The 56313-nt window shown below is 65.8% G+C and carries 51 protein-coding genes (2 of these 51 running past the window's edge); 28 read left to right on the forward strand and 23 right to left on the reverse strand.

The genetic code is table 11. The features are described 5' to 3' along the window. Window positions 1–312, reverse strand: partial view of a shikimate kinase gene (locus tag AB7849_RS14340; protein WP_369501204.1) — the 5' portion only. The gene continues 228 nt to the left of window position 1, outside the view; 312 of the gene's 540 nt are visible here — the first part of the coding sequence; it begins with the start codon at window positions 310–312; its stop codon lies off the left edge, out of view. A gap of 27 nt (window positions 313–339) precedes the next feature. On the opposite strand from AB7849_RS14340, the gene AB7849_RS14345 reads away from it, so the two are divergent. Then, entirely contained in the window at window positions 340–1185 is an 846-nt protein-coding gene (locus tag AB7849_RS14345) for an NAD-dependent epimerase/dehydratase family protein (RefSeq protein ID WP_008210832.1), read from the forward strand. 182 nt (window positions 1186–1367) lie between these two features. Here the strand turns inward: AB7849_RS14345 and AB7849_RS14350 are convergent, their stop codons facing one another. Next, entirely contained in the window at window positions 1368–2195 is an 828-nt protein-coding gene (locus tag AB7849_RS14350; RefSeq protein WP_037099534.1) for a kinase, read from the reverse strand. A 40-nt stretch (window positions 2196–2235) separates the two neighbouring features. Between AB7849_RS14350 and pdxH the strand changes: the two genes are divergently transcribed. After that, window positions 2236–2823 (forward strand): pyridoxamine 5'-phosphate oxidase, encoded by a 588-nt coding sequence (pdxH, locus tag AB7849_RS14355; RefSeq protein WP_008210836.1) that lies wholly within the window; start codon window positions 2236–2238, stop codon window positions 2821–2823. Beyond that, complete coding sequence (locus AB7849_RS14360) at window positions 2823–3623, forward strand: cobalamin-binding protein (RefSeq protein WP_008210838.1); 801 nt, start codon at window positions 2823–2825, stop codon at window positions 3621–3623. The genes pdxH and AB7849_RS14360 overlap by 1 nt, the downstream gene beginning before the upstream one ends. A gap of 730 nt (window positions 3624–4353) precedes the next feature. On the opposite strand, the gene AB7849_RS14365 is transcribed toward AB7849_RS14360, so the two are convergent. Both AB7849_RS14365 and proC read right to left on the reverse strand, forming a co-directional pair. Further along, window positions 4354–4929, reverse strand: coding sequence for a YggT family protein (locus AB7849_RS14365; RefSeq protein WP_369501205.1), 576 nt, complete (start codon window positions 4927–4929; stop codon window positions 4354–4356). Next, a complete protein-coding gene (gene proC, locus AB7849_RS14370) occupies window positions 4926–5753 on the reverse strand; it encodes a pyrroline-5-carboxylate reductase (RefSeq protein WP_369501206.1) in 828 nt (275 codons plus the stop codon). The genes AB7849_RS14365 and proC overlap by 4 nt, the downstream gene beginning before the upstream one ends. Window positions 5754–6329: 576 nt before the next feature. On the opposite strand from proC, the gene AB7849_RS14375 reads away from it, so the two are divergent. Both AB7849_RS14375 and AB7849_RS14380 read left to right on the forward strand, forming a co-directional pair. Beyond that, the gene (locus AB7849_RS14375) at window positions 6330–7367 is read left to right on the forward strand and encodes a type IV pilus twitching motility protein PilT (RefSeq protein ID WP_008212660.1); all 1038 of its coding nucleotides are present in this window, start codon (window positions 6330–6332) and stop codon (window positions 7365–7367) included. Window positions 7368–7525: 158 nt separating this feature from the next. After that, the gene (locus tag AB7849_RS14380) at window positions 7526–8692 is read left to right on the forward strand and encodes a PilT/PilU family type 4a pilus ATPase (RefSeq protein WP_008212662.1); all 1167 of its coding nucleotides are present in this window, start codon (window positions 7526–7528) and stop codon (window positions 8690–8692) included. Between the two features lie 125 nt (window positions 8693–8817). On the opposite strand, the gene AB7849_RS14385 is transcribed toward AB7849_RS14380, so the two are convergent. The 5 genes from AB7849_RS14385 to AB7849_RS14405 form a co-directional block, all read right to left on the reverse strand. Beyond that, window positions 8818–9195 carry a BON domain-containing protein gene (locus tag AB7849_RS14385; protein WP_008212664.1) on the reverse strand — a complete coding sequence of 126 codons (378 nt, stop codon included), beginning with the start codon at window positions 9193–9195 and terminating at the stop codon, window positions 8818–8820. A 234-nt stretch (window positions 9196–9429) separates the two neighbouring features. Continuing rightward, complete coding sequence (locus tag AB7849_RS14390; protein ID WP_008212668.1) at window positions 9430–11193, reverse strand: hypothetical protein; 1764 nt, start codon at window positions 11191–11193, stop codon at window positions 9430–9432. Window positions 11194–11282: 89 nt separating this feature from the next. Next, a complete protein-coding gene (locus AB7849_RS14395) occupies window positions 11283–12209 on the reverse strand; it encodes an aspartate carbamoyltransferase catalytic subunit (RefSeq protein ID WP_008212670.1) in 927 nt (308 codons plus the stop codon). Continuing rightward, a complete protein-coding gene (gene ruvX / locus AB7849_RS14400) occupies window positions 12206–12664 on the reverse strand; it encodes a Holliday junction resolvase RuvX (protein ID WP_008212672.1) in 459 nt (152 codons plus the stop codon). The genes AB7849_RS14395 and ruvX overlap by 4 nt, the downstream gene beginning before the upstream one ends. After that, entirely contained in the window at window positions 12661–13230 is a 570-nt protein-coding gene (locus tag AB7849_RS14405) for a YqgE/AlgH family protein (protein ID WP_008212674.1), read from the reverse strand. Before AB7849_RS14405 ends, ruvX begins: the two co-directional genes overlap by 4 nt. Before the next feature lie 308 nt (window positions 13231–13538). Here AB7849_RS14405 and AB7849_RS14410 point away from each other — a divergent pair, with 308 nt between their 5' ends. Genes AB7849_RS14410 through AB7849_RS14420 form a run of 3 tightly spaced genes read left to right on the forward strand, consistent with a single transcriptional unit; the run spans window position 13539 to window position 15126 of the window. Continuing rightward, window positions 13539–14096 (forward strand): TetR/AcrR family transcriptional regulator, encoded by a 558-nt coding sequence (locus AB7849_RS14410; RefSeq protein WP_369501207.1) that lies wholly within the window; start codon window positions 13539–13541, stop codon window positions 14094–14096. A gap of 58 nt (window positions 14097–14154) precedes the next feature. Next, on the forward strand, window positions 14155–14670 hold the full coding sequence (locus AB7849_RS14415) for an alpha/beta fold hydrolase (protein ID WP_202799647.1): 516 nt from the start codon (window positions 14155–14157) through the stop codon (window positions 14668–14670). Window positions 14671–14694: 24 nt separating this feature from the next. Beyond that, complete coding sequence (locus tag AB7849_RS14420) at window positions 14695–15126, forward strand: alpha/beta fold hydrolase (protein ID WP_202799648.1); 432 nt, start codon at window positions 14695–14697, stop codon at window positions 15124–15126. A 56-nt stretch (window positions 15127–15182) separates the two neighbouring features. On the opposite strand, the gene AB7849_RS14425 is transcribed toward AB7849_RS14420, so the two are convergent. Further along, window positions 15183–16046 carry an energy transducer TonB gene (locus tag AB7849_RS14425; protein WP_008212679.1) on the reverse strand — a complete coding sequence of 288 codons (864 nt, stop codon included), beginning with the start codon at window positions 16044–16046 and terminating at the stop codon, window positions 15183–15185. Then, on the reverse strand, window positions 16043–17005 hold the full coding sequence (gene gshB / locus AB7849_RS14430; RefSeq protein ID WP_092705031.1) for a glutathione synthase: 963 nt from the start codon (window positions 17003–17005) through the stop codon (window positions 16043–16045). Before gshB ends, AB7849_RS14425 begins: the two co-directional genes overlap by 4 nt. 347 nt (window positions 17006–17352) lie before the next feature. On the opposite strand from gshB, the gene pilG reads away from it, so the two are divergent. The 7 genes from pilG to AB7849_RS14465 all read left to right on the forward strand — a co-directional run bounded on the left by pilG (window position 17353) and on the right by AB7849_RS14465 (window position 29364). Continuing rightward, window positions 17353–17709, forward strand: coding sequence for a twitching motility response regulator PilG (pilG, locus tag AB7849_RS14435; RefSeq protein WP_008212680.1), 357 nt, complete (start codon window positions 17353–17355; stop codon window positions 17707–17709). A gap of 32 nt (window positions 17710–17741) precedes the next feature. Continuing rightward, a complete protein-coding gene (locus tag AB7849_RS14440) occupies window positions 17742–18113 on the forward strand; it encodes a response regulator (protein ID WP_008212682.1) in 372 nt (123 codons plus the stop codon). Between the two features lie 7 nt (window positions 18114–18120). Then, entirely contained in the window at window positions 18121–18663 is a 543-nt protein-coding gene (locus tag AB7849_RS14445; RefSeq protein ID WP_008212684.1) for a chemotaxis protein CheW, read from the forward strand. 122 nt (window positions 18664–18785) lie between these two features. Continuing rightward, window positions 18786–20825: a methyl-accepting chemotaxis protein gene (locus tag AB7849_RS14450; protein ID WP_092705030.1), complete on the forward strand. Its 2040-nt coding sequence runs from the start codon at window positions 18786–18788 to the stop codon at window positions 20823–20825. Window positions 20826–20897: 72 nt separating this feature from the next. Next, window positions 20898–27065: an Hpt domain-containing protein gene (locus tag AB7849_RS14455; protein ID WP_369501208.1), complete on the forward strand. Its 6168-nt coding sequence runs from the start codon at window positions 20898–20900 to the stop codon at window positions 27063–27065. Further along, window positions 27062–28876 (forward strand): chemotaxis protein CheB, encoded by a 1815-nt coding sequence (locus tag AB7849_RS14460; RefSeq protein WP_369501209.1) that lies wholly within the window; start codon window positions 27062–27064, stop codon window positions 28874–28876. Before AB7849_RS14455 ends, AB7849_RS14460 begins: the two co-directional genes overlap by 4 nt. Next, entirely contained in the window at window positions 28873–29364 is a 492-nt protein-coding gene (locus AB7849_RS14465) for a chemotaxis protein CheW (protein WP_008211322.1), read from the forward strand. The genes AB7849_RS14460 and AB7849_RS14465 overlap by 4 nt, the downstream gene beginning before the upstream one ends. A 102-nt stretch (window positions 29365–29466) precedes the next feature. On the opposite strand, the gene AB7849_RS14470 is transcribed toward AB7849_RS14465, so the two are convergent. Then, window positions 29467–30201 carry a 16S rRNA (uracil(1498)-N(3))-methyltransferase gene (locus AB7849_RS14470; protein WP_008211324.1) on the reverse strand — a complete coding sequence of 245 codons (735 nt, stop codon included), beginning with the start codon at window positions 30199–30201 and terminating at the stop codon, window positions 29467–29469. 265 nt (window positions 30202–30466) lie between these two features. Between AB7849_RS14470 and gspN the strand changes: the two genes are divergently transcribed. From gspN to AB7849_RS14500, 6 genes are all read left to right on the forward strand, one after another. Next, window positions 30467–31249 carry a type II secretion system protein N gene (gene gspN, locus AB7849_RS14475; RefSeq protein ID WP_369501211.1) on the forward strand — a complete coding sequence of 261 codons (783 nt, stop codon included), beginning with the start codon at window positions 30467–30469 and terminating at the stop codon, window positions 31247–31249. Next, entirely contained in the window at window positions 31249–32037 is a 789-nt protein-coding gene (locus tag AB7849_RS14480) for an inositol monophosphatase family protein (RefSeq protein WP_008211330.1), read from the forward strand. Before gspN ends, AB7849_RS14480 begins: the two co-directional genes overlap by 1 nt. Window positions 32038–32062: 25 nt before the next feature. After that, complete coding sequence (gene nudE, locus AB7849_RS14485; protein WP_008211331.1) at window positions 32063–32620, forward strand: ADP compounds hydrolase NudE; 558 nt, start codon at window positions 32063–32065, stop codon at window positions 32618–32620. Then, window positions 32617–33438 (forward strand): 3'(2'),5'-bisphosphate nucleotidase CysQ, encoded by an 822-nt coding sequence (gene cysQ / locus AB7849_RS14490; protein ID WP_008211333.1) that lies wholly within the window; start codon window positions 32617–32619, stop codon window positions 33436–33438. Before nudE ends, cysQ begins: the two co-directional genes overlap by 4 nt. Window positions 33439–33541: 103 nt before the next feature. Next, window positions 33542–34351: a nucleoside triphosphate pyrophosphohydrolase gene (gene mazG / locus AB7849_RS14495; RefSeq protein WP_008211336.1), complete on the forward strand. Its 810-nt coding sequence runs from the start codon at window positions 33542–33544 to the stop codon at window positions 34349–34351. Between the two features lie 254 nt (window positions 34352–34605). Further along, a complete protein-coding gene (locus AB7849_RS14500) occupies window positions 34606–35379 on the forward strand; it encodes a DUF4097 family beta strand repeat-containing protein (RefSeq protein ID WP_008211915.1) in 774 nt (257 codons plus the stop codon). A gap of 32 nt (window positions 35380–35411) precedes the next feature. Here the strand turns inward: AB7849_RS14500 and AB7849_RS14505 are convergent, their stop codons facing one another. From AB7849_RS14505 to AB7849_RS14520, 4 genes are read right to left on the reverse strand one after another with little or no spacing between them, the layout of a single operon-like run. Then, a complete protein-coding gene (locus AB7849_RS14505; RefSeq protein ID WP_008211917.1) occupies window positions 35412–36545 on the reverse strand; it encodes an SLC13 family permease in 1134 nt (377 codons plus the stop codon). A 12-nt stretch (window positions 36546–36557) separates the two neighbouring features. Next, window positions 36558–36764, reverse strand: a complete 207-nt coding sequence (locus tag AB7849_RS14510) for a hypothetical protein (RefSeq protein WP_081491770.1) — start codon at window positions 36762–36764, stop codon at window positions 36558–36560. Window positions 36765–36810: 46 nt separating this feature from the next. Beyond that, window positions 36811–39294, reverse strand: coding sequence for an ABC transporter permease (locus tag AB7849_RS14515; protein ID WP_369501213.1), 2484 nt, complete (start codon window positions 39292–39294; stop codon window positions 36811–36813). Then, a complete protein-coding gene (locus AB7849_RS14520; protein WP_008212241.1) occupies window positions 39291–39992 on the reverse strand; it encodes an ABC transporter ATP-binding protein in 702 nt (233 codons plus the stop codon). The genes AB7849_RS14515 and AB7849_RS14520 overlap by 4 nt, the downstream gene beginning before the upstream one ends. Between AB7849_RS14520 and AB7849_RS14525 the strand changes: the two genes are divergently transcribed. The 3 genes from AB7849_RS14525 (at window position 39991) to AB7849_RS14535 (ending at window position 42439) form a co-directional block, all read left to right on the forward strand. Then, entirely contained in the window at window positions 39991–40605 is a 615-nt protein-coding gene (locus AB7849_RS14525) for an arylesterase (protein ID WP_008212239.1), read from the forward strand. The two genes, AB7849_RS14520 and AB7849_RS14525, sit on opposite strands and share 2 nt — an antisense overlap. A 94-nt stretch (window positions 40606–40699) precedes the next feature. Further along, a complete protein-coding gene (locus AB7849_RS14530) occupies window positions 40700–41431 on the forward strand; it encodes a response regulator transcription factor (RefSeq protein ID WP_008212236.1) in 732 nt (243 codons plus the stop codon). A 36-nt stretch (window positions 41432–41467) separates the two neighbouring features. Then, window positions 41468–42439, forward strand: coding sequence for a sensor histidine kinase (locus AB7849_RS14535; protein WP_008212235.1), 972 nt, complete (start codon window positions 41468–41470; stop codon window positions 42437–42439). A gap of 74 nt (window positions 42440–42513) precedes the next feature. Here AB7849_RS14535 and AB7849_RS14540 read toward each other — a convergent pair whose 3' ends face one another. Beyond that, window positions 42514–43869, reverse strand: coding sequence for a 3-oxoacid CoA-transferase subunit B (locus AB7849_RS14540; RefSeq protein ID WP_008212233.1), 1356 nt, complete (start codon window positions 43867–43869; stop codon window positions 42514–42516). Window positions 43870–44071: 202 nt separating this feature from the next. Here AB7849_RS14540 and AB7849_RS14545 point away from each other — a divergent pair, with 202 nt between their 5' ends. The 3 genes from AB7849_RS14545 (at window position 44072) to AB7849_RS14555 (ending at window position 48154) form a co-directional block, all read left to right on the forward strand. Next, window positions 44072–44437, forward strand: a complete 366-nt coding sequence (locus AB7849_RS14545; protein ID WP_008212231.1) for a BlaI/MecI/CopY family transcriptional regulator — start codon at window positions 44072–44074, stop codon at window positions 44435–44437. After that, the gene (locus AB7849_RS14550; RefSeq protein ID WP_008212228.1) at window positions 44430–45953 is read left to right on the forward strand and encodes a M56 family metallopeptidase; all 1524 of its coding nucleotides are present in this window, start codon (window positions 44430–44432) and stop codon (window positions 45951–45953) included. Before AB7849_RS14545 ends, AB7849_RS14550 begins: the two co-directional genes overlap by 8 nt. A gap of 125 nt (window positions 45954–46078) precedes the next feature. Then, window positions 46079–48154 carry a DUF6311 domain-containing protein gene (locus tag AB7849_RS14555; RefSeq protein ID WP_369501215.1) on the forward strand — a complete coding sequence of 692 codons (2076 nt, stop codon included), beginning with the start codon at window positions 46079–46081 and terminating at the stop codon, window positions 48152–48154. 18 nt (window positions 48155–48172) lie between these two features. Here AB7849_RS14555 and AB7849_RS14560 read toward each other — a convergent pair whose 3' ends face one another. From AB7849_RS14560 to AB7849_RS14585, 6 genes are all read right to left on the reverse strand, one after another. After that, on the reverse strand, window positions 48173–48643 hold the full coding sequence (locus AB7849_RS14560; protein ID WP_037100132.1) for a hypothetical protein: 471 nt from the start codon (window positions 48641–48643) through the stop codon (window positions 48173–48175). A gap of 2 nt (window positions 48644–48645) precedes the next feature. After that, a complete protein-coding gene (locus tag AB7849_RS14565; RefSeq protein ID WP_008212219.1) occupies window positions 48646–49818 on the reverse strand; it encodes a sialidase family protein in 1173 nt (390 codons plus the stop codon). Between the two features lie 152 nt (window positions 49819–49970). Beyond that, on the reverse strand, window positions 49971–52226 hold the full coding sequence (locus AB7849_RS14570; RefSeq protein ID WP_008212217.1) for a TonB-dependent receptor: 2256 nt from the start codon (window positions 52224–52226) through the stop codon (window positions 49971–49973). Window positions 52227–52332: 106 nt separating this feature from the next. Continuing rightward, the gene (locus AB7849_RS14575; protein WP_037100129.1) at window positions 52333–52923 is read right to left on the reverse strand and encodes a response regulator transcription factor; all 591 of its coding nucleotides are present in this window, start codon (window positions 52921–52923) and stop codon (window positions 52333–52335) included. 83 nt (window positions 52924–53006) lie between these two features. After that, window positions 53007–54275, reverse strand: a complete 1269-nt coding sequence (locus AB7849_RS14580) for an ATP-binding protein (protein WP_008212213.1) — start codon at window positions 54273–54275, stop codon at window positions 53007–53009. Window positions 54276–54334: 59 nt separating this feature from the next. Next, window positions 54335–55876 (reverse strand): peptide MFS transporter, encoded by a 1542-nt coding sequence (locus AB7849_RS14585; RefSeq protein ID WP_008212212.1) that lies wholly within the window; start codon window positions 55874–55876, stop codon window positions 54335–54337. A gap of 229 nt (window positions 55877–56105) precedes the next feature. Here AB7849_RS14585 and AB7849_RS14590 point away from each other — a divergent pair, with 229 nt between their 5' ends. Beyond that, a protein-coding gene (locus tag AB7849_RS14590) for a diacylglycerol kinase (protein WP_008212210.1) crosses the window boundary here: on the forward strand, window positions 56106–56313 show its 5' portion. 167 nt of this gene lie beyond the right edge of the window; only the first 208 of its 375 coding nucleotides appear in the window; its start codon is at window positions 56106–56108; the stop codon falls past the right edge of the window.

Here is a 56313-nt window from a genome sequence, read left to right on the forward strand (position 1 = left end):
CTGCAGCCATGCCACGTAGCCGCGCTCGACCAGGTTGCGACGGTTGGCCGGATCGAGCACGGCACCGGCGCCGGTGGCCAGCAACACGCCACGGCGGCGGCTACACTCGTCTAGCAACGTACTCTCGCGTCGACGGAAGCCGGCCTCGCCCTCGACCTCGAACACCGTGCTGACCGGCACGCCGCAGTGGCGCTCGATTTCCTGGTCCAGGTCGAGGAACGCCAAGCCGTAATGCGCGGCGAGGCGTCGGCCGACCGAGGTCTTGCCGGCCCCGGTGGCGCCGATCAGGAACAGGTTGCAGGATGGGTTCATGGTTCAACTTTAACAGCAGGCGAATGGATGTCCGAACGGATTTTGCTGGCGGGTTGTGGCGACCTGGGTCGACGCGTGGCGGAGCGCCTGCTGGCACGCGGCGACGAGGTGTTCGCGCTGCGTCGGCAACCGCCGGATGACGGCAACGAAGGCATTCGCTGGGTGCGTGGTGATCTGGGGCGGCCGGGCGGCCTCGCCGGCTTGCCACAGGGCGTGACACGGCTGGTCTATCTGCCGACGCCGGATGCGCGGGACGAGACGGCGTATCGCAGGATTTTCGTCGACGGCTTGCGGCACCTTCTCGATGTGCTTGATGGCTCCGCGTTGCGGCGCGTGCTGTTCGTTTCTTCAAGCGCGGTCTATGGCGAACATGACGGCGACTGGGTGGACGAAGACACGCCGGTCGCCCCGCCGGGCTTCAATGGTCGCGTGTTGTTCGAAGCCGAACAGTGGCTGTTGCAACAGGCGGCAGCGATGCAGGTGTCGCCGGTGGTGCTGCGTCTGGCTGGCCTGTACGGACCGGGGCGCCTGCAGTTGATCGAGCGCCTGCGCGCCGGGCTGGCGAAGGTGCCGCGCGAGGTGCCACATTGGGCCAACCGCATCCACGTGGACGATGCCGCGGCGGCGATTGCGCATCTGCTCGACCTGCCCGATGTGCAGCCGCTGTACCTGGGTGTGGATGACACGCCGCTGCCGCTCGACGTGCTGTATGACCACTTGGCGGGCCTGCTGGGTGTGTCGATGCCGCTGACAGGCCCGGCACCGGCCGGTGTCGGCAGCAAGCGCCTGAGCAACGCCCGTTTGCGTGCCAGCGGTTTCGCGCCGCAATGGCCGGACGCGCGCGTGGGCTATGCCGCGCTGCTGGGTGCGTAGCGGTCTGGATCCCGCGCAGGAGCGCCGTGGAAACGATGCCGGAGCGGTTTGCAGGAGCCCGCTTGCGGGCGATGGCTTTGGCTTTGGCTTTCCGGACATTGAAGCAAAAGCATTGCGGCTGAAGCCACTCCTGCACGTCAGGCGGATGCGGCGCCGGTTGCTGTGGCGCCGCCGTTGCGGCCTCAGTCGTGGCCGAGCCCGGTGACGTGGCGTTCGCTGTCGTACTCCACCACGCTGTCGGCGATGGCCGGCAAGGTGGCCAGCGCGTGTCGGCTCAGGCGCTCGAAGTGGGCCAGGAAGCGCGACATGGCTTCGGCATCCATTGCCAACGGAGCGCGGCGGGCGAGCAGGTCTTGCTCCGTTTCGCTGCGCCAGCGGCGCACCACGTCCCAGCCGGGCGCTTGCAGCACGATCAGGGCATCGAGCTTGCGCCACAGCGGCTGGTAGCCGCGCAATTGCTTGTTCACCCACTTGCGCCAGCGGCCGTCGTCATCCTCGTCGCGCTCCAGCGCGTTGACCGGGGTGCCAAGCGCCGCCAGCGGCTGCGGCTTCAGGCCGAGCGCCCAGCCCTCCACGATCACCAGTTTCGGCGGTCGCGTGGCCTTGGGCCAGCGCGAGGGCGGCATGCGGGTATCGCGGCCCTTGTCGAAGCGCGGCCAGGCCACCGGCAGCTTTTCCGAGGCATGCGGCAGGGCAGCCAGTACCGACAGCAGCAGTTCGATCTCGTGGGTGCCGGGCACGCCGCGGGTGCGCAGCAACGGGTGGATGTCGTGCGCCATCGCCTCGCGTTCGCTGCGCGAGTAGTAGAAATCGTCGAGCGAGAGCACCACGGTGGGCCAGCCACGCGACTCCGCCTGGGCCTTCATGACCCGGGCAAGCGAGCTTTTGCCGCTGCCTTGCAGGCCGGACAGGCCCAGGATGTACGGCCGCTGCGCCCGCGCGATGCGGCCGGCGTAGTGGTCGAGCAAGTGGCCCGCCAGGGCCAGATTCTGCGTGCTAGCATCTTTCATGCACGCCATGATGACGTGCGTTCGCCACGATTCAAGACCCATGCTCACATCCGAGATACTGAATACCTTCCGGGAACTGCTGAACGAAGCCGTCGCCAGTGGCGATTCCGAGCCCACGGCAATGAACCTTTCCACCGCTGATACGGCTGGTCGGGTGAGCTCGCGTATCGTGCTGCTCAAGGGCGTCGACGAGCGCGGTTTCCGCTTTTTCACCAATTACGACAGCGACAAGGGCGCGCAATTGCAGGCGCACCCGCAGGTGGCGCTGTGCTTCCACTGGAAGGCCGTGCGCGAAGGCGTGCAGGTGCGGGTGGAGGGCGCGGCCCGGCGCTTGCTGCCGGAAGAATCCGACGCCTACTTCGCCAGCCGTGCCCGCGGCAGCCAGATCGGTGCCTGGGCCTCGCTGCAGTCGCAGACGCTGGCCGATCGCGCCACCTTCGAGCAGCGCATGGCGCATTACGAGCACGAATTCGAGGGCCGTGACGTGCCGCGTCCGCCCCATTGGGGTGGTTTCGTGGTGGAAGCCGACCTGATCGAATTCTGGTACGGCGCGAAATTCCGCCTGCACGAACGCGTGCGCTGGAGCCGCCACGGCCAGACCTGGACCCACCGCCTGCTGTATCCGTGATGGCGCGCGACGGTTACCCGCAACGCATCGTCTGCCTGACTGAAGAGCCCACCGAGGTGCTGTATGCGCTGGGCGAGCAGGATAGCATCGTCGGCATCTCCGGCTTCACCGTGCGCCCGCCGCGGGCGCGCAGGGAGAAGCCGAAGGTCTCGGCGTTCACCAGCGCCAAGATCGACGAGATCCTCAAGCTCGAGCCGGACCTGGCGATCGGCTTTTCCGACATCCAGGCCGACATTGCGCGCGAACTGATCAAGGCCGGGGTGGAGGTGTGGATCAGCAACCACCGCAGCGTGGATGGCATCCTCGCCTACATCCGTCGGCTCGGTGCGATGGTGGGTGCGCATGAAAAAGCCGAGGCCTATGCGCAACGGGCCGAGGCGCATATCGCCGAGATACGCGCCGCCGCGGCGAAGTTGCCGCGACGGCCCAAGGTCTACTTCGAGGAATGGGACGAACCGATCATCACCGGCATCCGCTGGGTGGCCGAGCTGATCCAGATCGCCGGCGGCGATGACGCCTTTCCCGAGCTGGCCCGCGAATCGCTGGCGAAACAGCGCATCCTGCCCAACGGCGACGAAGTGGTGCGTCGCGCGCCGGACATCATCCTGGGTTCGTGGTGCGGCAAGCGCTTTCGCCCGGAGAAGGTCGCCGCGCGGCCGGGCTGGGACACGATTCCCGCGGTACGCGACGGCGAACTGCACGAGATCAAGTCACCGATCATTTTGCAGCCTGGACCGGCCGCGTTGTTCGACGGGCTGGATGCGATCCATGCGGTGATCGCGGCGTGGGCGCAGCGCTGAGCGTGCTGGCCTTTGCCTCGACATGCCGTTCGTCTGCTCGTCGTTCCTGCGAAGGCAGGAAGCGCTTTTCAACAGGTGAATGTCTGGTCACCCAGTGCCTTTGCTAGCTATCTGCACTGACTTGGCGTCGAGCCCCCAGCTTCCGATCCGCCGCTCGCCCTGAGCGTAGGCGGGTGACGTCGAAGTCGAAGGGCATCGCCCTCATGGCGCTTCGGCTTTCCCGCGCCTCAAAGCCGTGTGCGCTCGCTGACGCGAGCTACGCTCAGCACGAACGTTTGGTGGACCGCCGTGCAAGATCGTGTAGCGTGCCGGTCCGCAGAGCACCCGGAACTTTTGCACCGTGACAAGCGCGCCATCATGAACCATGCCGTAACCGTATTGGTATGTTGCCGCGCGGACAATCTGACCGTTATTCAAGCGCACCGTGGCCACTACGCCGCCGGTGGCGCAGCCCCCACTCATGCCGCCGGCCATCGGCGTAAAGTAATCGGACACAACAACTGCCGGCTGCGGTCGTGACGGCGGCGATGTGGGCTGCTTGGCTGCATCGACCATGAGTGCGGCGGCCACCAGCGCAACAACGCTCCACGCTACTATTGATTTCCATGACAATCGTCCCGGTAACGGCATCACAACTGTCCTGTTATTTAGGAAAAAAGGTGTCAGGGACAATGCCGGTAGAAAAGGAATGACGGAGCAGTCAGGCTTCTCCGTCCAAGCACGAAGACCTTCAGCTACCCATCGCCAACCGCGTCCCCAGATCCAGCAACGGCGCGGCCAGCAGAATCCGTCCCAGCAGCAGCACGATCATCGCCGCGGCGGGGCCGAAATCCATCATGCCGAATACCAGCCGGCCGCGCAGCGGGCGCAGCAGCGGTTCGACGATGGCGCCGAGCAGGTGTTGCAGCGGCTGGTGCGGGTCATTCGACAGCATGCTGAGCAGCGACCAGACGAAGACCAGGATCAGGTAGAACATCAGCACGAAGTCGAGCAGGTCGGCCAGCGCCAGCACCAGCAGCCCGGCGATGTGCGGCATGAAGCCGATCAGCGCGAACAGCACCAGCCGCTTCAGCAGCATCAGCAGCCACGCGACCAGCACGGCGGCGAGGTTGATCCGCCGCCAGTTCGGCAGCACGCGGCGGATCGGCGCCAGCACCGGGTTGGTGGTGCGGTAGACGAACTGGCTGAGCGGATTGCGGAAGTCCGCGCGACCGGCTTCGGCGGCCAGGCGCACCAGGAACAGCACGACCACGGCATCGAAGGCCAGCGTGATCAGCAGGACGAGGGCGTTGAGCAGGTAACTCATGATGAGCTCGATGCGTCAAGGGCGGCGGCGAGTTCACCGCCACGTTGCGTGGCGGCGGCGACGGCGCGGGCGGCGATGCGCGGCAGGCCGTCGGCGGCGAAGCTTTCCAGCGCGGCCTGGGTGGTGCCGTTGGGCGAGGTGACGCGGCGGCGCAGTTCGCCCGGGGCCTCGCCGCTTTCGGCCAGCATGCGGCCGGCACCGAGGCAGGTCTGCACGGCCAGCGCGCGGGCGGTATCGCGCGGCAGGCCCTGCGCGGTGGCGGCATCTTCCAGCGCCTCGACCAGCGCGAAGAAGTAGGCCGGGCCCGAGCCGGACAGCCCGGTGACGGTATCCATCAACGCTTCGTCGTCGATCCAGCGGGTGAGCCCGGCGGCGTCGAGGATGTGCTGCGCCTGCGCGCGTTGCGGTGCACTGACCCGCGCGTTGGCGCACAGCCCGGTGGCGCCGGCGCCGATCAGCGCCGGGGTGTTGGGCATGCAGCGCACGATCGGCAGGTTGCCGAACCAGCGTTCGAGCTGGTCCAGGCGCACGCCGGCGGCGATCGAGATCAGCAGCGGACGCTGGCGCTGCAGGGTATCGCGCAATCCTTCGCGGATCGCCGGCATGACCTGCGGCTTCACCGCCAGCAGGACGACGTCGGCATCATGGATGGCGAGCGCGTTGTCGGCGAAGGTGGTCACGCCGAAGTCGCGGGCGAGGGCTTCGCGCGCCTCGGCCTGCGGCTCGGCGATGCGGATGTCGGCGGCGGCGACTCCGGTTTTCAGCAGGCCGCCGATCAGGCTGCGCGCCATGTTGCCGCCACCGATGAATGCGATTCGAGTCATGGGGATGTGTCCTCGGGAAAGCCAGTGGCATACCTTACCCCAGGGGCCTGTCGGACTTGGACCGGTCTGGCTGCGAACCGCCGAAAAATTGTCTTCGCACCGCCAGATTTGACCAGCTTCGCTGTTGTGAAGCTCTTCGCCTCGACCACTCAAGCCCGGCAGGCTGCTCAGGGTAGGTCTGATTTTGCTCGTCATCCCAGCGAGGCGCTTTTCAACGGCCGAAGGGCCGGTCGAGCTGGGATCCAGTGTCTATAGGCCGATTGAAAGCAAAGTCACTGGATTCCTGCCTGCGCAGGAATGACGGGCAAACGCCGAGTGATCGGACCTTCCTTCGGCGGCCCGTGGGTTGTTTGGTGACGGGTTACGCAGACCGCGGCCACAGTTTGGTTCACCTGGCCATGAAAGACTGGTCGGGCGGGCGCCGCCGCGAGTAGTATCGGCTCGGCTGCAAGGGGAACCGGGGGGCTTCGGCCGGACTGTGATTGGCATCGCGACGCGATGCGAGGTGTCCGCGGGATCTTCCATCGTCGTGCGGCGCCCATTCGTATCTGACGACCGGTTTCAGGGGGATTTCCGATGGATATTGCCGAACTGCTTGCCTTCTCGGTGAAGAACAAGGCTTCGGACTTGCATTTGTCCGCGGGCCTGCCGCCGATGATCCGCGTGGATGGCGACGTGCGTCGCATCAACATCCCGGCGCTGGAACACAAGCAGGTGCACTCGCTGATCTACGACATCATGTCGGACAAGCAGCGCCGCGACTTCGAGGAATTCCTGGAGACCGATTTCTCGTTCGAGATCTCCGGCCTGGCGCGCTTCCGCGTCAACGCGTTCAACCAGAACCGCGGTGCGGGTGCGGTGTTCCGTACCATTCCGTCCGAGGTGCTGTCGCTGGAGGACCTGGGTGCGCCGAAGATCTTCCGTGAACTGATCGAACAGCCGCAGGGCCTGATCCTGGTGACCGGGCCGACCGGCTCGGGCAAGTCCACCACGCTGGCGGCGATGGTCGACCACATCAACAAGACCGAATACGGCCACTTGCTGACGATCGAGGACCCGATCGAATTCGTGCATACCTCGCAGAAGTGCCTGGTCAACCAGCGCGAGGTGCATCGCGACACGCACGGCTTCAACGAAGCCTTGCGCTCGGCGTTGCGCGAGGATCCGGATTTCATCCTGGTGGGCGAGTTGCGCGACCTGGAAACCATCCGGCTGGCGCTGACCGCCGCCGAGACCGGCCATCTGGTGTTTGGCACGCTGCATACCTCGTCGGCCGCCAAGACCATCGACCGCATCATCGACGTGTTCCCCGCCGGCGAAAAGCCGATGGTGCGCTCGATGCTGTCCGAGTCGCTGCGCGCGGTGATCTCGCAGACCCTGCTGAAGAAGGTGGGTGGCGGCCGCATGGCGGCGCACGAGATCATGGTGGGCATTCCCGCCATCCGCAACCTGATCCGCGAGGACAAGGTGGCGCAGATGTATTCGTCGATCCAGACCGGCCAGCAATACGGCATGCAGACGCTGGACCAGAACCTGCAGGACCTGGTGAAGCGCGGCGTGATCGCGCGCCAGCAGGCGCAGAGCTATGCCAAGAACAAGGACATCTTCAAGTGATGGCGGCTTGCGGTGAATAGCGTGGACATGGCCCGGTGCGCCGGGTGGTTGCCCGCGGCATCGCGATCCGCAGCGTGATCTGAACGCATGACATTACGTGACGTCGGGTGCCGGCACCTGCGTCACTCACACCGCGCCCTCGTGGCCGGAGGTTTCCCATGAGCGATTTCGATTTCACCTCCTTCCTGAAGCTGATGGTGCACAAGAAGGCCTCGGACCTGTTCATCACGGCGGGTGTGGCGCCGTCGATCAAGGTGCAGGGCCGCGTTGTGCCGATCACGCAAAGCCCGTTGTCGGCGCAGCAGTCGCGCGACATGGTGGTCAACATCATGACGCCGGGCCAGCGCGAGGAGTTCGAGAAGACCCACGAATGCCAGTTCGCGATTTCGGCGCAGGGCGTGGGCCGTTTCCGCGTGTCGTGTTTCTACCAGCGCAACTGCGTGGGCATGGTGCTGCGCCGGATCGAGTCGAAGATCCCCTCGATCGACGAGCTGGGCCTGCCGCAGGTAATCAAGCAGCTGGCGATGACCAAGCGCGGCATCATCATGTTCGTGGGCGCCACCGGCACCGGCAAATCCACCTCGCTGGCGTCGATGATCGGCTATCGGAATGCCAATTCGACCGGCCACATCATCACCATCGAGGATCCGATCGAGTACGTGCACAAGCACGAGGGCTGCATCATCACCCAGCGCGAGGTCGGCATCGACACCGACAGTTGGGAGAACGCGCTGAAGAACACCTTGCGCCAGGCGCCCGACGTGATCCTGATCGGCGAGGTGCGCACGCGCGAGACGATGGAATACGCGATCAACTTCGCCGAAACCGGCCATCTGTGCCTGTGCACCCTGCACGCGAACAACGCCAACCAGGCGATCGATCGCATCCTGCACTTCTTCACCGAGGATCGGCGCCAGCAGCTGTTCATGGACCTGTCGCTGAACCTCAAGGGCATCGTCGCGCAGCAGTTGATCCCCACCCCGGACGGCAAGGCGCGTCGGGTGGCGATGGAAGTGATGCTGGGCACACCGCTGGTGCAGGATTACATCCGCCAGGGCGATATCCACAAGCTCAAGGAAGTGATGAAGGAATCCACCAACCTGGGCATGAAGACTTTCGACCAGAGCCTGGTCGAGCTGTACCACGCCGGCGAGATCAGCTACGAAGACGCGTTGCGCCACGCCGACAGTTCCAACGAGGTGCGCCTGCGCATCAAGCTGGCCCAGGGCGGCGACGCGCATACCCTGTCGCAGGGGCTGGAGGGCGTGGAAGTGGAGGAGACGCGCGAAGGCCGCGGCATGAATGGTGGCCTGTTGCAGCGTTGAGCACGGTGACACACGCGGAAACGAAAAAGGAGCCGTTCGGCTCCTTTTTCGTCGGGGCGATCTTCAATCATCCGCGACCTCGGCGAAGACCCGCTTCGGCCGTCGGCTGATCGTCCCCTGTCACGTCAGGACTTGGTGCTGCCCACCGTGAGACCGCTGGCGTTGACGCTTTTCACGCCCTTGATCTTGTGGGCAATGTGGATCGCCTTGTTCTTCTCCCTGGCCGTGGCCACGGTACCCGTCAGGGTGACCACGCCGTCGGTGGTGCTCACCGAAATGTCGGTGGCCTTGACGTGCTTGGAGGCGGCGAATTCGGATTTCACCTTGGTGGTGATCCAGGTGTCGGCCACCTTGTCCGGCACGGTCCGGTTGCTCTCGGATTGGCTCATGGCCTGTTGCGCGGGGCTGCCCTGGGCAGCGGCCTGGGCCATCGGAATGGCGGCGAAGGCGGTGACCAGACCTGCCACCAGCAGGCGCTTGCGGAACGAATGAGTCGTAAGCATGGATGTGTCTCCTTGTGGCATCGGAATCTGTCGGGTTGGACAGAGCGCAGTCGACGTGGCGATTGCGTGGGACACAGGAAAGCAGGCCATTCGTGAACTTTGCGCGACTGCGCCGGGCCCCGGTTCAGGGGGCGATTACGATGATGAAACAGGTGTCGCCGGGATGTTGGCTGGCTGTTACGGCCGGCGTTGCGAGAACACGATCGTGCCTCGCAGCGCCGGCCCGCAATCGGATCACTTCAGCGTCAGGTGATTGCTGATCACCAGGCCCTGGCTGTCCATGTGGACTTCGGCGCTCGCGCTGTCCACATGGGCGGCCTGGGCCTCCAGTGCAGCGAAACGGGCTTTCAGTCCCGCCATCCGATCAGGCGTGACGGTGCCCGGCTGGGCGCCCTGTGCGGCCATGGCGGCTTGCTGGTCGGCCATCGCGTCGATCTTCTGCGCCATCGCCTTGATCCACGCAACATACATGTCGCCATTGAAGTGCATGCGCATCAGGCGTCCGGCATCGCCAACGGGAGCGTTGAGCATGCTGGCCAGCTTGCCATCCTCACCCGCGCCCACGGCCACCGCCAGCGCGTGATCGTTCATCGCGGCCCATGCCGGTTCGCCCAGCGCGGTAGTGAGGTTCGCCGGCAGCGGAGCGGGTACGCCGGTATTGGGTACGCGCACCTGGCCCAGTGCCGGCAACGCCATCTGGCCCATGCCCAGTAGCCCGGCCGGGTTGCGCGTGGCCAGCAGCAGGCGACCGCTGATTTTCGGCAGGGGGGCGCCGGGAGCGAAGCTGAACTCGTCCAGCGCCAGGTGCAGACCGATCAGGTCGCCGACTGGCGGCGTGGCGGCCTTCTGCAGGATCAGGCCGAGCTTGCCGAAGCCGGCATTGAGATCGGCCAGCGCGGGGCAGGCGAACGGCTTGGCAGCCACCGCGTCGGCCTGCGCCTGCCAGAAATCGCGGACTTCGAGCATGGGCAGCGCCAGGCTCAGGTCGAACGGTGCGCTGGCATCCTCGCCAAGGCCCGGGAGGTTCACCTTGAGGCCGTCGAAAGCCTGGGTGATGTCGCTGGCCAGCGAGACGTCGAGACGCGAATCCTGGTGCCTGGCGTCGAGCCGGGTATAGCCGAAACTCAGTTGCGGCACGCGCGCGGCGATGCGTGCCGCATCGGCCGGGCAGCTCGGCGGGATCTTCGTGAGGTTGGCCAGCGGCTCGCCGGTTTTCGCCGACTCACGTTCGGCACCTGCGGTGAACAGGGTGGTGAACAGGGGGTCCTTGCCACTGGCGATCAGGGGCAACAGGCGTTGCACGTTCAGCTTGCCGATCAGCCACGGTTGATAACCCTTGGCCTTGGCCAGGTCGGCCAGCGCATCGCTGTCCTGCAGGCTGTGCGCGGGACGATCCAGCCCCAGCGCTTCGCGCAGCATCGAGGGCGACACGTCGGCGGGCAGCAGCGCAATCACGCCCTGCTTGTCGACTGTGGCGACCACCAGTTCGGTATGGGTTTCGGCGGACACCGCCTTGCGATAACTCTGGCCACCCACGCTGGCGTTGCCGAAGGGTTTGCCATAGGCCGTTTCGAAGCGGGTGACGAAGCCATCGAAGGCTTTCGGGTCGCTCAGTTCGAGACGCAGCACCGGCGACAGGCCCAGGCCGTAGAACGCAAAACGGCCCTTCAGGTCGACGCCGGCGTCGTGCGCGAAACCCTCGACGGTGTTGCCCTTGAAGGAAGCGGCCAGCGCATGCAGCAGGCGGGCAGCGGCGGGGTTCTGCGATGCCACCCGATCGGCCGCGTCGTTGATCTGGGCCAGTTGCGCGGGCAGTTGCAGGTCCGCCTGGGCCAGCATGGCCTGGCGTGCGTCGTCGCTGATGGGCTTCAGATTGGCCGCGACGTACGGCGTGTCCGCCGGCACGAACGCCAGTGGTGCATTCTTGTCCTTGTGTCCGCAGCCAGCCAGCAGCGCGCCGGCTAGCGCCAGCGCGAACACGCGCGTCGTCAATCGCATGGTTATCCCCAGGTTTGGTGGTGTTGCAGCCGCCATTATGCGCCGCTTCCTGCGGCGGTGGAGGCCCGTGTTGGCACCTCCTGAAAGCGTCAGCGCGCCAGGACTTCGCCCAGCACCGCCATGCGCACGAACACGCCATTGGCGACTTGTTCGAGGATCCGCGACTGTGCGCCGTCGGCCACGTCCGAAGCGATCTCGATGCCGCGGTTGAGCGGGCCGGGATGCATCACCAGGCAGCCCTTCGCGGCACGCGCCAGGCGCTTGCAGTCGAGGCCGTACTGGCGGAAGTAGGCGGCCTCGTCAGGCAGTTCGGTCGCGGCCATGCGCTCTTTCTGCAGGCGCAACATGATCGCCACGTCGGCACCTTGAATGGCGTCGTCGAAATCCGTGATGAAGCGGCACTGGGGGAATTCCTCCGCCTCGGGCAGCAGTGCGGCGGGGCCACACAGGCGAATTTCCTTCGTGCCCAGCGCGGTCAGTGCATGCACGTCCGAGCGCGCCACGCGCGAATGACGAATGTCGCCGCAGATGGTCACCACGAGATTGTCGAAGTCCGGGCGGTGCTGGCGGATGGTCAAGACGTCGAGCAGGCCCTGGGTGGGATGCGCGCGATTGCCGTCGCCGGCGTTGATCACCGACACGCCACTCATCGCGTGGCGCACCAGTTCCTCGGGCGTGCCGGACACCTTGTGGCGCACGATGATCGCGTCCAGATGCATGGCTTCCAGCGTGTGCAGCGTGTCGTACAGCGCCTCGCCCTTGGCGGTGGAGGAGAAGCCGATGTCGAAGTTCACCACGTCGGCGCCGAGTCGCCGCGCGGCCAGTTCGAACGAGGTGCGCGTGCGCGTGGAGGGTTCGAAGAACAGGTTCAGCACGGTGCGTCCGGCCAGCACGTCCAGCTTGCGGGTGCCGTGCGCACAGGCATCGCGCATGGCGATGGCACGATCGAGCAGGTGCTCGATGGTGGCGCGCGGCAGGTTTTCCAGGGTGGTGAGGTGGCGCAGGCGTGCGGTCATGGCGGGGCGGCGGTGGCGGAAGAAGAGGAGAGGGCGGGGGCGCCTGTCAGCCATCGTTCGAGGATGACGGCGGCGGCTTCGGCATCGATCTGCGCGGCATCGCGCCGGCGCTTGAGGCCGGCAGCGCGGGCACGGGCAAAGCGTTGCGCGGCCTCCTGCGAGCTGTGGCGCTCGTCGACCAGCAGCACGGGCAGTTCGTAGCGTGCGTGCAGTCGTTCGGCAAAGCGGCGGGCGCGGTGGCTGGCGGGTTGCTCGGCGCCATCCAGGGTCAATGGCAGGCCGACCACCAGCGTGTCGGGCAGCCATTGCGCGCGCAGGTCGTCGAGGGCGGGCCAGTCGGGCTGGTCCTCGCGCATGGCCAGCACGGACAGGCCGCGAGCGCTGGCGGTGAAGCTGTTGCCCACGGCCACGCCGATCAGTTTGCTGCCGACATCGAAGCCGAAGGCGCAGCTCATGCGTGGCCCGCGTAGCCGGGCAACTGCAGCGGGTCGACGCCGACCAGGCCGGCGGCGGCGCTCCAGCGTTCTTCCAGCGGGGTATCGAAAACCACCCGTTCGCTGGCTTCGGCGGTGAGCCAGGCGTTGTCGAGCACTTCCTGTTCGAGCTGGCCGGCGCTCCAACCCGCATAGCCCAGGGCCATGAGTACCTGCCGCGGGCCTTCACCGGCGGCAAGCGCGACCAGGATGTCGCGCGAAGTGGTCACCGACCACGCGTCGTTGATGCGGTAGCTGGCTTCCCAGTGACCGGGTTCGCGATGCAGCACGAAGCCGCGCTCCTGCTGCACCGGGCCACCGATCAGGACCGGTGCGTCGGCCAGTTCCGGGTCTTCACAACCCAGTTTCATCTGCGCCAGCACGTCGCCGAGGCGGAATTCGGACAACTGGTTCACCAGCAGGCCGATCGCGCCATCCTCGTCGTGCTGGCACAACAGCGCCACGCCACGCGAAAACGGTGGATCGGTAAGCCCGGGCATGGCGATCAGGAAATGCCCGGCGAGGGTGGAAGAACGGCGTTCGCTCATGCCGCCATTGTAAGCGCTGGCGCCTGTCTCGTCGCCGTGTATTCCGTGTGCATGCCGAGATTTCCCTGGCGTGCCGGACGGGCGACTTTGCGCATCGGCAGTCGGTGTACGTGCATGCGCGTTGTCGTGCGTGGTCGGGATGGCGTGTCCGCCGGGCTCTCGGGGCCTTTTGCCTGAATGGGCTCGGGCAAAAGGCGATGGCATGTTGATTTTGGAAATAAATAATTCCAAAATAGGACATGCGTACTTCCAACCCATCTCCGAAGGATCGAGGCCCCCGTGGTCGCGGGCGGCCACGGGAATTCGACGTGGCTACGGTGCTCGACGGAGCCGTCCGGATCTTCCGCGAGCGAGGCTACAACGCAACCTCGATAGCTGATCTCTCTCTGGCGACGGGACTTGCCGCGGGCAGCATCTACAAGGCGTTCAAGGACAAGCGCGGACTTTTTCTGGCGGCTTTTGATCGCTATGTCGAGGAAGGTGATGCACTTCGGCGCCTTGCATTCCAGAACGGTGGCAATGGGCGTGACAAGCTCAAGAGCCTGCTTGGCCTTTACGCGAATGCGTCCTCCGGAGCTGAAGGAATGCGAGGCTGTCTGGTGGCTGGCAGCACGATCGAATTGGCGACCATGGATGCCGCCACTGCGCGGCAGGTGAAGGCTGCGCATGCCCGCACCGAGCAACTGCTTGTCCGGACCATCCGGGAGGGGCAGGTGGATGGGTCGATCAATGCTGCCATCGACAGTGGTGCGTCTGCCGGCCTGATGCTTTGCATTTTGCAGGGTATGCGGGTTGTCGGCAAAACCGGCAGGTCGCGCGATGACATGAACGCTCTTGTCGAGTTGGCCATGAAGGTACTCGACTGAAATTTTTTTGCACTATTTGGAAATAAATATTTCCAAATTATTCCAAGAGGTATATCCCATGCACGATCAGTCAAATGACATGCGGCCCGTTGCGGACGCGCGGATGGCTGCGCCGACGTCCTCATTCGGCTTTCATGCGGTACCACATGGTTTTGCGCATCACTTTGCAACCGTTGAAGGCATCAGGCTGCATTACGTTCGGGGAGGCCGGCCAGGCGGCGAGACCGTGGTTCTTCTGGCGGGGTTTCCACAAAGCTGGTACGCGTGGCGGAAGGTCATGCCAGGCTTGGCGATAACGCATGATGTCGTGGTGGTTGATCTACCCGGGCAAGGCGATTCCGATCGCCCTGGCGATGGTTACGACACCGGGTCGCTCGCGACAAAATTGCACAGCCTGCTGCAACGGCTCGGTATCGAACGCCATGTTCTGGCGGCGCATGATGTGGGGGCGTGGGTTGCCTATTCCTTTGCCCGGCAATACGGCACGGGAGTTCGAAGATTGGCGCTTCTTGATGCAGGCATTCCTGGTGTGACGCTGCCGGATGCATTACCGATTGCTCCGGAACTGGCATAGCGAACCTGGCATTTCGCCTTTCACGTGATTCCGGATTTGCCGGAATTGCTGATCGCGGGTCACGAGCGTGAATATCTGGCCTGGTTCCTGCGTCGAAAGGCTGCCGACCCATCCGTTTTTTCGGATGAGGATGTGGATGAGTACTTGCGTGCATTGGTGTTGTCGGGTGGTTTGCGTTCCGGCTTGGCTTACTATCGGTCGGCGCCGGAATCTGCACGTCAGAACCGGGCTTTTGCCGCAATGGGAAAGCTTGCCATGCCCGTGTTGACGCTGGGTTCCGATCAGGGATCCATTCCGGACATGGCTACGCCGCTAAAAGCCTTCGCTGATAATGTTCGTGGCGTCACCCTTGCAGATTGCGGACATTTTCTACCGGAAGAACAACCCGCCGCAGTCACATCCGAACTTGCCGCTTTTTTCCGCGAGGATATCGCCGAGGGCGCAGGCGCGGATTGACATCGTCCAGGGGCTCGCCGCGGCAGAGTCTGCGCTCTTGCCTCGTTGACGTATTCTCAGCGGTTGCGCAGCACGTTGCCGGGCAGAAATTGCCAGGTGCGGGTGATGTAGAGGATGTCGACCCGGTGCTTGTCGTGCGGCAGTGGCGGGAAGGGGGCGGACAGCCGCACGATGTTTTCGGCGGCCTTGTCCAGCAGCGCGTGGCCGGAGCTGCGGATCACGTCGATGCTATGGATGCTGCCGTCGCGGTTCAGGCCTACGGTCAGTTCCAGGTCGCCATGCAGGTTGCGCCGGCGCGCTTCGTCCGGGTAGTTCAGGTTGCCGACGCGCTGGATGCGATCGACCCAGCCACGCATGTAGGCAGCGTAGGCGTATTCCCGGGTATTGGCCGAGATGAATTTCTTGTGCGGGCGCTTGGCGTAGGCCTCGGTCTGGTTGCGTACTTCGGCAGCCAGCTGGGCCATTTCCTGCTGCAGGCGGGCGTCATCGGCGCTGGCGGTGTCCGGCGTGTCGCGTTCGGGATGGGCGTTGTCGCTGTCCACGGTGAAATCGCCGTGGCCGCTGGTGGTCAGCATGCGCTGCGGCGTGGCCGGTTGCGGCTTGGGCGTGCTGGCGCTCACCGGCCGTGGTGCAGTACCGGGGTCGGGCTTGGGTAGCAGGCCGGAGAACAGCTCCGACGGACGTGCCGCCTTGGCGCTGTTGCCGCCGCCGCTGTTGTTGGCCTGGGCGAGGAAGTCCGCTTTGTCCGGCGCCTGCTGATTAGCCACGTTCATCAGCGTGACGTCCATCGTCGGCAAGCCGGGCTTGGGCTTGGCGAAGTGGAACGTAAGGCCCAGCAGCAGCACGCCATGCAGCAGCAGCGAAAACAGGATCGTGGCGCCGATCGGGTCGGCGTTGGAGCGGGGAACGGCAGTACTCACGCTGGAGCTTTCTCGATGGCGTCGAACAGCAGACCGGCGATATTAAGCCCGAACTGCGCGTCCAGTTCGCGGACGCAGGTCGGGGATGTGACGTTGATCTCGGTCAGGTAGTCGCCGATTACGTCCAGACCGACGAAACGCAGTCCGCGTCGACGCAGTTCCGGTGCCACCTGGGCGGCGATCCAGCGATCACGCTCGGACAGCGGCACGCCCTCGCCGCGGCCACCGGCGGCGAGGTTGCCGCGGAATTCGTCGCCCTGCGGAATGCGGGCCAGCGCGTAGGGCACCGGTTCGCCGTCGATCAGCAGGATGCGTTTGTCGCCTGCGCTGATCTGCGGGATGAATTTCTGGGCGATGGTGAGTTGGCGCCCTTCGCCATGCGGGCCGCCGGCCAGCAGGGTTTCCAGCATCGAGTTGAGGTTGCTGTCGCCGGCTTTCACGCGGAAGATGCCGCGCCCGCCCATGCCGTCCAGCGGCTTCAGCACGGCCTCGCCGTGTTCGGCCACGAAGCGGCGCAACTCGCCGGCGTCACGCGAGACCAGGGTCGGCGCGATGCATTGCGGGAACTGCAGCGCGAACAGCTTCTCGTTGCAGTCGCGCAGGGCGCGCGGGTCGTTGACCACGTTCACGCCGCCGCGCTGGGCCGCTTCCAGCACCATCGTGTCGTAGATGAACTGGGCATCCACCGGCGGGTCCTTGCGCTGCAGCAGCACGTCCATCTCGCGCAGGTCGCGCCACTTCCGTTCGCCCAAGGTGAACCAGCCGGCGGGGTCGTCCTTCACGGTGAGTGGCGCAAGGCGTGCGAACGGCACGCCGTCGCGCAGGGCCAGGTCGCCCTGTTCCATGTAGAACAGGGCGTGACCACGGCGCTGGGCTTCCAGCAACATGGCGAAACTGGTGTCCTTGGCCAGCTTGATGGCGCCGATGGGGTCCATCAGCATCGCGATCGAAAGGGCCATCGTGTACTCCGGTGAAGGGTGTGCCAAGCGGGTGTCGCCGACTGCTGATGGTCGCCGAGTTGATCCTTGTGCGGCAAGGTGTTGCGCAGGCAGGTGCGAAGCCCGGACAATGGCACCCAAGCTGAATTGATCCTTGACGGATGGACGGTCAGGCAGTAAACAGCAAGGCTTGGAGGCGTTCCGGCACGGCACGGGCGCACGATAGGGTTTTTGCAATCCGTTTTTTATCTGCGCAAGCTGACGGCCTCTGGCCGGAGTCTTGCGCCGCACCTGAGCCTGGGGCAGGTCGCAGGGGGGAATGAGTGAACTTGAACGTAGGCAATAACGGCCTGGCCGGTCTGAAAGTCATGGTGATCGATGACTCCAAGACCATCCGCCGCACGGCAGAGACCTTGCTGAAAAAGGAAGGCTGCGACGTGCTTACCGCCGTCGATGGCTTCGAGGCACTGGCGAAGATTTCCGACCAGCGGCCCGTCATCATCTTCGTCGACATCATGATGCCGCGACTCGATGGCTATCAGACCTGCGCGCTGATCAAGAACAACCCGCAGTTTCGAGCCACGCCGGTCATCATGCTGAGCTCGAAGGACGGCCTGTTCGACAAGGCCCGCGGCCGCATCGTCGGTGCCGAGCAATATCTCACCAAGCCGTTCACTCGTGACGAGCTGCTTGGTGCCATCCACCGCCATGTCAGCACGGTTTGAAGCCAGTGACTGCAGCGTCTGAAGGGGGACCTGTGGCCAATATCCTCATCATCGATGACTCACCCACCGACGTTCGCGTGTTCACCACGCTGCTCGAGCGGGCGGGTCATGCCGTCCAGTCCGTGGGTACCGCCGAGGAAGGCATCGAACGCGTGCGCGCCGAACAGCCCGACCTGGTGATCATGGACGTGATCATGCCCGGCATGAACGGTTTCCAGGCCACTCGCACGCTCAGCCGCGACCCGGTCACTGCGAACGTGCCGATCGTGATGATCAGCACCAAGTCGATGGAGACCGATCGCGTCTGGGGCATGCGCCAGGGTGCCAAGGCCTTCATCACCAAGCCGGTGAACGAGAAGGACCTGCTGGCATGCATCAACGATCTGTTGCCGAACGCGGCATGAGGCGATCATGACCAACGCTGCCCACTCTCCGTTCGAGATCCTGGCCCGCTACGAGCGACTGTCGCTGGCGCACGCCTCCGATACGCCGGAAAACCTGGAGGCTCCGGGGCTGTGGCGCGGCATCGGTTACCGCGCGGGCGATCGCACCTTCGTCAGCGCGATCGACGAGATCAACGAACTGCTCGCCGTGCCGGGGCTTACCCCGGTGCCGGGCACGCTGCCGTGGCTGCTTGGCGTGGCCAACGTGCGCGGCAACCTGGTGCCGGTGGTCGACCTGGGGCGGTTCCTGTTCGGTGAGCGCACCACGATGTCCGAGCGCACCCGCTTGCTGGTGGTGCGCCAGGGCGGTGGCAACGTGGCGCTGCTGGTCGACGAGGTCTTCGGCCAGCGCACCGTGGATGCCGAGCAGCGCAGCCATGCCGAGCATGAGGAAGACCCACGCCTGTCGCGCTTCGCGGATGACAAGGTGGCCGTGGGCGAACAGCAATTCACGCTGCTCAGCATGAACAAATTGGTACGTGCCCCGGATTTCCGCCAGGCGGCGGCCTGACGGCGGGCAAAGATCACATGGCCGGTGCCTTCCGTGGCCGGAAAATGAAGGGGCAGCATGGCCCCGGGCCGACGCGGAAGGTCTTGCGTGGCATGTCGTTGTAGACGGGTGAGGTGAAGCACATGAGCACAACAGGGGGCGTCGGCAAGGAGAGGGGGTATACCTTCCTCATTGTCTTGCTGGTCGCGGCGATCGGTTTCGCGGCACTGGATTTCTACTTCCTCAACGTGAAGAACAACGAGGATCGGCAGGCCATTGCGCTGACCACGCAGATCCAGGTGCTTTCGCAGCAGACCGCGAAATACGCCATCGAATCGTCGGGCGGCAATGCCGGCTCGTTCGCCGAGCTGGAAGGTACGCGTGACGCCATCGACTCGGCCGTGCAGCGGCTGGTCAAGGGCGACCCCAAGAGCGGCATGCACCCGTATTCGGACAAGTCGGGCCAGGCGGCCACGGCGGCGGGCCGCGCGGTCGACAAACTGGCCGGGGCATGGAAAAAGCTCGATGGCGACATCGGCAAGATCCTGTCCAACAAGGCCGTGGTGCTCGACTCCAATCAGCGCGCCGACGATCTTTCCAAGCAGTTGCCGTTGCTCAACTCCGAAATGGAGCAGGTGGTCAACATCCTGCAGCAGCGCAAGGGCAGCCCCGACCAGATGCTTGGTACGTCGCGCCAGATGTTGCTGGCTGACCGTATCATTCGTCGCGTGCAGGAGGTGCTGCAGGGCGGCGACTCCGAGCAGGCGGCCGCCGACGGCCTGGCGCGCGACGCGCAGTCCTACGGCGAAGTGCTGAAGGGCCTGCAGGAAGGCAACTCCAGCATCGGCATCAAGGAGATCAAGGACGCCAATGCGCGCAAGATTCTCGATGGCATGCAGGACAGCTGGGGCAAGCTGGGCGACCCGCTGTCCAAGCTGGTTGCCGCAGGCACCAATCTCGCCGAGGTGAAGAGCGCAGGCAACCAGGCTTCGCTGGACTCGCAGAACGTGCTGCTGCGCGCCAATGACCTGGCCGACCAGATCAGCAAGCTGCCAGTGCGCCGGATCTTCCCGAACGTGTGGTGGGGTGTCATCGGTGCCGTGGCCGCGGTGCTCTTCGCACTGCTGCTGGTGATCTCGCTGGTGAGTGATCAGCGCCGCCGTTTCGCCAGCAGTGCCGAGCTGAACCAGCGCAACCAGGAGGCGATCATGCGCCTGCTGGACGAAATGGGTTCGCTGGCCGAAGGCGACCTGACCGTGAAGACCACGGTGTCGGAGGACATCACCGGCGCCATCGCCGACTCGGTGAACTACGCCATCGACGAGCTGCGCACCCTGGTGACCACGATCAACGAGACCTCCGAGCAGGTGTCCTCGTCGGCGCAGGAAACGCAGACCACCGCGCGCCACCTGGCCGACGCGGCACAGCAGCAGGCACAGCGGATCAGCACGGCCACCAGCGCGATCAACCAGATCGCCAGCTCGATGGATAACGTGTCGAAGGATTCCGCCGAGTCGGCCGACGTGGCCGAGCGCTCGGTGAAAATCGCTTCGCACGGTGCCGGCGTGGTGCGCGAGACGATCTCGGGGATGGACTCCATCCGCGACCAGATCCAGGAAACCTCCAAGCGCATCAAGCGACTGGGCGAATCCTCGCAGGAGATCGGCTCGATCGTGGAACTGATCAACGACATTGCCGAGCAGACCAACATCCTCGCCCTGAACGCGGCCATCCAGGCGGCTTCGGCCGGTGAGGCGGGTCGCGGTTTCGCGGTGGTGGCGGACGAAGTGCAGCGACTGGCCGAACGCTCGGCCAGCGCGACCAAGCGAATCGAAACGCTGGTGCAGACCATTCAGTCCGATACCAACGAAGCGGTGAACTCGATGGAACAGACCACCGCCGAGGTGGTCGCCGGTGCACGCAAGGCGGAGGATGCCGGCAGCGCACTGGGTGACATCGAGCGCGTGTCGCACGATCTGTCGTCGCTGATTCAGAACATCTCCACCGCGGCGCGTCAGCAGTCCGCGGCGGCGACCGACATTTCGCAATCGATGAACGCGATTCAGGAAATTACCTCGCAAACCTCGCAGGGCGCGAGCCAGACGGCCGAGTCGATCGGCTACCTGGCCCAGCTGGCGAGCGACCTGCGGCGTTCGGTGGCCCACTTCAAGCTACCGGGCTGATGACAGTCACACGACAGGGGGCAACCTCGACGGTTGCGCGATGCGCTGTTGCGCAACCGCTGTGAGGGGCGCATGAGACTTCAAGACAACATCAATTTCACCACGCTGCAGTGGGTCAAGCCCGAGCTCGACGAGACGCTGGGGGTTGCCCGCCAGGCGCTGGAAGCCTACGTCGACAATCCGGGCGACCGCGACGTCATGCGCTCGTGCGCGGACAGCCTGCACCAGGTGCAGGGCACCCTGCGCATGGTCGAGCTGTATGGCGCGGCGATGGTCGCCGAGGAGATGGAGACGCTTGCCATCTCGCTGCTCGAGGAACATGTCGCCCAGCGCGAGGAAGCGTATGCCGCGCTGATGCGCGGCCTGATGCAGTTGCCCGATTATCTGGAGCGCCTGTCCAGCGGGCACCGTGACGTTCCGGTGGTGCTGCTGCCATTGCTCAACGAACTGCGCGCCAGCCGCGAGCAGGAGGCACTGAGCGAATCGGCGCTGTTCACCCCGAATCTGGATGCGCCGCTGCCGCCACAAGCCCCGGCCGCCAGTAGCGGAGACGCCGCGCAGCATCGTGGCGAGATCGCCGAACTGCGTCTGCGCTTCCAGCAGCAGTTGCTGGCCTGGTTTCGTGGACAGGGCACGCAGCAGCAACTGGCCGGCATGCGCAACACGCTGCACGCCATTGCCGCGCGTTGCGCCACGGTTCCCGGTCGCCGTCTCTGGTGGATCGCCGCAGGCGTGCTCGAAGGCCTCGACCAGGGCGTGCTGAAGAGCCATGCCGCCGAAGTGCGGCAGTTGATCGGCAAGGTCGACCGCAGCATTCGCCAGCTGATCGAACACGGCGAGGAAAGCCTGCGCGACAGCGATGCCGACGACCTGGCCCGCAAGCTGTTGTACATCGTGGCCCAGGCCAAGCAGCGCAGTCCGCAGATGACCTTGCTGGCGCAGACGTATGGCCTCGAAGGCCTGCTGCCCGATGCTGGCGAACTGGAACACGCGCGAGGCTCGATGGCTGGCCACAACCGCGCCTTGCTCGACTCCGTATCGCGCGCGTTGAAGGACGACCTGCTGCGTGTGAAGGATGCGCTCGACCTGTTCCTGCGCCAGCAGGATGCCGATCCGGCACGTCTGGCCGAACAGACCGAAGTGCTCGACCGCGTGGGCGATACGCTCGGCATGCTGGCGCTGGCCGTGCCGCGTCGCGTGGTGACCGAGCAGCGTCGCGTGTTGGCCGATATCGCCAATCGCGTCCGCCCGGCCGACGAGGAGACCCTGCTCGACGTGGCCGGTGCGCTGCTCTACGTCGAAGCCTCGCTGGACGATCACATCGAAAGCCTTGGCGCCGAAGGTGGCCAGGCCGAGGAAGCGCCGGCCACGTTGCTGCCACGCAGCGAAGCCCGGCACATCCTGGCGACCTTGATGCACGAGGCCATCGCCAACACCGGCAAGGTGAAGGACGCCATCGTGGCCTTCGTCGAGTCGGGCTGGCAGCATGTCCAGCTGGCCGATGCCCCCGCCCTGATGGACGAGGTGGCAGGCGCCATGCGCATGTTGTCCTCGCCGCGCCCGGGCCAGATCGCCGAAGGCATCGGCCGTTTCATCGGCAATGAGTTGCTGGCCGACAAGTGCGTGCCAACCAGCGTGCAGATGGACCAGCTGGCCGATGCGCTGGCGGCGCTGGAGTATTACCTCGAAGCCGCGCGCGAGCATCGCGGCGGCCTCGAACACATCCTCGACGTGGCCGAGCATGGTCTCGGCGAGCTGGGTTACTGGCCTCCGCCGGCCGCCCGTGCCGCGAGCGAAGCGGCGGAGGTGGTCCCGGTGGCCGCGCCGGTGACGACGGAACCGGCTCTTTCCGAGACGGTCAGTCTTGCCCACGGGCAGGACTCCAGCGCACTTTTCATCGGCGACAACGACATGCCGCCGGCTGCTGCGCACGATGTCGGCGGCTTGCACCTGGTCGAAACCGAAGCCTTGGCGCCGCCCGCGTCGGCCGGTGACGAGAGTGGCGAAGTCGACGACTGGGTCGAAATCGAGGAAGAGGTCGTCGAGCAGGCACCTGCCGTGGATCCGCTGGCTGCCGATGCCGGCTTCCAGGCGGGTACCGATGGCATCGACGACGAGATCCGCGAGATCTTCCTGGAGGAAATGCAGGAAGAGATCACCAATTTGCAGGCAGGCGAGAAAGCCTGGTTGGCCGATCCCGAACGATTGGCGTCGCTGACGCCGATCCGGCGTTCGTTCCACACCCTCAAGGGTTCCGGTCGCCTGGTCGGCGCCCGCGTGCTGGGCGAGTTCTCTTGGAAGGTGGAGGACATGCTCAACCGCGTGCTGGATGGCAGCATCCAGCCGCACGAAGGCGTGCAGGCACTGGTGCGTCATGCCATCGCCGCATTGCCGCAGTTGCTGACGGCGCTTGAAGGCAACGGCACGCCGGATGCACCGTTCAGCGCGATCATGGAAACCGCCGAGCGCCTGGGCAAGGGCCAGGACACCGCTCGCGTCGAGGAACTCGTGGGCGCGATGCACACCGTGCGCCGCATGGTGAAGCGCCGCGTGCCGCGTGCGCAGATCGCCGCCAACGCCATTCCCGCGGCCAGCCTGGCCGGGGTCGAGGCCGCGCCGGAGCCAGCGTCGGCATCCTCGGCCGACGAGACACTGCCGGGCCCGGTATTGCCGCCGGTGGATCCCGTGTTGCTGGAAATCCTGCGCAGCGAAGTGGCCCAGTACCTGCAGACCATCCGTACGGCCGTGGCCCGTGTCGATGGCGAGCTGGTGGTGGACGATGGCCTGTTGCGTGCGGTGCATACCTTGCACGGCGCCATCGCGATGGTCGACATTCCGTTGCTGACGCGCCTGCTGTCACCGCTGGAAAGCCTGCTCAAGCGTCTGCGTGGCGCGGGTCATCCGCTATCCACCGAGGGCGTGCCCCTGCTCGGCCGCAGCGCCGATGTGGTCGACCAGGTCATGGCGCAGTTCGATGCCGCGCAGCCGCAATTGCCGGATGCCGACGCGTTGACCGCACGTCTCGCCGAATTGCGCGACCAGGAGCCGGAGCCGCAGGTGGCGCACGTGGTGTTCGAGCCACAGGACGATGAGATCGCGGCCGTCGACACGGTGCAGGCCGGGCCGGAAGCGCCGGAATCGCACGAACCGGTGCGAGACGACGAGTCCGATTACGACGATCATGCCGCCGATCTCGAAGCGGCCTTGGCCGGGTTCGATATCGACACCGCCGAGCCGTTGCCGGCATCGCCTGCCGCGCAGTCGAAAGATGCCGATGACGAGGATTTTGCGGCGTTGCTGGCCAGTCTGGACGAAGTGCTGGAGCCTGCGGGCCACGGCGCCGCGTCGACGCCGGCGCTGGAGGCATTCGACGCGCATGCGGGCGAAGGCGAAGCGCACGATGAAGCGACAGCAGATGCGGAAACCCCGGTCGAGGCCCGCGATGTCGAGGCAGCCGATGCCGGCGAGCTGACTGACGCCGCTGCGGAAATTTCCGCACCAGCGGATGAGGCAACGGTGGTCGACGAATCCGCCGTGGCGGCGGAGGTGCCCTCCGCGCCGGACGAGATCGCCGCGGAAGCCGAGCCATCCGAAGCCGTGCATCACGGCATCCACGAGCCCGTGGTTGCCGCCGCCGAAACCGTCGATTCCGATGCGGCGAAGCCTGTCGAGGAAGTGGCATCCGAGCCTGAGCCGGTCGACGATGTCGCCGACGTGGCCTCGGACATCACGGAGCCGTCCGCAACGACCGCTCCGACGGAGGCCGAACACGAGCACGCGCCGGTCGAACCCGCCGCGGTTCCGGCCGAGCCGTCTGCCGTGCCGGCCGCTCCGGTCGTGACCGCCCGGGTCGTGGTACCGGCGGAAACCGGTCCGGAGATCAGCTTTGGCGAAATCGATCCCGATCTGCTGGAAGTGTTCGGCGAGGAAGCGCACGAGATCCTCGATCAGTCCGATGCGGTGCTGGCACAGTGGCGCGTCGAGCCCGACGAGTCCGCCCACGTGGCGAGCCTGCTGCGCGACCTGCACACGCTCAAGGGTGGTGCGCGAATCTCTGGCCTGGCACCGGTCGGCGATCTGGCACACGCCATCGAAACCGTGCTCGAGCATCCGCCCGAAGCGGGTTCCCCGCAGGTACCGCTGCTGATTGCCACGCTTGAGGTTGCGTTCGACCGGCTGCATGACCTGGTTCAGCGCGTGACCCACGGTCATCCGATCGTCTATCCGCAGGCGATGATCGATCACCTGCTGGCCTGGACCGGCAAGGCGCCGGTCGCCACGGAAGCCGGCGAAGCGACCGGCTCGGCGGCTCATGCTGCGCCGGCGGCGGAACTGCCTTCGTTGCTGCCCGACGAAAGCGCGCCCGAAGAGTTCTTCCCCGGCACGCAGCAGGAACAGATCCGCGTTCGCGCGGAACTGCTCGACAACCTGGTGAACCATGCCGGCGAGGTGGCCATCTACCGCTCGCGCCTGGAACAGCAGGTGTCCGGTTACCGTTTCAACCTGGTCGAACTGGACCAGACCGTGCAGCGTCTGCGCAGTCAGCTGCGCATGCTGGAAATCGAAACCGAGGCGCAGATCATCGCGCGTTACCAGCACGAGCATCGCGAGGCCGGCATGGCCACGTTCGACCCGCTCGAGCTGGATCGTTTCTCGCAGTTGCAGCAGTACTCGCGTGCGCTGGCCGAGTCGGTATCCGACTTGGTGTCCATCCAGAGCATGCTCGATGAACTGACCCGTCAGGCCGAAACGCTGCTGATTCAGCAGTCGCGCGTGAGTTCGGAGCTGCAGGAAGGCTTGCTGCGCACGCGCATGCTGCCGTTCGACACGATGGTGCCGAATCTTCGTCGTACCTTGCGCCAGGCCGCGCAGGAGCAGGGCAAGAGTGCCCAGCTCCACGTCGAAGGCGCCCACGGCGAAATGGACCGCAACCTGCTCGATCGCATCAAGGCGCCGTTCGAGCACATGCTGCGCAACGCGGTGGCCCACGGCATCGAGTCACCCGACGAGCGTCGCAAGGCGGGCAAATCGGCGGAAGGTGCGGTCCGCATCCGCGTGGCGCGCGAAGCCACCGAGGTAGTGGTGCGCGTGAGCGACGATGGTCGTGGCCTCGATCGCGAAGCGATCCGCCAGCGCGCGGTCGAGCGTGGCCTGCTCTCCGCAGATGCCAAGCCCGGTGACGAACAGTTGCTGGGCCTGATCACGCAGACCGGCTTCTCCACCGTCGACAAGGTGACCCAGTTGGCCGGTCGCGGCGTGGGCATGGACGTGGTGGCCAACGAGATCAAGCAGCTCGGCGGTTCGCTGGCGATCGATTCGCAGCAGGGCAAGGGCACGACCTTCGTGTTGCGCCTGCCGTTCACGCTGGCGGTGACCCAGGCCATCCTGGTGCGCATCGGCGAGTCCAACTTCGCCATCCCGATGACCTCGGTGCAGGGTGTGGCGCGGATCAACCCGGACGAGCTGGTCCGGCGCATGGCCGGGCACGATCCCTCCTTCGAGTACAACAACGAGGAATACGGCATCCACGACCTGGCCGAATTGCTGGGCCAGCCGGTGCCGCACTTCGGCGACGAGGAACAGCTGCCGCTGCTGCTGACCCGTTCGGGCGACCTGCGTGCGGCGATTCGCATCGACGAGGTGATCGGTTCGCGCGAAATCGTGGTCAAGTCGGTCGGTCCGCAGGTCAGCTCGGTACCGGGCATCCTTGGTGCCACCATCATGGGCGACGGTTCGGTGCTGGTCATTCTCGACCTGGCGCCGCTGGTTCGCCATGGCATCGGCCGTCGCGAACAGCGTCTTGCCGAAGGCCTCGACGTGGTGCAGATGCCGGCCATCGAGGATGTCCGCGCACTGCCGCTGGTGATGGTGGTGGATGACTCGATCACCATGCGCAAGGTCACCGGTCGCGTGCTGGAACGCCACGAGTACGAGGTGGTCACTGCGAAGGACGGCGTCGACGCACTGGAGAAGCTGGCCGAACGCGTGCCCGACCTGATGCTGCTCGATATCGAGATGCCGCGGATGGACGGCTACGAGCTGGCCACTCACATGAAGGCCGATCCGCGCCTGCGCCAGGTGCCGATCATCATGATCACCTCGCGTACTGGCGAAAAGCATCGCCAGCGCGCCTTCGACATCGGCGTCGAACGTTATCTCGGCAAGCCGTACCAGGAAGCGGAACTGCTCGCGCAAATCGGCGAAATGATGGAACAACGGGCCATGGAGGCCGGTCAATGAACGATTCAACCCGTACTGCCGTCGCCCTGTTGTTCGATGATGCCGAGCTGGGCGGCCAACTACGGGCTGCGCTGAGCGAACGCGGCGCGCGCATCGTGCACGAGGGGACGCTGGCCGATCTCGATCATGCGCGCCTGCTCGACGCAGGCGCCAGCGTGGTGGTGGTCAACCTCGATGACGAGGCCGATGACGAGGCGCTCGACCGGCTCTACGGCATGCTCGATGGTGACCGGCCGCGGGTGGTTTTCAACGATGCCCAGGCCAGTCGGGGTCTCGACGGCTGGGACCGCGCACGCTGGGCGCGGCATCTCGCGGTCAAGGTCATGGCCGAGGGGGATATCGATCCGCCGCGTCCCGAACATGCGCGCCAGGTGGATATCCAGACCATGGGGACGGAGGCCGTGGCCTCCGAAGCGGCGGCGGTTCCCGCTGCCGACTCCGCGGTTGAGGTGATGCCACCGCCGATCGCGGCGGAAGCTGTCGAATCGTCGCCGGCTGCTGCCGAATCGGTGGCCGAGGCGGTCGCCATGCCGCCGCCGTTGCCGTCGCCGGCCGCGGTCTCCGACGACACGGAGTCGCAGCATACGGTCGCCGAGTCGGAAACCCTGGCAGCCGAGCTCGAAGCCTTGCTCGCTGCCGATGAACAGCAGGATTCCGAGTCGGCCGATACCGGTGCCGACAACGCGTTTGATGCGGATGCGACATTGCCACCGCTTTATGACGGCGACTTTTCCGCGCCGTTGGCTGACCATGGCGATGCGCAGCCGGTCGTTTCCGATGCCGCTTCCGATCAGGCGGTAGCGGCCGGGCCGGAGCTGGCTTTCGCCGATGCCTCCGAGTCACCGGCCGGGCACGCCGAGGCGAAGCCGGCGGCGCCGACATTCGATCTCGACCATCTTTCGCTGCTGGCGAATGACGACGATGCGCCGCCGTTGGCCTCGGCATCGAAGCATGCCGACGTGACCGCTCCGGCGGCTCCGGCGTGGGATTTGCTGGACCAGGATGCGGCGGTCACTACCGCGCCCGAAGCCGAGGCCCCGGTCCGTCATGACGCCTCCGATTTCGGCATCGAAAAGGTCAGTGCGGCCGATTTCCTGGCACCCGATGCAGACGAGGGCCTGGAGGTTTCGCCGATGGAGCCGGGCCTCAGCCTGGAGCTGCTCTCCATCGAGGAAGCCATCGCGCCGCAACACTACGAGCCGAATGAATTCATGCTGGATGACCTGGGCAGTGCACTGAGCCGCCTGGTCGTGCTCGGTGCCACCACCGAAGGCACCGAATCGGTGTGCCGCTTCCTGTCCGCATTGCCGGCCGGATTGCGCGTCACCGTGCTGCATACCCAGCACCTGGCCGGCAAACCGGCGGATGGGCTGGTGGAATACCTCGCGCAGCATTGTGCGTTGCCGGTGCGGCTGGTGGAGCCCGGCTTGCGCGCGCGGATCGGCGAAGTGCTGGTGGTGCCGTCCGACCAGCAAGTGCGCCTGTTGCGCGACGGCAGCATCGAATTGCAGCCGATCGGCGGGGCGTCCACTTCGGCGCCGTCGATCGACGTGAGTTTCACCATGGCGGCCAGCGTATTCGGCCGCGATGCGGTGGCCATCGTGTTCGCCGGCAGTTCCACCGATGCGGTAGGCGGCTGTCAGGCCATTCATGACCGCGGCGGCAAGGTCTGGGTGGAAGCCTCGTCCGGTGAGCATTTCGCCGACATGGTCAGCGGCGTCATGGCCGAGCACCTGTCGCAATTTTCCGGTACGCCGCACGAGCTGGCGGTGCACCTGGTCGAAGAGTTCCAGATGGAAGGTCGGCAATGAGCGAACAAGAACTGCCGCGCGAAATCCGCTGCGTGCTGGTCCCGGTGGGCAACCTGCGTCTGTTGCTGCCCAATGCCACCGTGGCCGAAGTGATCACGATGCCCACGCCCGAGACGGTCGAGGGCGCGCCGGACTGGTTGCTGGGCCGTATCGCCTGGCGCGGCTGGCGCGTGCCGCTGGTGGCCTTCACCAGGCTTGCCGGTGCGAAGGAAGGCGATGCCGATCTGGCCGTGCGCGTGGCCGTGCTCAAGGCGTTGGGCGGCAACTCGCGCATGCCGTTCGTGGCCGTGGTCACCCAGGGCTTCCCGCGACTGACCACGCTGAATGCCGAGCTGATCATCCCCACCCATGACGGCAATGCCTTGCCGCCGGGCGTCAAGGCCCAGGTGCTGGTGCGCGACGACGTGGCGGTGATCCCGGATCTGGAAGGCATCGAGGCCGAACTGGCCCGCTTGCTGGATCTGGATGAAGAAGCCGGCGCTGCCTGAAGCCGATCCGGCGGCGGGTGACTGTTGCCGTCCTTTGCACGATCAGGCTCGTGGGTGTGTGGTCCTGGCGCATCCGTTTTTCGGTGAGTGGCGGATCGGGTTCTAGATGTCCCCGTGCAAGGCCTGCAGCGCCGCCAGAGCGGCGAGGCCGGCGGTTTCCGTGCGCAGGATACGCGGCCCCAGCCGCAAGCCGGCGAAGCCGGCATCGACCAGGGCCGCGACATCGCGTTCGCTCAGGCCGCCTTCCGGCCCCACCACCAGCAAGCCACCGGCGTCGCCGAAGTCCAGCGCGCGCGCCTGTTGCGTGCCTTCCGGCAGCAGCGCCAGGCGCAGGGCCTCGTCACCGCGAAGGTTGTCCAGCCACGCCTGCAGGGGCGTGGCGGCAGTGATTTCAGGCAGGCGGGCGCGTCCGCTTTGCTCGCAGGCACTGGCCGCCACGGCGCGCCAGTGCGTCAGCCGCTTTTCGGCGCGGGCGGCATCCAGCTTTACCTCGGAGCGCTCGGTCAGCAGCGGCACGATCCGGCTCACGCCCAGCTCGGTGGCCTTCTGCACGATCAAGTCCATCTTCTCGCCGCGCGCCACGCCTTGCGCGAGGGTCAGACGCAGTGGCGACTCGTTGTCGATGCGGCGACCTTGCTCCACGCGCAGGGAAACCTCGCGCTTGCCAACGGCGAGAATGACTGCGTCATAGTCATGGCCGTCGCCGTTGAACACGGTGAGCGGGGCGCCTGCCGTCATGCGCAACACGCGCGCGACGTGTTCGGCGGCCTGGGCGGGAAGGCTCAATTCGCAGCCAATGGCCAGTGGCTGTTCGACGTGGATGCGGATGGTGCGCATGACATGGGACGCTGAAACGGCTTGCCAGCATAACGCTCCTGGCCATGGCCGGAACAGCGGTAGTGCTTGGGACGGCTCGATCCGGGCATCCGCGTGAGCGGACATTGGTCGATCCCGCGCCGGATGGCGGTTCTCGTCGGTTCCGCGGCTGAACGCACACTGCCGCCAGCGTTGGAGAGGGCGACGGTTTTCCCGGGCACCCTTTATCATCTGTCACGTGACCGGTCGCCTGCGTGCGACAAACCCCGCGAACGAGGATGTGTGCTTGAAGATCCTGCGGATCATGGTGATGGGCGTGGCCGCGCTGGTGCTCGTACTGGCCTTGCTGGTGTGGTTCATGCCGGCGCGTTGGGCCGTGGCCGCATTGGGGCCGCGCCTGCACGGAATGCGGCTTGAGCAAGTCGATGGCCTGGTCTGGCATGGGCGTGCCGGGCGGGTGCTTTCGGCTGATGGCATGGATATTGGCCAGGTGCAGTGGACCTTGTCGCGGCGTGCCTTGCTGGGTGATGTCCGGTTGCAACTGGCGTTGCAGAAGCCCGGCGTGACGCTCGATGGCACGCTGCATCGCATCTCCGCCAGCGTGGTCGACTGGAGTCATGTGCGGCTGCAGGCCGATGCGGCGTTGTTCGACGGATTGCCCTGGGTGCGCGGAAATAGCTTGCATGGACGGCTAAACGTCCATATCGTGGGCGCTCGCGTGCAGGGCATCTGGCCGATGCAGCTGGATGCGGATGCGCAATGGCAGAACGTGTCGGTGGATGAAAACGGTCGGCGCGTGACGTTGGGCAACTTTCACCTGCACGCGCAGGGTAATGGCGGAGTCATTCAGCTGGAGCTTGGCGATGATGGCACGGGGCCGCTGCAGGCCGCAGGCCATGCGTCGCTGAGTCCGTTGAGCTGGCGTTACACGCTGGTGTTGAAGCCGCGCACGAACGATCCCGCGCTGCGCCAGTGGCTGGCCGGTTTCGGAAAACTCGCGCCGGACGGTTCGCTGCAGTTGCACGGCAGCGGTGGCCTGGCCCGACTCACTTCCCGGATGGAGCAATGATGACCCCGATGCAACTGGAAGCGGCACTGGCTGCCGCGCGCGAGGCGGCGCAGGCGGCCGCGGAAGTGATCCGCCATTACTGGAGCCGCGGCGTCGAGGTGGAGATCAAGAGCGATGCCACGCCGGTGACGGTGGCCGACCGCGAGGCCGAGCAGGCGATCCGCAAGGTGTTGCATGCGGCGCTGCCGGAAGCCTCGATCTACGGCGAAGAGTTTGGCCTGGACGGTGCGCGGGATGGCCTGCTGTGGCTGGTCGATCCACTGGATGGCACCAAGAGTTTCGTGCGCCGAACGCCGTTTTTCTCCACCCAGATTGCGCTGATGGACCACGGCGAACTGGTGCTGGGCGTGTCCAGCGCACCGGTGTATGGCGAGACGATGTGGGCGCATGCCGGAGGCGGCGCATGGTTCGAGGGCGAGCGTGTGCACGTGGCGAATACCAGCGACATGGCGCAGGCGTCGATCTCCACCGGCAACGTGAAAACACTTACCGGCGACGCGCGCTGGGACGCCATGGGCGCCTTGATCCGCGACAGCAACCGGATCCGTGGCCACGGCGATTTCTGCCATTACCACCTGCTCGCGCGCGGTGCGCTGGACCTGGTGGTCGAATCGGACGTGAACATTCTCGACATTGCCGCGTTGGCGGTGATCGTGCGTGAAGCGGGCGGCGTGTTCACCGATCTGGAAGGCCTGCCACTGACGCTGGATACGCGCAGCGTGCTGGCCGGCACGCCGGAGATTCACGCGCAGGCATTGCGCCGATTGGTGCTTCCGGCCGTCAGCTGAGGCGGCTGCGCGCTACAATCGAACGATGCCCAAGCTCCCCGTCATCCACGCCACGCGCGATACCGGTACCAGCCATTTCCTGCATGTCGAGCAGGTCGACCTGGAATTTTCCAACGGCGAACGGCGCACCTACGAGCGTCTCAAGGGGCGCGGGCCCGGCGCGGTCATCATCGTGCCGATGCTCGATGACGAGACCGTGCTGCTGGTGCGTGAGTACAGCGTAGGCGTGAACCGCTACGAGCTGGGCCTGCCCAAGGGCAAGCTCGATCACGGCGAGACGGCCGAGCAGGGCGCCGATCGCGAGATGAAGGAAGAGATCGGTTACGGCGCGCGCAAGCTGAAGAACCTGCATGCGCTGACGCTGTCGCCGGCCTACATGACGCACGTGGCTCATGTGGTGCTGGCGCAGGATCTGTACCCCGAACGCCTGCCTGGCGACGAGCCGGAAGAGCTTGAAGTGGTGCCGTGGAAATTGTCCCAACTGCATGAGCTGATCGGGCGCGAGGAGGTCAGCGAAGGGCGTTCGATCGCCGCGTTGTTCATGGCGCGCGAGTATCTCGCCGGCCGCTGGAAATTGCCGTGAGCGGCGCTCTTGGACGCGCCTTGCTGGAGCAGGTGGGCGCGCTGGCGCGGCGCGCCGGCGACGCGATCATGGCGATCTATCGGCAGGATTTCGAGGTCGAGTTCAAGGCCGATCATTCGCCGTTGACCGCTGCGGACCTGGCCGCGCAGAAGGTGATCGCCGCTGGCCTGGCCTCGCTCGATCCGGTGTGGCCGATCGTGTCCGAAGAGGCGCGCCAATTGCCGTGGGAGCAGCGTCGCCAATGGACGCGTTACTGGCTGGTCGACCCGCTCGATGGCACCCGCGAGTTCGTCAAGCGCAACGGCGAGTTCACCGTCAACATCGCCTTGATCGAGAACCATCACAGCGTGCTCGGCGTGGTGCTGGCGCCGGTGACTGGCGAACTGTTCGCGGCCGCGCAAGGGCACGGCGCGTGGCAACAGGCGCATGAAGGCGGGGCGTGGCAGCGTATCGCCACGCGTGCGCTGGCGCGGCCGGCACGCGTGGCCGGCAGCCGTTCGCATGGCGGTGCGCAGGAAGACACGTTGCGCCACATGCTGGGCGACGACTACCAATTGCAGCCGCTGGGTTCCTCGCTGAAGTTCTGCCTGATCGCGCGCGGCGCGGCGGATGTCTACCTGCGTCGCGGCCCCACCAGTGAATGGGACACGGCCGCGGCACAGTGCGTGCTGGAGGAAGCCGGTGGCGCGGTGCTGGATCTCCATGGCCAGCCGTTTCGCTACAACCGCGGCGAGTCGCTGCTGAACCCCGAGTTCATCGCCGTAGGCGACAGCGGTATCGACTGGACGCGGAAGTTGCGCGACGCCGGCTTGCCATAAGGCGAGGAGTGGGAAATGAGGAGTGAGAAGTGAGAGAAAACCCCGCAGCCGGCAGGCTTTTGCCTTCTCTCACGCCTCACTTCTCTTCCCTCACTCCTCTCTCATGACCATCACCCGCCACACTCTCGCTGACCTGCTCACCATCATGGCGCGCCTGCGCGATCCCGAACACGGTTGCCCGTGGGATGTGCAGCAGGATTTCGACAGCATCGCGGCGTACACGCTCGAGGAAGCCTACGAGGTGGTCGATGCGATCGACCGGCGCGACTGGGATGACTTGCGCGACGAACTGGGCGACCTGCTGCTGCAGGTGGCGTTCCACGCACGCATGGCCGAGGAACGCGGGTTGTTCGATTTCGCCGACGTGGCCGATGCCATCAGCAACAAGATGATTCGCCGTCATCCGCACGTATTCGGCGACACGCATTACGACGACCTGGATGCGCAGAAGCGCGCCTGGGACGAGATCAAGGCGGCCGAGCGCGCGGCGAAAGGCGATGCCCACGATGACAGCGCGCTGGCCGGCGTCTCGCACGGTTTGCCGGAATGGAAGCGTGCACTGAAGCTGCAGCAGCGTGCTGCCGGCGTGGGCTTCGACTGGCCGGACCATCGCCCGGTGCTGGACAAGCTGGCCGAGGAAGTCGACGAAGTGCGTGCGGAATTCGACGCCGGCGCCGATCCGGCGCGGCTCGAAGACGAGATCGGCGACGTGCTGTTCGTGATGGTGAACCTGGCGCGCCATGCCGGCGTGGATTTTTCGCGTGCGCTGCGCCATGCCAATGCGAAGTTCGAGCGGCGTTTCCGCGGCATGGAAGCGTTGGCCCGTGCGGAAGGGCGCGGCATGGCTGCGCATGATCTTTCCGCACAAGAGGCACTGTGGCAATGCGTCAAGGCGGCTGAAAAGGGCAAGTGACAGGATCCGGCGATGTTCGAGCCGGCCTGCAACCCTTTTTGTCCGGGCTGCATCCTAGGAGCGTGGGTGGTAGAAATCTTCCGGGCTGCAGAAGTGGCTGCGTGGTCCATATGTCCGTCGCTTCTTGGCCCATAGAGCCACTATGGGCCGGCGAATCGTCGAAAATCTGTCCTCACGCAGCCACTTTTTCGCCTCGAAAGTTTCTACCGCCCACGCTCCTGGCAGGGCCGTCTCATCCATTTGCGGAGAACATCATGCGTCGAATCCTCGTCCTCGCCCTGTTGCTGCTGCCCTTGGCGGCTACCGCCACCAATCAATGCAAATATCAGGCGCCGCGCGCGCTGAAGCTCGACCTGGCCGGTGTGCATGGCGTGCAGATCGAAGTGCACAGCCACGACCTGCACCTCCTCGGCAATGGCAGTGCGACCGACCTGCAGCTGAGCGGTCGCGCTTGCGCATCGGATCAGTCGCTGCTGGACAAATTGCAGGTTACCTCGCGCCGCGAAGGCGACCAGTTGATCGTCGACATCGGCAACAAGGAAGGCTGGTTCAACATCAACCTGTTCGGCAGCTCCTACGCCTATCTCGATCTCAAGCTGCAACTGCCTTCCAGCATGCCGGTGACGCTGGACGTGGGCTCGGGCGATGCCCACGTCAGCGATCTGCAGCAGCTTGCCAGTCATGTCGGTTCGGGCGATCTGGACGTGCGCCGGATCACCGGCAAGCTCAGCAGCAGCGTGGGCTCGGGCGATGTCGACGCCGAGGACATCGGCAGCCTGGAACTGGGGTCGGTGGGCTCGGGTGACGTCAAGGCCAGCCATATCCGCGGCGACGTGCACATCGGCAGCATCGGCTCGGGTGACGTGACGCTGCGCCAGGTGGCTGGCAGCGTGCAGGCCAGCACGTTGGGCTCGGGCGATCTGTCGGTGAAGGACGTGCAGGGCAATCTGAGCGTCAGTGCGGTGGGCAGCGGCGATGTCGATCACAGCGGGGTGAAGGGCAAGGTCAGCGTGCCCAGCGACGACTGAGCATGCCTATGGCGGGGGCACGCGTCGGGGGTTCATCCCAACGCGCGCCATGCCAGGTACACCAGCGGTGCGCACACCAGCAGGAAAGGCACCGAGACTGCATGAAACAGCCGCCAGCCGTGCGGCTGTTTTGCCAGTCGCAGCGCAATCAGGTTCGCCATCGAGCCGATCGCCAGTCCGAAACCACCCACGTTGACCGCCACGGCCAGCGCCAGTGCGTCGGGTGCGTGATCCAGCAGCAGGACGGTGGCCGGCACGTTGCTGATCAGCTGCGAGGCGACGATGCCGCTGACGTAAAGAATCAGTGGCAGGTGCAAGTCGAGGTGGCCAAGCAGATGCCGCACCACCGGCAATTCGGCGAAATGGCCAAGCCCGAGGAAGATTGCCGCGAACGTGAGCAGCAACAGCCAGTCGATCCGACGCAGGCTGGGTCGCGCCAACAGCACGAACAACAGCAGCAGTAACAGCGCACCTGTCAGGGCGTGGCCGTATTCCATCGCCACGACCATGCCGACCAGTGCCAGCACGGCGCCCAGCGCCAATCGGCGCGACGCGACGCTGTCATCAAGGCGTTCCGCGGTGAGCGCCACGCGTTCGCGCGGAAGCCATAACCACGTCAACGCGCCCAGCAGCACGAGCATCACCGCTGCGACGGGCAGCATCGCCGCGACGAAATGAAAAAACGGTACCTGTGCGTGCTGCCACAGCAGCAGGTTCTGCGGGTTGCCGATCGGGCTCAACGTGCTGCCGGCATTCACGGCCAGCGCCTCCAGCACCACCATGCGGCCCACCGGCAGATTCGAAATGCTGCCGGCTGCCAGCGTCAATGGCACGACCAGGAACAGGCTTACGTCATTGGTCAGTACCATCGACAGCAGTGCGGTGAGCGCCACCAGCAGCAGGCCCAGCCCACGCAGCGAATGCATGCGTGCCAGCAACAGGCTGGCAGCGTGTTGCACCAGGCCGCTGTCGCGGATGCCCTGGATGGCGATCAGCAAGCCCAGCAGGCCCGCCAGCGTGGGCAGTTGCAACCAGCGGCGATATTGCGCCAGCGGTTGTGGGTCGATGAGGGCCAGCGCGATGGCCAGGATGGCGAACAGCAGCAACAGCCACTCGCTTTTCAGCCGATGCAGCCAAGGTCGGGAAACGGAGGAAGTAGGCGGCATGCGGTGGCGATGTCAGTGCGTTTCGTCGTCGCCCCGGCGACGGCAAGAGCGAGTGCTGCCGGCACCGATGGCGATCCCGATGCCGGCACCCAGGGCAATGCCCAGGGCCAGGTTGTGCAGCGCGACGCCAAAGGCACAACCGAGGCCGATGCCGATGGCGATGCCGGCGCCCATGTTGCGGCGGCGCCGGGGCGTATCGGGCTTTTCGGGAGTAGACATGGACGTGTTTCCGTCTGGAGAGTCGTGGCGCCAGTCTGGGGTCTGCTCAGCCCTCCCGCAACAGCCGCATCGGCGACGTGTGCGTCACCTTGCGCGTGCCGGCCAGCCCCAGCAGCATCACCACGCCCGCGGCGATCAGCGCGGACAAGGCCAGTGGCCCAAGCGGTGGTACGTAGTGCTCGATGTGAAACACCTGCCGTCCCAGCCACCAGCCGGCGCCGGCCGCGCCCGCGGTGGCGGTGAGCCCGGCGATCAGACCGAGCAACGCAAACTCGCAGGCAGCCGCGATGCGAAGCTGCCCGCGCCGTGCACCCAGCGTGCGCAACAGCGCCGCTTCGTGGCGACGTTCGGCGGCGCTGGCGGAAAGCGCGGCGGCCAGCACCAGCGCGCCGGCGAGCAGGCTGAAAGCCAGCACCCAACGCACCGCGCCGCTTACGCGATCAACGATCTGGTGGATGCGGTCGAGCAGGTCGTCCACATCCACCAGGCTCAGGTTGGGATAGGCGCGCGACAGCGTGGCCACCTGCGTCGCGTGCCCGCGTGGCAAATGGAAACTGGCCAGCCAGGTGTGCGGCAGCGCACTGGCGTGGGCGGGGTCGAGCAACAGGAAGAAGTTGACGCGGAACGAACTCCAGTCGACCTGGCGGAAGCTGGTGACCCTGGCGTCGAGCCGGCCTTCACCCACGTCGAAGCTCAACGTGTCGCCCAGCTTCAGCGCGAACATGTCGCGCCACATCGTATCCACCGACACTTCCGCCTGTGCGGGCCGGGGCGTGAACCAGTGTCCGGCGATCACCCGGTTGGCCGGCGGCAGCGTGCCGGCCCAGGACAAGCGCAACTGGCGGTCGCTCCAGTCTTTCGCGCGCGGGTCGTTGAAGTGCAGGCCGTCGATCGGATGGCCGTCGATGGCTACCAGCTTGCCGACCGCCAGCGGCAGCATGTTGAGCTGGTCCGCGCCGAGTCGCGCGAGTGCCTTGCTGAAGTCGTCGCGCTGGTTGGTCTGCAGATTCAGCACGAACCAGTTCGGCGTGTTCGAGGGCAATTCGCTGCGCCAGCCGTCGAGCATGGAGGGCGCGATGATCGCCAGCACCAGCAGCGCGGTGAGGCCCATGCCCAGCGCGGTGGCCTGGATCACGCTGAGCCCGCGGCGCCGGGCCAGCGCGGCCAGCCCCAGTCGAAGCGCGGGATGCGCACCCGGTGCCACGCGGCGCGCCAGCCACAGCAATCCCCACGCCAGCAGGGCGGCTGCCACGGCCACGCCGGACAGGCTGATGGCAAGAATGCCGGCCAGCCGCGCCGAGCCGCTCTGGCTCCAGATCAGGGCCAGCGCGACCAGCGCCGGAACCAGGTACAGGCTGTCGAAACGTCGTACCCGTCGCATGACGCTGTCGCGGAAAACCGCGACCGGCGATACCTCGGCCAGCCGCGCCAAGGGCGGCAGGGCGAAGCCGGCGAGCACTGCAAGCCCGATGCCGGTCGCGGCCAATGCAGGGCCCCACGGCAGCACCGTCGGCACGCCGGCGAACAAGGTGCTGGCAAACAGCCAGGCAGCCTGTGCCAGTCCCAGGGCCAGCGCCACGCCCAAGATCAACGCGGGTACGGCGAGTGCCAGCAAGGTGCCGATCAACAGGCCGAACACCCGTCGTCGCGGGGTGCCCAGGGCGCGCAGCAACGCCACTTCGCTGGTTTTGCGTCGCGCGTACTGTTGCGCAGCCAGGGCGATCGCCACGCCGGCGAGCAGGGCCGACAGCAACGCGGTAAGCCGCAGGAAGGCGCTGGCACGATCGAAAGCGCTGCGCATGCGCTGGCGGGTCTGTTCCGGGGTGATCAGTTGCGCGCCTTGCGGCAGGGTGGTCGACTGCGCCCAATCGCGCCAGTTGTGGACAGGGGCAGGTGCACCGGCCAGCAGCAATCGATGCCTGGCGCGACTGCCGATACCCAGCAGGCCTGCCTGTTCGGCATCGGTCAGGCTCATCACCGCGCGCGGGGCCAGTGCGATCAGTTGACCGCCATCGGGCTGGCGTACCAGTTCGGCGGCGATGTGCAGTTCGCGGCCGCCGAGTTGCAGCATGTCGCCCACCTGCAGCTGCAGCGCGACCAATGCGCGATGATCGAGATAGACGTTGCCCGCCGCCGGTCCGTGTCCCGTCTGCGTATGGCCATGGGTGTCGCGCAGTTCCAGCGTGCCACGCAGCGGGTAGGCCGCGTCGGTCGCCAGCACATCAAGCAATTGGCTGCGGCCGTGGGCAAAAGCCACGCTGGGGAAGCTGGCGCTGCGGTTGACCTTCAAGCCGTCGTGGGTGGCGCGGGTGGCGAAGTCGTCTGGCAAACGTTGCGGCGAGGACACGCCGATGTCGCCACCGATCAGTTCCGCCGCGCTGGCAAGTACGCCGCGCTCCACCCGTGTCGACAGCGTGGCGACCACGCCGAGTGCGGCCACCGCTAGCACCAGCGAGCCGGCCAGCGTGCGCAATTCGGGCAGCCGCCATTCGCGGCGCAAAGTGCGCAGGGACAGCCGCAGCAGGTTCATGCGTCCGCTTCCGCGGAGTGCGCGCGCAGGCGGCCTTCTTCCAGTTCCACCCGGCGTACGCAACGTTCGGCCAGTTGGGCATCGTGGGTGACCAGCACCAGGGTGGTGTGGTGGTCGCGGTTCAGCGCGAACAGCAGGTCGATGATGTGGTGGCCGGTGCGCTGGTCGAGATTGCCGGTGGGTTCGTCGGCGAACAACACGCGCGGGCCGTGCACGAAGGCGCGCGCGATCGCCACGCGCTGCTGCTCGCCGCCGGATAGCTGCGCCGGGTAGTGGCGACGCCGCGCCTCCAGGCCAACCGAGGCCAAGGCTTCGCGCGCACGCGTGCGGGCGAGGCGATCGCCCTCCAGTTCCAGCGGCAGCATTACGTTTTCTTCGGCGCTGAGTGCTGGCAGCAGGTGGAACGACTGGAACACGAAGCCGACCAGTTGCCGCCGCAGATCCGCCCGGGCTTCTTCGTCCATGCTTTCCAGCGCGTGGCCATCGAGACGAATGCTGCCTGCACTGGGGGTGTCCAGTCCGGCGAGCAGGCCGAGCAGGGTGGTTTTGCCCGAGCCCGACGCGCCGACGATGGCGAAGCTCTCGCCTGCCGCCACCTGCAGGCTTACGCCATCGAGGATATCCAGCCGCCCCTCGGGGCCTTGTACCGACTTGCTAACATCGCGCACATCGAGAAGAAACCGGGGTGTACCGCTCATGCGTCGAATCCTGTGGCTGCTGTTATCCATGTTCGCGATGGTCGCCACGGTGCAGGCCGCGCCGACGAAGACCGTGCTGGTACTGGGCGATTCGCTGTCCGCCGCACACAACATAGCCACGGACCAGGGCTGGGTGCATCTGCTGGATGTCCGTCTTGGCAAGATGGTGCCGGCATGGACGGTGATCAATGCCAGCATCAGTGGCGAGACGTCGCTGAGCGGTCGCAATCGCCTGCCGGCACTGCTGGCGAAGTACCGACCGAAAGTAGTGGTGATCGAGCTGGGTGCGAACGATGGCCTGCAGGGGCTGTCGCTGGCTGACCTGCGCGCCAACCTCGCGGCGATGATTGACGAGTCCACCGCGGCCAAGGCGAAGGTGCTGCTGCTCGGCATCGAGCTGCCGGTGAACTATGGCCCGCAATACCGTGATGGCCTGCGCGCCATCTACGCCGATCTGGCGCGGCAGAAGCACGTGGCGCTGGTGCCGTTTCTGCTCGCTGGCGTGGCGTTGAAGCCGGAGCTGATGCAGGACGATGGACTGCATCCCCTTGCCGCGGGCGAGCCGATCGTGCTCGACACCGTATGGAGCAAGCTGCAGCCGCTGCTTCGCTGAGACGAATCTGAACGATGGCGTGGAGTCTTCACACCTCGATCACAGGTCGCGCCGGTAGCCTTTCACAAATGTGAAACGGAGTAGGGAGTCGCTCATGAGCGCACGTGAAGAGAACGCGGGGCTGATCCTGTTGGTCGAGGACAATCGCCAGATCGCCGAGATGGTGGGCGAGTTCCTCGAAGGCCGTGGCTACTCGGTGGATTACGCCGCCGATGGTGTCAGTGGCCTGCATCTGGCCGTTTCCAACAGCTATGACGTGCTGGTGCTGGACCTGATGCTGCCGGGCATGGACGGGCTGGACGTGTGTCGCAAGCTGCGCGGCGACGCCAAGAAATCCACCCCGGTACTGATGCTGACGGCACGCGACACGCTGGAAGACAAACTGGTCGGCCTGGAAGCCGGCGCCGACGATTACCTGGTGAAGCCGTTCGAAGTGCGTGAGCTGGAGGCCCGCCTGCGTGCGCTGATCCGTCGTGATCGCCGCCAGGTGTCCACCGAGGTGCTGACGGTGGGCGACATGACCCTGGACACCGCCACGCTGCGCCTCACCCGTGGCGGGCAGGAGCTCACGGTGTCGCCGATCGGCTTGAAGCTGCTGGCGATCCTGATGCGCGAATCGCCGCGCGTGGTCAGTCGCCGGGACATCGAGCGCGAGATCTGGGGCGATACCTTGCCCGATTCGGACACCTTGCGTTCGCATCTCTACAACCTGCGTCGGGTCATCGACAAACCCTTCGCGCATCCCCTGTTACATACCATCCATTCGGCCGGCTATCGGCTGGCGGACCTCTCCGCGGAGGTGGCGTCAGCCACGCAACCGGCCTGATCGGAGGGCCGTACCATCATCATGACTGACAGGGGCATGTCGTCATCCAGCGCCGCGTTTCGACGCGGCGCGTTTCATCGCCGGCTGGTGCTGATCTTCGGACTGCAACTGGTCGCGGTGGTGATTGCCTGCCTGATGGGTTTTTACGACGTCGCGCCGCCGCTCGCGGTACTGGCGTTGATCGTGATCACCAGCGTACTGGCCTGGCTGGCGGCGCGACGCCAGTGGCGGCCGGTGAGTGCGCTGGCACGCGTGATCAGCGGCTGGAACGAGCAACAGCCGGACCTGGATTCGCTGGAACCGCAGCGCCTGCCGCGCCATTCCGATGCCGACCTGGCGGAATTGGCGCGCGGGCTGCACGTTTTCGCCAGCCGCGTTGCCGACTACAACCAGCGCGAACGCTACTTCACGCGCGATGCCAGCCACGAGCTGCGCAGTCCGCTGACGATCATCAAGATGTCCACCGACATGCTGTCCGACGAGCCGGCGTTGAGCGAGAGCGGGCAACGCTCGCTGGGACGCATCCGGCGCGCCACGCGCGAACTGGAGGCGGTGGTGGAATCGCTGCTGATCCTTGCCAGAGAGTCGGACAATGGCCAGGGCGAACACGATTTCGTGGTCAATGACGTGCTGCGCCGCGTGCTGGAGGATGCGCGCGAAGGCTTGCACGGCAGGGCGATTACGTTGCAACTGGATGAGCCGGCCCGATTCGCCTTGCATGGCGCGCCGCGGGTGTTCGCGGTGCTGTGCGGACAACTGGTGCGACACGCCGGGCAGCACGCCGCGGGGCAGGGTAAGGTGAAGATCAGCGTATTGCCCGGGGCCGTCGAAGTGAGCAGTTCGGGCATCGGTCGCGCGACGAATGACGCGAGCCACGAACAGGGCTTCGAGCTGGCCATTGCGCGGCGTATCAGCGAGCGTTTCGCCTGGCCGCTGGAATGGGGCGGCGACGACCATGAAGGCATCATTCGCGTGCGCTTCCCGCACACGGTCCCCGTCACGGAATGACGCGGCATGAAAAAGCCCCCGGACGCGCGGTGCGCGCTCGGGGGCTTTTTGCAGGAGCCTGTCGCCGGTGGTGATCAGCCCAGCGCGGGGCTGACCTTGAACGCGCAGCCGGTTTTCGCCTTGACGTCGTCCACGGTCACGCCGTCGTTGAGTTCGATCAGGGTCAGGCCCTTGCCTTTCTCCACCTCGAACACGCACAGGTCGGTGATGACCAAGTCCACCACCTGCTTGCCGGTAAGCGGCAGGTCACACTGCTGCTTGATCTTCGGCGAACCGTCCTTCGCGCAGTGCTCCATCAGCACCACCACACGGCGCACGCCGCTGACCAGGTCCATCGCGCCGCCCGGACCCTTCACCATCTTGCCGGGCACCATCCAGTTGGCGAGATCGCCGGTGGCCGAGACTTCCATGCCACCCAGGATCGACAGGTCGATGTGGCCGCCGCGGATCATCGCGAACGAATCGGCACTGGAGAAGAACGCCGAGCCGGGCAGGGTGGTAATGGTCTGCTTGCCGGCATTGATCAGGTCGGGGTCGACCTGGTCCTCGGTGGGGAACGGACCGATGCCGAGCAGGCCATTCTCCGACTGCAGCACCACGTCGATGCCGGCCGGGATGTAGTTGGCCACCAGGGTGGGAATGCCGATGCCGAGGTTCACGTAGAAGCCGTCGCGCAGCTCCTTCGCCGCGCGCTGCGCCATCGCGCTGCGCGTGGGGTTTTCCTTGCCGGTATTGGCGCCGGCGAGGGTGCGGATCTCGATGCGCTTTTCGTACTTCGCGCCCTGCACGATGCGATCGATGTAGATGCCCGGCACGTGGATGTTGTTCGGGTCGAGTTCGCCCACCGGTACCAGATGCTCCACCTCGGCCACGCAGACCTTGCCGCAGGTGGCGATCATCGGGTTGAAGTTGCGCGCGGTCTCGCGGAACACCAGGTTGCCGTGCGCGTCGCCTTTCCATGCCTTGACGATCGACAGGTCGGCCGTGATGGACTCTTCCAGCACGTATTCCTTGCCGTGGAAGGCCTTGGTTTCCTTGCCCTCGGCCAACTTGGTGCCGAACGCGGTGCGGGTATAGAAACCAGGAATGCCGGCGCCGCCGGCGCGCAGCTTCTCGGCCAGCGTGCCCTGCGGGGTCAGGTGCAGTTCCAGTTCGCCGGCCAGCACCTGGCGCTCGAACTCCTTGTTCTCGCCCACGTAGGAGGCGTACACGCGCTTCACCTGATGTGTTTTCAGCAGCGGGCCCATGCCGAAGTCGTCCACGCCGGCATTGTTGCCGACGATGGTCAGGTCCTTGGTACCTGCCTCCAGCAGTGCGCCGATCAGGTTTTCGGGAATGCCGCAGAGGCCGAAGCCGCCGGCGGCGATGGTCATGTCGTCGAACAGCAACCCGTCGAGCGCGGCGGCCGCGCTTGCATACACCTTGTCCATTACTGTGCCTTCGTGAAGTGAGAGCCAGACCCCTAGGATACGACGGATTGACGTCGGACCCATGGGAATGGAGGTCGCAGGGCGCTTCCGTGCGGAAGGGTACGGAGTGTTGCCGGGGCGGCGTGGTGCCATGTTCATGCTTGACATGCAGCGTTTACGTGCGTAAACATAAGCACACGATTACACATGTGAACGATACGCCATGGCCATCAGCGAAGCCGAAGCGACCATCATGGATGTGCTGTGGCATTCCGCGCCACGCACGGCCGAAGACATCCTCGCCGAAGTCGGTCCGGCGCAGCAGTGGCAGGAAGGCACGGTTAAATCCCTGCTCAACCGCCTGCTGAAGAAAAAGGCGGTGAAGGCCGAGCGCGACGGTCGGCGCTATCTCTACACGCCCCTGCTCAGTCGCGAGAAATACGTTTCGCAAGAGAGCAAGGGATTGCTCGATCGCCTGTTCGACGGTCGCGTGGCGCCGCTGGTGGCGCACTTCTCCGAACAGCGCAAGCTGTCGAAGAAGGACATTGCCGAGCTGCGCAAGCTGCTGGAGGAGCTGGGCGATGAATAGCATCGACGCGATGGTGGCGCCATGGCTGGCGCGTGGCTGGATCATGCTGCTGGCTTTCACCGCCGCGATCCTGCTGGTGGGCCTTCTGCGCCGCCCGTGTCGTCGGTGGTTCGGCGCCGAACGCGCGTTCCAGCTCTGGCTGTTGCCGCCACTCGCCGTGCTGGCCAGCCAATGCCCGCATGCGGCAACGTCTGCCGGATCCTTGCCCGCGGTGGTGTACACGATTACCTCGGCTGGTGGCGCGCTGTCAGCGCATGCTGATATGCCAACGAGCGCTGCCTGGTACGCGTGGGGCATGCTGGTCTGGTTTGCCGGCGTGCTGTTGAGCGCGGTGCTGACCATGTTCGCGCAATGGCGTTGGTACGCGCGTCTTGACGGCGCGGCGCCGATGGATGGCGGCCCGTTGCGCTGGCCGGTATGGCGCGCGGCAAACGTGGATGTCGGGCCGGCGCTGGTCGGTACATGGCGCCCGCGCATTGTCGTGCCAGCCGATTTCGAACAACGTTACGACGCGACCGAACGCGCTTTGATCCTCGCTCACGAGGAGGTGCATGCACGGCGTGGCGACGGCTGGTGGAGCCTGGTGGCCCGGATCAGTGCAGCGCTGTGCTGGTTCCATCCGTTGGTGTGGCTGGCCTTGCATGCCATGCGCCAGGACATGGAGCTGGCATGCGATGCCGCCGTGATGCGTGAACACGGCGGGCAACGACGCACCTATGCCAATGCGATGTTGAAAACCCAGTCGGCGGCTCTGGCGCTGCCGGTGGGATGTCCCTGGTTGCCTCATCACCCACTTGCGGAGCGTATCGCCATGTTGAAATTGCCTTCACCCAACCGCCAGCAGCGGATGGCCGGAACGATGGCTGGCACGGCGCTGGTACTGGCTGTCGCGGGCTCGGTCTATGCCGCCAGCGTGCCGGCCGCATCCGAGCAAGGTTCCTCTGCCGATGGGCAGACGTACCAGTTGGACATGAAGATCGAAACCGCTGCGGACGAGGCGCATCATCGTCATGCCGAACGCACTTCGCTGGCGCTTTGCGCGGCGGCGGGGAAGACGACCACGGCAAGCTTTCCCGACTGGAAAATCGATGCCGTCACCGAGCCCTCGGGACGCGATGGCGTGCGTATCCGTCTGGTCATGACGGGAGACGGCCATGCGCCACTTGCGCGTCGCGAGTTGCGTGTCAGGCTGGGCAAGTCGTCGCGCGTGACCGCTACGGGCGCGGATGGCAAGCGCAGCTATGTCGTCGACGTGATACCGCTGGTCGGTTGCCCGGCCCGCGCTGCAGGTCACGTGGTGAGTGAACACCTGAGCAAGGTTCCCGCACGCCAGGCGGCGCAGACCATCGCCTCGAAGACAGGCTTCGAACTGTTCAATCCGCAGGCGCTGAACAATGCGCTGATCACCTTCAATTTCGATGCAGTGCCTGGCGATCGCGCACTCCGCCTGATTGCCGAAGTCGACGGAAAAAAAGCGGTGTTCGATGGCTGGAAGGTGCGCTTCGAGCCGAAGTGATGGCGACATGCCGGGGTTGCGGGCGAGTTCATCCGGGCACGGATTAACTGTGATAATGCGCGCTTATCCGTGTACTGAAAGGCCCGACATTGCGCATTCCGACATGGTTGTCTTCGACGCGATGGATGCTCGCGGTTCCGGTGTTGCTGGGGCTCATGGCCTGTATCTGGGTGAGTGGCGGCGTGATGTTGTGGCCGGGTCAGGTGAACTGGCTGGCGCACAGCGATCTCGCACAGAGTTACCTGGGCTGGGCCTTTTACCGACACGCGCCTTGGACGTGGCCGCTGGGTGCCAATCCAGCCTACGGTGCGGGATTGCACAGCTCGATCTACTACTCCGATTCGATCCCGCTGCTGGCGATGTTGTTCAAGCCGTTGTCCGCGTGGTTGCCGGAACCGTTCCAGTACTTCGGCTTGTGGGTGCTCGCCTGCTTCGTGTTGCAGGCGGTCTTCGCGTGGCGACTGTTGGGACTGGCGCAAGCGCGACCGTTGGACAAGCTGCTGGGCACGGTGTTTTTCGTGTTGGCGCCGCCGATGCTGAACCGGCTCGGCGGCCACATGGCGCTGGTAGGGCACTGGATGATCCTGGCAGCACTGTGGTTGTGCCTGCGGCCGTCACGTCGGCGCCAGAGCACTTGGTGGGCTGTGCTGGTAGCGACGGCGATGGTCGTGCATGCCTACCTGTTTGCGATGGTGGTGGCGATCTGGCTGGCCGACGTGGTGCAGCGTCAGCGCAACATGCAGCAAGCAGAGCCGCTGCGCCCAAGTGGCGTGCTTCGGCGCTGGCTGCCCGAATGGGTGCTGGTGGTCTCGACTACGTGTGTGGTGGCGTGGCTGGCGGGCTTCTTCATGGTGTCCGGGCATGGCATGCAAGCCAATGGCTTCGGCTACTACAAAATGAACTTGCTGGCACCGTTCAACGGCGATGGCTGGTCCTGGTTCGGCCTGCGCTTCGCGGAAGCGCCCGGCGAATACGAGGGTTTCAACTATCTGGGTCTGGGCGGCATGGCATTGGTGGCGATGGCTTTGCTGACGGTGGCCTGGCGACGGGAACCTCGACGCCAGCGCCTGATTCCGTCCCCATTGTGGATCGTGGCTGTGCTGCTTGCCGTGCTGGCGGTGACCTGCAATGTCGGTTTCGGATCGCTGCAGTGGCATATGCCGTTGCCCCGGCGCTGGTGGGAAAAGCTCTCGCACCTTTCGCTGCAATCGACGGGGCGAATGTTCTGGGTGACGTATTACCTGATCCTGCTGGCGGCACTGCTGGTGCTGCTGCAACGCTGGCGTGGCCCGGTGCGAACGGTGCTGCTACTGGCGCTGGTCGCGTTGCAACTGATGGATCTTCATGTCGGATTGTCGAGCCTGCGCACGACGTTGCTGGCGCGCGCGAGGAGTACGCCCGTTTCGCTGAACAGCCCATTCTGGAATGCGGTGGGCGAACGATATCGCACGCTGCGACAACTGCCGCTGGCGCTGATGTCGCCGGGCTGGGAGACGCTGGCGTTCTATGCGCAGGAACACCGCATGCGAACCGACGCGGTGCAACTGGCGCGCATCGACTGGCCGCGTTTCCTGTCGCTGTACAACCACGGGAAGGCAGCTTTGCTGGGCGACAGGTTGGATGCGTCCACGCTGTACCTGCTGGATGATCGCGAGGTCGCTGCCGCACGACTGGCGGTGCCGGCAAGTGCGGCAGCGTTGTTCCGGTTGGATGGACACAATGTGCTGGCGCCAGGCTGGTCATCGGCCCTGCCTGTGCGAGCGACGGACCTGCGCTTGCCCAGTTCGGCCAAGTCGCCGTTCCAGTTGCCGTTCCATGATGATCTGGCCGCTGGTGGCCCGGGCCGGTTGCTGCTCGGCGAGGGTTGGAACAGCACGAATGCTGGCGCGGTGTCGTCGCGTGGCGATACCGCCAGCGTGTTCGTACCGGTGGACGGGACGTCGGGCCAGCAGGTACGCGTCGAACTGGACTTGCGCTCCGACGGTTCGCACAAATCGCAGGCCCGGCAATTGGACGTGTGGATCGATGGTCGGCAGGCGGGCAGTTGCACGCTTACCACGGCGATGTGCCGGACGTTGAGTCTGGATGTGCCGCTGACCCGGCCCGGCCCGCATCTGCGGGAGCTGGTGTTGCGCCCGGCCCGATCCGGGGTGCGATTGCACGTCGAGCTGGTCGGGATACGGGTAGCGCCTGCCGGTTGAGTCAGCTGCTGCGTGCTTTCAGTGCAGCTTCTGCAGTTGCTGTGGCGTCAATTCGCCACTGATGCCCAGATGCGTGCCATCGGCACGGATCAGCAGTGTGCGCGGGGTTTCGCCACCCCAGTTCGGATCGATCAGGAAGTTGAGGCGGTCTGGGGTTGCGGCGGCGTAGGCGCGGGCGGGGTAGTTGTCCAGGCCTGCGTGGTGCAGGCGTTGCTCGATCGCCTGGTGTTGCGCGATGTCGTCGGTGGCGATGGTGACCAGTGTGATCTCGTGCGGGTGGGCTTGTTGCAGTTTCGCCAGCGCTTGCATGTTCGATTCGCAGTAAGCGCAATCGAGCGCCCAGATCGCGAGGAGGCGTTCGCCGTGGGCGGGCGGCTTCAGCAAAGCAGGTACCTCGGCGGCCGTGAGCGCGGTGAGCGTGTTCGCCTGGGCGAAGCTGGGTAGCGCCAGGGTTAGTGCGAGCAGGGCGAGCAGGGCAGGGCGGCGCATGATCACTGGGCCTTGGCGGGTACCAGCCGGAAGCCGGTGCTGGTGTTCCACGCTACGTAGGCTCGCCCTTGCCACAGCAGCAGTTGTGGCGAACCGGCGGCGCCGTCGGTCTGGCTGATCGCGCGGGCGGCATCGAAATGCACGCCGTTGTCGGTCGAGCGGCGCAGCATGAGTGTGTAACCCTTTGCGCTGACCTGGTTCCACGTCAGCCACACGGTGTGGCCATGCACGGCGACGTCGGCATGGCCGGCACCGGGGCCGCCAATCTTCAGCTTGTGCTTCGCCGGATGGTCGGGATCAAGCTGGCCGTACCAGATCGTGGGGCCGTTCTTTGCTTCGTACCAGACCGCGTGGCGTACGCCATCGGCACCAATGGCGAGGCCGGGCCCCTGATGCGGGCATGCGGCGATATGCCAGTCGTCGAAGGTGGCACGCTCGGCATGGGCGGGTGCACCGGTGGTGGGAAGCAAGGCGTAGGCATGGTCGCGGATGTTGTCGCCGAATACGCCACGGAAGAACGCGGCCACTTCGCCCGAAGGCGTGCGTGCCAGCGCGATGCGGCAGCATTCGCAACTGTGCTCCATCAGCTTGTGATCAGGCGCGAAACTGCGGCCTTCGTTGTCCGACCAGCTGTAGTACACGGCGGCGCCGAGATAGGGCTGGCCCTTGGCCTTGGCCGCTTCCTGATCGCGCTTGTCGATCCATGCGATGACCACGCGACCGTGGCCGTCCACGGCCAACGCATCGAAGCGATGGGTGATGTCGGCCAGATCGTGCTGCACGGTGATCGGCGTGGAGAAATGCCGGCCGCCATCCATCGAGCGGGAAAAACGCACGTAACCGGTCCACGGCTTCGCGCGCGGCTGCGACCAGCTCACGTACAGCTCGCCCTTGGGGCCGAAGGCGATCTTCGGACGGTTCTCGCCCTCGTCGTAGATGCGTTCGGCGACGGGATTCACGATGACGAGCGGACTCAGTGTCTTGCCGAAGTCGTCCGAATGGCGCACGCGGATGTGACCGTCCGCCGCGTCCACCACCCAGAGCCGGCCGTGCGCATCGAAGGCGGCGCTGGCGCCAAGTTCGGGTTCGTGGGACATCGCCATGCCGGACATGTCGTGGGCCATGACGGCGACGGGCAGCAGGCAGAGCAGCAGGGTGAGGATCAACTTGCGCATGATTGACGTGGCCTGAAACGTGGCCTTCCTCCGCATGTGGAAGAAGGCTGTGGAAGGCGAGACCGTGGCGGGCGACTGACTTCACCTGCGGTCTCCCGGGCGAGCCGAAAGGGATATGACGTGCCGTCTCCGATGAGATGGAGAACGGCGGCTTACAGTTCCCAGCGCAGCTCGCCGAACCAAGTGCGACCGGCGTAGGGATGGTAGACCCAGTAATGTTCGTTGGTGAGATTGTCCACGCCGAGCGAGGCCGTCCACTGCGGCGCGAAGCGCCAGCGCAACTTGGTATCGGCGACGGTGAAACTGCTGGTGGCGCCGTAGGTGTTCACCACGTCGCTGTTGTCCAGGCTGTTGAACTGGCGACCGGAGCGGCGCACGCCCAGCGAGGCATCCCAGCCGGGGGCGAAGCGGTAGTCGGCGAACACGCTGGCGCGCAAACGTGGAATGCGCGGGAAGCGCTTGCCATCGGCGCTGGGGTATTGCCGATCGCGCAAGGTGATGGCGTCGTTCCAGGCCACGCTGGCGCTGAGATCGAGCCCGCGCAGTCCCACGTCGTTCACCACCAGCTCGCTGGCCACGCCGCGGGTGCGCACCTTGCCGATGTTCTGCACGCTGGTGACCGGCACCGGCAGGGTGATGTCGGTCTGCGAGTAAAGCGTGTCGGAAACGCGGTCCTGGTATAGCGACACGCGCCAGTGCCCGCGCGGCAGCTGGTGGATCAGGCTGAGGTCGGTGGACCAGTCGCGTTCGGGTTGCAGGTTCGGGTCGTTGTTGACGATGGTGTTGCCCGAGAGCGAGCCCTGGAACAGTTCTTCCACGGTCGGGTAGCGCACCGCCTTGCCGAAGGACAGGCGCAACTGCCAGCGCTCGGCGAGATCCCAGTTCAGCGCGAGCTTGGGCGAAAAATCACTGCGCGAGCGGTTGGGGTAGTGCTGCGAGGTCGCGACATTCGCCAGCAGGCCCTTCGAGGCGCGCCATTGTTCCCAGCGCCCGCCTGCGGTCAGTGCCCAGGCCGGGGCGAAGCTCCAGACATCCTGCAGATAGAGCGCGCGGGTTTGCGTGCGACCACCGTAGGCGGTGACCAGCGGGCCGTCGGCGGGGCCGCGCCAATCGCTGGCGGCGCGCACGCGTGAGTCGAGCTGGTAGCGGTCGAGGTGTGCGCCGACGTACAGCAGGTTCTCGTCGCCGAGTGGGCCGGAGCTGCGCAGGTCGAAGGTGCGCCAGCCGGAACCGCTCATGTCGGCGACCGAACCGGCGCCGCCGAGCGCACTGGTGGACGAGGCTGACGCGGCATCGTGTTCCAGGTCGTGCTGGTAGTCGTAGCGACTGGCCACGGCTTCCCAGCGCCAGCCGTTGTCGAGGTGGCCGCTGAACTCGGCGCCGTACAGCACGTAGGTCTGGTCGTACGCGCTTTGGGCGAGGCCGCTGGCCGGCAGTGTCCAGGTTTTTCCGTCGACGAGGATGCTGCCGCCGTAGACCGGTTGGCCGTTGGCGTCGCGGATCAGGCTGCGCGTGCTGTCGAAGGCGTGGTTATGCCACCAGCCCAAGGTAAACAGCGCGGTGACATGGTCGCTGATGTCCACGCCGACCTTCAGCTTGGCCTGGGTTTGCCGGGTATGTTCGATGGTGTTGGCACCGTAGACCAGCCGCGGCGAACCGTTGGGATTGTGGTCGGCGGTGGCGCCGGTCACCGGGATCGCAGTGGCCGGATTGCCGCCGGCCCTGGCGGTGGCGTACTGCATCGGCTGGCCGTGGTTGTCGAGCTGGTTCAGCGAAAGCAGCCAACGCCAGCGGCCCGTCTTGTCGCCGAGCAGCGCGGCCAGATGATGGCCGTCGTAGTGGCCGCTCGCACCGTAGTGGTCCGAATAATCCTGGCTCATGTATTGCGCGCTGGCGCTGGCGATGAGCCGGTCCGGCAGGCGCGTGTGGAGCAGTACCGTGGTGCCCATCGAATTGCCGGGATACAGCGCGGAGTAGGGGCCGTACAGCACGTCGATCGCACCGATCTCCTCGGGGGCGACCATGCCCCAGCGCGGCGCGCCCTGCCAGCCATTACTCATCAGGTTGGAGAGCAGCAGGCCATCGGCGTAGAGCAGGCTGCGGGCGCTTTGCAGGGTGCCCGAGTTGCGGCCGCTGATGGTGGCGTTGGGATCGCCGATGTAACGCTGGCGGATCTGCAGGTTCGGCGCGTAGCGCAGGGCATCGGCGCTGTCGGCGATGTTCTGCTGCTGCATTTGCGCGCGGGTGATGCGCACCGCCACGCTGGGAATGCCCATCACCTGGGTGTCGGTGGCATGCACCGACATCGGCGCCAGCGTGGTGGCTTGGGGTGGCTCGGTGGCCAGTGCGCAGGTACAGGCGCTGGCCAGCGCAAGCAGGCAGAGACTGCGGGGAGCGGGGCGGTTCACGTGAAACCTTGGACGTGGGTCTAGGGTTCCAAGGATAGCGCTGCCGTGGCCGGGCGGTAGATGGCGCGTTGTCGCAGTGGACGTCGCGCCAGGAGACGCTGCGCGGTCAGTCCTCGCTTTCGGGCCGCTCGCGTACCGGGTGCTTGCTCAGTTTGCGCTGCAAGGTACGGCGATGCATGCCGAGGCGACGGGCGGTTTCGGAGATGTTGCCGTCGCATTCGGTCAGCACGCGCTGGATGTGTTCCCACTCCAGCCGGCGCAGGGCCAGCGGCGCCTCGGGCGCATCCGGCACGTCGTCGTCGTCTGGTGCCGGGCCATCGCCGTCGAGCAGCGCACGCACCACCGCATCGGCATCGACCGGCTTGGCCAGGTAGTCGTGGGCGCCGCGCTTGATCGCTTCCACTGCGGTGGCAATGGAGGCATAGCCGGTGAGCAGCAGGACGCGCATGTCCGGCACCAGAGCCTGCAACTCGGGGATCAGGCGCAGGCCGTTTTCCTCGCCGAGCTTGAGGTCGAGCACGCAGTAGCGTGGCTGGTGGCGGCGGGCCAGCATGCGGGCCTCGTCGATGTTGGTGGCGGTGATGGCCTCGAAGCCGCGCGACCCCATGGCCCGTGCCAGCACGCGCACGAAGGTCGCGTCGTCGTCGATGATCAACAGTGGGCGTGGGGCCGCGGCGGGGGGCGTGAAATCGTTCATCGTGAGGAATTCCTGCAGCAATGCCGGCCATTTTGCCGGATATGGCGCGTCGCTGCCTCCCGCGGGCGGAAACCGACCGGCGCCTAGTGCTCGGCAATGGTGGCCAGCGGCAGGCGCAGGCACATTTCCGCGCCACTGTCGGTGTTGCTGGCGGTCAGTTCGCCAGCCAGCCGCTCGGCGGTGGCTTCGGCCAGCGCCAGACCGATGCCCAGGCCGGCCTGCTTGCCGGTCTGGCCGAGCACGGCCGGTGCGCCGGTGGGGGTGAAGCCGGGGCCGTGGTCACGCACCCGCAGCTCCAGCCAGTGTCCTTGCCGCAGCACTAGCAGTTGCACGGCTTGCGAATCGCGCATGGCCGAGGCGTCGGCGGCATTGTTGAGCAGGTTGAGCAGGGCGTGACGCAAGCCGGGCGGCGTGCGCAGCACGATGCCGTCGGTGGCCTCGTCCACCTGCAGATCCAGCTCCGCTTCCGGGCGCAGCAACTGGAAGCGTTCCACGCAGCCGTGCAGGAACGCGGCCAGCGTCGCGCGCTCCGGTTCCTGCGACAGTTGCGCCTGGCCGAAAGCCACCATCTCGCGCAGGATCGTGCGGCAGCGTTCCACCTGATCCTGCAGCAGGGCCAGGTCGTCGCTGAGCGGGCCGTCCGTGGGATGTTCGCGGCGAACCTCCGGCAGCAGCGTGCGCATGGTCGACAGCGGCGTGTTCATCTCGTGTGCGGCACCGGCGGCCTGGGTGGCGATGGCGAGGATGCCTTCATCACGCAAGGCACGTTCGCGTACGCGTTGCACTTCCATTTGCTGCAGGCGCACGGCGCGGGCCAGCCGGTGGATGAAGAAGGCCAGCAACATGGCAGTGACCAGAAAGTTCACGCCCATGCCGGCGACGTGCAGCGAGAAACCCTCGGCATACGAGGGCATCGGCAATGGCACGTACCAGCGCAGCAGGAGCAGGTAGGCCAGCCCGGCGAAGATCGCCACCGAAAGGATTGCCGGCACCGACAGTGCCGCGGCGGAAAGCGCGATCGGCACCACCAGCAGGGTGATGAACGGATTGCTGGCGCCACCGGTGAAATAGAGCAGGTAGCTGAGGCCCAGCGTGTCGAAGGCGATATGGCCGACCACTTCCCACTCGTGCACTGCGCGCGATTGGTGCAGGCGCCAGGCAGCCAGCACGGCGAACACCGCCAGCAGATCGATGCCGATCAGCAACGGCGCCAGCGGGATGTCCAAGTGCATTATCCATGCGCATACCAGCACGGCGCCGCTCTGGCCGACGATGGCGCATAACCGCAGCCAGGTCAGCGTGCGGATCAGTGCGACCGGGCCGAAACGCTGCTGATGGTGATGTTGCGACATGTGGATGTTCAGCCCATCAGTGGCCCGGCTCGATCAGCGAGCCGGACCCATGGCAGGTCTTACTGCTCGGAGCCGATGGTGGGCAGTGGCGCGTCGGTAGCCTTGTTGTGGGCCTGGTGCTGCGCCGACAGCTTGCGCATCAGCGGCAGCACCGCCAGCGCGATCAATGTGCAGGCGATGCCCGCCCAGCCCAACTTGGCGAACAGCGAGGTGTAGATCGGCATGGTCTGCACGGGATTGGTGATGTCCTGCGGCACGCTGGCCAGGTTCGCCACCAGGCCACCGAGGTATTGCGAGATGCCGGACGCCACGAAGTACGCGCCCATCATGAAGCCGCCCATGCGCTCGGGAACGTAGCGCGCGATCATCGCCAGGCCCAGGCCGCTGACCAGCAGCTCACCCAGCGACGAGGCGCCGTAGCCCCAGACCATCACCCATGAGCTGGTCTTGCCGGCCACGGCGAAATGATCGGCCCAGCTGTAGATGAAGAAGCCCAGCGCGACGGCGGCGAAGCCCAGCGCGAATTTGGTGGCGATCGAGATGTCCTTGCCGTTGCGGCCGGCCGCGTTGTAGATGAAGGCCAGCAGCGGGCTCAGGATGAAGATCCAGATCGGATTGAACGACTGGAATTGCGCCGGCGCCCAGTTCCACAGATGGAAGCCGAAGATGTCGAAGCTGGGATTGACGTTGCGCAGCGCGAACAGGTTCAGCGAGGTCGACATCTGCTGGTAGAAGATGAAGAAGAACACCGTCTGCACGGTCAGCACCAGCGCGGCGATCAGGCCGGCGCGCTCGGAGCGCTCGCTGCGGCTGATCAGGTAGGCGAAGATGCCCAGCACCACGACGCCGGCCGCGTACACGAAAATGCGCGCCACCGACTCGTGCGCCAGCACGTAGGCGGATGCGAAGACGGCCAGCACGCCGATACCCAGCACCGCGCCCAGCTTGCCGGCATGCACCGGCTTTTCGTCCGGGGCCGAGCCGATGTGACGCATCGTGTGGCGCATCACCAGGTAATTGGTCAGGCCCACCAGCAGGCCGAACGCGCACACGGCGAAGGCGGCATGCCAGCCCAGTTCATGACCGTACTTGGCGTTGACGTAGTCCTTGATCCACGGCGTCAGCAGCATCGAGATCGTCGAGCCGATGTTCACTGCCATGTAGTAGATGGTGAAGGCGCTGTCGATCTTGGAGTCGTCGCCGTCGTAGATCTTGCGCACCAGGTTGCCGGCATTCGGCTTGAACAGGCCGTTGCCGACCACGATCACGCCCAGCGCGAAGTAAAGGAAGCCGACGCTCTCGCCCGGTACGGCCATCAGCGCATAACCGACGGCCAGAATGGTGGCGCCGATCAGCATCGTGCGGCGCGTGCCCAGCACCTTGTCGCCCACCCAGCCGCCAATGGCCGGCGCCACGTAGATCAATGCAGCGGCAGCGCTCCAGACCAGGTTGGCCTTGTCATCGGGGAACCCCAGGCGCTGCACCATGTAGTACACGATGAGCGCTTGCATGCCGTAGTAGCCAAACCGCTCCCACATCTCGATGAGGAAGACAGTGCTGAACGACCGGGTTTGCGAAACGGGTGGATTCTGGATTGCCATGCATCGATTCCGTTGACGAGTCAAACAACGGCCGCGCGTGGCGCGGCCGGCGTGCAGCGGTGCTGAACGGCACCACAATCAACGAAGGGTAACCCATCCGTCCGGATCGCTTCGCTGCGCTGCGACATGACGGGCCGGCTGGATGCACTCCGCGATCCGCGAGAGGCTTGTGGCATCATGCGCGCCTTGCCGCCCGTCACGGGCGGTTGTCCACGGAGATCTCCCACCCATGCCCGGCAGCGGATTTCGCGGTAACCCGAGTCAGCTCTGGAACGCCTTTCGCTGGTCGATGAAAGGCCTGGGCGCCGGTTGGCGGCACGAGGCTTCGTTCCGCCTGGAAGCCTTGCTGGCCATCGTGCTGGTACCCGTGGGCCTGTGGCTGGGGCATGGTGCGCTGGAGAAGATCGCGCTGACCCTGCCGATCTTCCTGGTGCTGT

The organism is Rhodanobacter sp. FW021-MT20, from assembly GCF_041107475.1.
GTDB lineage: Bacteria > Pseudomonadota > Gammaproteobacteria > Xanthomonadales > Rhodanobacteraceae > Rhodanobacter_A > Rhodanobacter_A glycinis.

Coding starts and splice junctions, on each gene's coding strand:
- mazG (WP_008211336.1), top strand. CDS start 33,542: ATGACCATCACCCGCCACACTCTCGCTGACCTGCTCACCATCATGGCG.
- AB7849_RS14540 (WP_008212233.1), bottom strand. CDS start 43,869: ATGGACAAGGTGTATGCAAGCGCGGCCGCCGCGCTCGACGGGTTGCTG.
- AB7849_RS14550 (WP_008212228.1), top strand. CDS start 44,430: ATGAATAGCATCGACGCGATGGTGGCGCCATGGCTGGCGCGTGGCTGG.
- AB7849_RS14560 (WP_037100132.1), bottom strand. CDS start 48,643: ATGCGCCGCCCTGCCCTGCTCGCCCTGCTCGCACTAACCCTGGCGCTA.
- AB7849_RS14515 (WP_369501213.1), bottom strand. CDS start 39,294: ATGAACCTGCTGCGGCTGTCCCTGCGCACTTTGCGCCGCGAATGGCGG.
- AB7849_RS14530 (WP_008212236.1), top strand. CDS start 40,700: ATGAGCGCACGTGAAGAGAACGCGGGGCTGATCCTGTTGGTCGAGGAC.
- AB7849_RS14565 (WP_008212219.1), bottom strand. CDS start 49,818: ATGCGCAAGTTGATCCTCACCCTGCTGCTCTGCCTGCTGCCCGTCGCC.
- AB7849_RS14405 (WP_008212674.1), bottom strand. CDS start 13,230: ATGAGCGAACGCCGTTCTTCCACCCTCGCCGGGCATTTCCTGATCGCC.
- proC (WP_369501206.1), bottom strand. CDS start 5,753: ATGACTCGAATCGCATTCATCGGTGGCGGCAACATGGCGCGCAGCCTG.
- AB7849_RS14390 (WP_008212668.1), bottom strand. CDS start 11,193: ATGCGATTGACGACGCGCGTGTTCGCGCTGGCGCTAGCCGGCGCGCTG.
- AB7849_RS14555 (WP_369501215.1), top strand. CDS start 46,079: ATGCTCGCGGTTCCGGTGTTGCTGGGGCTCATGGCCTGTATCTGGGTG.
- AB7849_RS14450 (WP_092705030.1), top strand. CDS start 18,786: ATGAGCACAACAGGGGGCGTCGGCAAGGAGAGGGGGTATACCTTCCTC.
- AB7849_RS14470 (WP_008211324.1), bottom strand. CDS start 30,201: ATGCGCACCATCCGCATCCACGTCGAACAGCCACTGGCCATTGGCTGC.
- AB7849_RS14445 (WP_008212684.1), top strand. CDS start 18,121: ATGACCAACGCTGCCCACTCTCCGTTCGAGATCCTGGCCCGCTACGAG.
- ruvX (WP_008212672.1), bottom strand. CDS start 12,664: ATGAGCTGCGCCTTCGGCTTCGATGTCGGCAGCAAACTGATCGGCGTG.
- AB7849_RS14510 (WP_081491770.1), bottom strand. CDS start 36,764: ATGTCTACTCCCGAAAAGCCCGATACGCCCCGGCGCCGCCGCAACATG.
- AB7849_RS14465 (WP_008211322.1), top strand. CDS start 28,873: ATGAGCGAACAAGAACTGCCGCGCGAAATCCGCTGCGTGCTGGTCCCG.
- gshB (WP_092705031.1), bottom strand. CDS start 17,005: ATGGCCCTTTCGATCGCGATGCTGATGGACCCCATCGGCGCCATCAAG.
- AB7849_RS14580 (WP_008212213.1), bottom strand. CDS start 54,275: ATGTCGCAACATCACCATCAGCAGCGTTTCGGCCCGGTCGCACTGATC.
- AB7849_RS14380 (WP_008212662.1), top strand. CDS start 7,526: ATGAGCGATTTCGATTTCACCTCCTTCCTGAAGCTGATGGTGCACAAG.
- AB7849_RS14525 (WP_008212239.1), top strand. CDS start 39,991: ATGCGTCGAATCCTGTGGCTGCTGTTATCCATGTTCGCGATGGTCGCC.
- AB7849_RS14385 (WP_008212664.1), bottom strand. CDS start 9,195: ATGCTTACGACTCATTCGTTCCGCAAGCGCCTGCTGGTGGCAGGTCTG.
- AB7849_RS14585 (WP_008212212.1), bottom strand. CDS start 55,876: ATGGCAATCCAGAATCCACCCGTTTCGCAAACCCGGTCGTTCAGCACT.
- AB7849_RS14415 (WP_202799647.1), top strand. CDS start 14,155: ATGCACGATCAGTCAAATGACATGCGGCCCGTTGCGGACGCGCGGATG.
- AB7849_RS14545 (WP_008212231.1), top strand. CDS start 44,072: ATGGCCATCAGCGAAGCCGAAGCGACCATCATGGATGTGCTGTGGCAT.
- AB7849_RS14505 (WP_008211917.1), bottom strand. CDS start 36,545: ATGCCGCCTACTTCCTCCGTTTCCCGACCTTGGCTGCATCGGCTGAAA.
- pdxH (WP_008210836.1), top strand. CDS start 2,236: ATGCTCACATCCGAGATACTGAATACCTTCCGGGAACTGCTGAACGAA.
- AB7849_RS14375 (WP_008212660.1), top strand. CDS start 6,330: ATGGATATTGCCGAACTGCTTGCCTTCTCGGTGAAGAACAAGGCTTCG.
- AB7849_RS14480 (WP_008211330.1), top strand. CDS start 31,249: ATGACCCCGATGCAACTGGAAGCGGCACTGGCTGCCGCGCGCGAGGCG.
- AB7849_RS14350 (WP_037099534.1), bottom strand. CDS start 2,195: ATGAAAGATGCTAGCACGCAGAATCTGGCCCTGGCGGGCCACTTGCTC.
- AB7849_RS14360 (WP_008210838.1), top strand. CDS start 2,823: ATGGCGCGCGACGGTTACCCGCAACGCATCGTCTGCCTGACTGAAGAG.
- AB7849_RS14535 (WP_008212235.1), top strand. CDS start 41,468: ATGTCGTCATCCAGCGCCGCGTTTCGACGCGGCGCGTTTCATCGCCGG.
- AB7849_RS14460 (WP_369501209.1), top strand. CDS start 27,062: ATGAACGATTCAACCCGTACTGCCGTCGCCCTGTTGTTCGATGATGCC.
- AB7849_RS14395 (WP_008212670.1), bottom strand. CDS start 12,209: ATGACCGCACGCCTGCGCCACCTCACCACCCTGGAAAACCTGCCGCGC.
- AB7849_RS14455 (WP_369501208.1), top strand. CDS start 20,898: ATGAGACTTCAAGACAACATCAATTTCACCACGCTGCAGTGGGTCAAG.
- AB7849_RS14345 (WP_008210832.1), top strand. CDS start 340: ATGTCCGAACGGATTTTGCTGGCGGGTTGTGGCGACCTGGGTCGACGC.
- AB7849_RS14500 (WP_008211915.1), top strand. CDS start 34,606: ATGCGTCGAATCCTCGTCCTCGCCCTGTTGCTGCTGCCCTTGGCGGCT.
- AB7849_RS14520 (WP_008212241.1), bottom strand. CDS start 39,992: ATGAGCGGTACACCCCGGTTTCTTCTCGATGTGCGCGATGTTAGCAAG.
- AB7849_RS14365 (WP_369501205.1), bottom strand. CDS start 4,929: ATGAGTTACCTGCTCAACGCCCTCGTCCTGCTGATCACGCTGGCCTTC.
- nudE (WP_008211331.1), top strand. CDS start 32,063: ATGCCCAAGCTCCCCGTCATCCACGCCACGCGCGATACCGGTACCAGC.
- pilG (WP_008212680.1), top strand. CDS start 17,353: ATGGTGATCGATGACTCCAAGACCATCCGCCGCACGGCAGAGACCTTG.
- AB7849_RS14575 (WP_037100129.1), bottom strand. CDS start 52,923: ATGAACGATTTCACGCCCCCCGCCGCGGCCCCACGCCCACTGTTGATC.